This window comes from Saccharopolyspora shandongensis, assembly GCF_900106995.1.
GTDB lineage: Bacteria > Actinomycetota > Actinomycetes > Mycobacteriales > Pseudonocardiaceae > Saccharopolyspora > Saccharopolyspora shandongensis.
Map to the genome: position 1 here is coordinate 55,828 of NZ_FNOK01000016.1, position 56,320 is coordinate 112,147.

General features: G+C 70.7%; 56 protein-coding genes (2 of these 56 running past the window's edge). 31 read left to right on the plus strand and 25 right to left on the minus strand.

Annotation, left to right across the window (positions count from 1 at the left end; translation table 11 throughout):
* Positions 1-662, plus strand: the 3' portion of a protein-coding gene (locus tag BLW84_RS18695; RefSeq protein WP_093267016.1) for a tetratricopeptide repeat protein. Its footprint begins 367 nt before the window's first position; 662 of the gene's 1,029 nt are visible here — the last part of the coding sequence; its start codon lies off the left edge, out of view; it ends in the stop codon at positions 660-662.
* Positions 663-686: 24 nt separating this feature from the next.
* Here the strand turns inward: BLW84_RS18695 and BLW84_RS18700 are convergent, their stop codons facing one another.
* Both BLW84_RS18700 and BLW84_RS18705 read right to left on the minus strand, forming a co-directional pair.
* Complete coding sequence (locus tag BLW84_RS18700; protein ID WP_093267018.1) at positions 687-1,364, minus strand: flavin reductase family protein; 678 nt, start codon at positions 1,362-1,364, stop codon at positions 687-689.
* 51 nt (positions 1,365-1,415) lie between these two features.
* Positions 1,416-2,102, minus strand: a complete 687-nt coding sequence (locus BLW84_RS18705; protein ID WP_093267019.1) for an MBL fold metallo-hydrolase — start codon at positions 2,100-2,102, stop codon at positions 1,416-1,418.
* 412 nt (positions 2,103-2,514) lie between these two features.
* Here BLW84_RS18705 and BLW84_RS18710 point away from each other — a divergent pair, with 412 nt between their 5' ends.
* The 11 genes from BLW84_RS18710 to BLW84_RS18760 all read left to right on the plus strand — a co-directional run bounded on the left by BLW84_RS18710 (position 2,515) and on the right by BLW84_RS18760 (position 13,235).
* Entirely contained in the window at positions 2,515-3,699 is a 1,185-nt protein-coding gene (locus tag BLW84_RS18710; RefSeq protein ID WP_093267021.1) for a macrolide family glycosyltransferase, read from the plus strand.
* Between the two features lie 333 nt (positions 3,700-4,032).
* Positions 4,033-5,358: an L-fuconate dehydratase gene (locus tag BLW84_RS18715; protein ID WP_093267155.1), complete on the plus strand. Its 1,326-nt coding sequence runs from the start codon at positions 4,033-4,035 to the stop codon at positions 5,356-5,358.
* A complete protein-coding gene (locus tag BLW84_RS18720; protein ID WP_093267023.1) occupies positions 5,351-6,100 on the plus strand; it encodes an SDR family NAD(P)-dependent oxidoreductase in 750 nt (249 codons plus the stop codon). The genes BLW84_RS18715 and BLW84_RS18720 overlap by 8 nt, the downstream gene beginning before the upstream one ends.
* Positions 6,101-6,113: 13 nt before the next feature.
* On the plus strand, positions 6,114-6,440 hold the full coding sequence (locus tag BLW84_RS18725; RefSeq protein ID WP_093267024.1) for an L-rhamnose mutarotase: 327 nt from the start codon (positions 6,114-6,116) through the stop codon (positions 6,438-6,440).
* Complete coding sequence (locus BLW84_RS18730; RefSeq protein ID WP_093267026.1) at positions 6,437-7,426, plus strand: aldo/keto reductase; 990 nt, start codon at positions 6,437-6,439, stop codon at positions 7,424-7,426. Before BLW84_RS18725 ends, BLW84_RS18730 begins: the two co-directional genes overlap by 4 nt.
* 89 nt (positions 7,427-7,515) lie before the next feature.
* The gene (locus BLW84_RS18735; protein WP_093267027.1) at positions 7,516-8,349 is read left to right on the plus strand and encodes an NAD(P)H-binding protein; all 834 of its coding nucleotides are present in this window, start codon (positions 7,516-7,518) and stop codon (positions 8,347-8,349) included.
* 54 nt (positions 8,350-8,403) lie between these two features.
* Positions 8,404-9,168: an arginase family protein gene (locus BLW84_RS18740; protein WP_093267029.1), complete on the plus strand. Its 765-nt coding sequence runs from the start codon at positions 8,404-8,406 to the stop codon at positions 9,166-9,168.
* Between the two features lie 451 nt (positions 9,169-9,619).
* Positions 9,620-10,072 (plus strand): L,D-transpeptidase, encoded by a 453-nt coding sequence (locus tag BLW84_RS18745; protein ID WP_093267030.1) that lies wholly within the window; start codon positions 9,620-9,622, stop codon positions 10,070-10,072.
* A gap of 610 nt (positions 10,073-10,682) precedes the next feature.
* Entirely contained in the window at positions 10,683-11,483 is an 801-nt protein-coding gene (locus BLW84_RS18750) for a GNAT family N-acetyltransferase (protein WP_093267032.1), read from the plus strand.
* A gap of 98 nt (positions 11,484-11,581) precedes the next feature.
* Positions 11,582-12,319 carry an AAA family ATPase gene (locus tag BLW84_RS18755; protein WP_093267034.1) on the plus strand — a complete coding sequence of 246 codons (738 nt, stop codon included), beginning with the start codon at positions 11,582-11,584 and terminating at the stop codon, positions 12,317-12,319.
* A gap of 229 nt (positions 12,320-12,548) precedes the next feature.
* On the plus strand, positions 12,549-13,235 hold the full coding sequence (locus BLW84_RS18760; protein ID WP_093267036.1) for a hypothetical protein: 687 nt from the start codon (positions 12,549-12,551) through the stop codon (positions 13,233-13,235).
* Between the two features lie 117 nt (positions 13,236-13,352).
* Here the strand turns inward: BLW84_RS18760 and glpK are convergent, their stop codons facing one another.
* Positions 13,353-14,858 carry a glycerol kinase GlpK gene (gene glpK / locus BLW84_RS18765; protein ID WP_093267037.1) on the minus strand — a complete coding sequence of 502 codons (1,506 nt, stop codon included), beginning with the start codon at positions 14,856-14,858 and terminating at the stop codon, positions 13,353-13,355.
* Between the two features lie 31 nt (positions 14,859-14,889).
* Positions 14,890-15,636 carry an MIP/aquaporin family protein gene (locus BLW84_RS18770; RefSeq protein WP_093267039.1) on the minus strand — a complete coding sequence of 249 codons (747 nt, stop codon included), beginning with the start codon at positions 15,634-15,636 and terminating at the stop codon, positions 14,890-14,892.
* 434 nt (positions 15,637-16,070) lie between these two features.
* On the opposite strand from BLW84_RS18770, the gene BLW84_RS18775 reads away from it, so the two are divergent.
* Together BLW84_RS18775 and glpD are read left to right on the plus strand one after the other, a co-directional pair.
* Positions 16,071-16,898, plus strand: coding sequence for a DeoR/GlpR family DNA-binding transcription regulator (locus BLW84_RS18775; protein WP_093267040.1), 828 nt, complete (start codon positions 16,071-16,073; stop codon positions 16,896-16,898).
* A gap of 91 nt (positions 16,899-16,989) precedes the next feature.
* Positions 16,990-18,732: a glycerol-3-phosphate dehydrogenase gene (gene glpD, locus BLW84_RS18780; protein ID WP_093267042.1), complete on the plus strand. Its 1,743-nt coding sequence runs from the start codon at positions 16,990-16,992 to the stop codon at positions 18,730-18,732.
* 324 nt (positions 18,733-19,056) lie between these two features.
* Here glpD and BLW84_RS18785 read toward each other — a convergent pair whose 3' ends face one another.
* The 9 genes from BLW84_RS18785 to BLW84_RS18820 all read right to left on the minus strand — a co-directional run bounded on the left by BLW84_RS18785 (position 19,057) and on the right by BLW84_RS18820 (position 26,998).
* Complete coding sequence (locus BLW84_RS18785; protein ID WP_093267044.1) at positions 19,057-19,854, minus strand: ESX secretion-associated protein EspG; 798 nt, start codon at positions 19,852-19,854, stop codon at positions 19,057-19,059.
* Positions 19,851-20,711, minus strand: a complete 861-nt coding sequence (locus BLW84_RS18790; RefSeq protein ID WP_093267045.1) for a PPE domain-containing protein — start codon at positions 20,709-20,711, stop codon at positions 19,851-19,853. Before BLW84_RS18790 ends, BLW84_RS18785 begins: the two co-directional genes overlap by 4 nt.
* A gap of 4 nt (positions 20,712-20,715) precedes the next feature.
* Positions 20,716-21,090: a hypothetical protein gene (locus tag BLW84_RS18795; RefSeq protein ID WP_093267047.1), complete on the minus strand. Its 375-nt coding sequence runs from the start codon at positions 21,088-21,090 to the stop codon at positions 20,716-20,718.
* 317 nt (positions 21,091-21,407) lie between these two features.
* Complete coding sequence (locus tag BLW84_RS18800; protein WP_093267048.1) at positions 21,408-22,064, minus strand: DUF3558 domain-containing protein; 657 nt, start codon at positions 22,062-22,064, stop codon at positions 21,408-21,410.
* A gap of 46 nt (positions 22,065-22,110) precedes the next feature.
* A complete protein-coding gene (locus tag BLW84_RS18805) occupies positions 22,111-22,491 on the minus strand; it encodes a DUF1707 SHOCT-like domain-containing protein (RefSeq protein WP_245761231.1) in 381 nt (126 codons plus the stop codon).
* Between the two features lie 133 nt (positions 22,492-22,624).
* Positions 22,625-23,956, minus strand: coding sequence for a dicarboxylate/amino acid:cation symporter (locus tag BLW84_RS18810; RefSeq protein ID WP_177226548.1), 1,332 nt, complete (start codon positions 23,954-23,956; stop codon positions 22,625-22,627).
* A gap of 153 nt (positions 23,957-24,109) precedes the next feature.
* The gene (locus BLW84_RS50335) at positions 24,110-24,199 is read right to left on the minus strand and encodes a putative leader peptide (RefSeq protein WP_351134134.1); all 90 of its coding nucleotides are present in this window, start codon (positions 24,197-24,199) and stop codon (positions 24,110-24,112) included.
* Positions 24,200-24,278: 79 nt separating this feature from the next.
* Entirely contained in the window at positions 24,279-24,914 is a 636-nt protein-coding gene (locus BLW84_RS18815) for a Maf family protein (RefSeq protein WP_093267052.1), read from the minus strand.
* A gap of 185 nt (positions 24,915-25,099) precedes the next feature.
* On the minus strand, positions 25,100-26,998 hold the full coding sequence (locus BLW84_RS18820) for a Xaa-Pro dipeptidyl-peptidase (protein ID WP_425441725.1): 1,899 nt from the start codon (positions 26,996-26,998) through the stop codon (positions 25,100-25,102).
* 204 nt (positions 26,999-27,202) lie between these two features.
* Between BLW84_RS18820 and BLW84_RS18825 the strand changes: the two genes are divergently transcribed.
* The 4 genes from BLW84_RS18825 (at position 27,203) to BLW84_RS18840 (ending at position 30,248) form a co-directional block, all read left to right on the plus strand.
* Positions 27,203-28,030, plus strand: coding sequence for a biotin--[acetyl-CoA-carboxylase] ligase (locus BLW84_RS18825; protein ID WP_093267055.1), 828 nt, complete (start codon positions 27,203-27,205; stop codon positions 28,028-28,030).
* A 75-nt stretch (positions 28,031-28,105) separates the two neighbouring features.
* Positions 28,106-28,627, plus strand: coding sequence for a PH domain-containing protein (locus BLW84_RS18830; protein ID WP_093267057.1), 522 nt, complete (start codon positions 28,106-28,108; stop codon positions 28,625-28,627).
* Positions 28,627-29,595, plus strand: a complete 969-nt coding sequence (locus tag BLW84_RS18835; protein ID WP_093267058.1) for a hydroxymethylglutaryl-CoA lyase — start codon at positions 28,627-28,629, stop codon at positions 29,593-29,595. The genes BLW84_RS18830 and BLW84_RS18835 overlap by 1 nt, the downstream gene beginning before the upstream one ends.
* Positions 29,592-30,248, plus strand: a complete 657-nt coding sequence (locus tag BLW84_RS18840; RefSeq protein WP_093267060.1) for an adenosylcobinamide amidohydrolase — start codon at positions 29,592-29,594, stop codon at positions 30,246-30,248. The genes BLW84_RS18835 and BLW84_RS18840 overlap by 4 nt, the downstream gene beginning before the upstream one ends.
* A 128-nt stretch (positions 30,249-30,376) precedes the next feature.
* Here BLW84_RS18840 and BLW84_RS18845 read toward each other — a convergent pair whose 3' ends face one another.
* Positions 30,377-30,826: a MaoC family dehydratase gene (locus BLW84_RS18845; protein WP_093267061.1), complete on the minus strand. Its 450-nt coding sequence runs from the start codon at positions 30,824-30,826 to the stop codon at positions 30,377-30,379.
* 278 nt (positions 30,827-31,104) lie between these two features.
* On the opposite strand from BLW84_RS18845, the gene BLW84_RS18850 reads away from it, so the two are divergent.
* The 5 genes from BLW84_RS18850 to BLW84_RS18870 all read left to right on the plus strand — a co-directional run bounded on the left by BLW84_RS18850 (position 31,105) and on the right by BLW84_RS18870 (position 36,528).
* Positions 31,105-31,566: a YbaB/EbfC family nucleoid-associated protein gene (locus BLW84_RS18850; protein ID WP_093267063.1), complete on the plus strand. Its 462-nt coding sequence runs from the start codon at positions 31,105-31,107 to the stop codon at positions 31,564-31,566.
* A gap of 2 nt (positions 31,567-31,568) precedes the next feature.
* A complete protein-coding gene (locus tag BLW84_RS18855; protein WP_245761232.1) occupies positions 31,569-31,889 on the plus strand; it encodes a WXG100 family type VII secretion target in 321 nt (106 codons plus the stop codon).
* Between the two features lie 7 nt (positions 31,890-31,896).
* Entirely contained in the window at positions 31,897-34,236 is a 2,340-nt protein-coding gene (locus BLW84_RS18860; protein ID WP_143060993.1) for a TNT domain-containing protein, read from the plus strand.
* Positions 34,233-34,538 (plus strand): hypothetical protein, encoded by a 306-nt coding sequence (locus BLW84_RS18865; RefSeq protein WP_093267068.1) that lies wholly within the window; start codon positions 34,233-34,235, stop codon positions 34,536-34,538. Before BLW84_RS18860 ends, BLW84_RS18865 begins: the two co-directional genes overlap by 4 nt.
* An 88-nt stretch (positions 34,539-34,626) precedes the next feature.
* Entirely contained in the window at positions 34,627-36,528 is a 1,902-nt protein-coding gene (locus tag BLW84_RS18870) for a DUF2339 domain-containing protein (protein ID WP_245761233.1), read from the plus strand.
* Between the two features lie 151 nt (positions 36,529-36,679).
* Here the strand turns inward: BLW84_RS18870 and BLW84_RS18875 are convergent, their stop codons facing one another.
* Together BLW84_RS18875 and BLW84_RS18880 are read right to left on the minus strand one after the other, a co-directional pair.
* Positions 36,680-36,868 (minus strand): DUF397 domain-containing protein, encoded by a 189-nt coding sequence (locus BLW84_RS18875; protein ID WP_093267071.1) that lies wholly within the window; start codon positions 36,866-36,868, stop codon positions 36,680-36,682.
* Positions 36,861-37,703, minus strand: coding sequence for a helix-turn-helix domain-containing protein (locus BLW84_RS18880; RefSeq protein ID WP_093267072.1), 843 nt, complete (start codon positions 37,701-37,703; stop codon positions 36,861-36,863). The genes BLW84_RS18875 and BLW84_RS18880 overlap by 8 nt, the downstream gene beginning before the upstream one ends.
* A 165-nt stretch (positions 37,704-37,868) precedes the next feature.
* On the opposite strand from BLW84_RS18880, the gene BLW84_RS18885 reads away from it, so the two are divergent.
* Positions 37,869-38,135: a hypothetical protein gene (locus BLW84_RS18885; RefSeq protein WP_093267158.1), complete on the plus strand. Its 267-nt coding sequence runs from the start codon at positions 37,869-37,871 to the stop codon at positions 38,133-38,135.
* Positions 38,135-38,413 carry a hypothetical protein gene (locus tag BLW84_RS18890; protein WP_093267074.1) on the plus strand — a complete coding sequence of 93 codons (279 nt, stop codon included), beginning with the start codon at positions 38,135-38,137 and terminating at the stop codon, positions 38,411-38,413. The genes BLW84_RS18885 and BLW84_RS18890 overlap by 1 nt, the downstream gene beginning before the upstream one ends.
* Positions 38,414-38,528: 115 nt before the next feature.
* Here the strand turns inward: BLW84_RS18890 and hisN are convergent, their stop codons facing one another.
* The gene (hisN, locus tag BLW84_RS18895; RefSeq protein WP_093267075.1) at positions 38,529-39,302 is read right to left on the minus strand and encodes a histidinol-phosphatase; all 774 of its coding nucleotides are present in this window, start codon (positions 39,300-39,302) and stop codon (positions 38,529-38,531) included.
* A gap of 116 nt (positions 39,303-39,418) precedes the next feature.
* Here hisN and BLW84_RS18900 point away from each other — a divergent pair, with 116 nt between their 5' ends.
* Together BLW84_RS18900 and BLW84_RS18905 are read left to right on the plus strand one after the other, a co-directional pair.
* Positions 39,419-40,093 (plus strand): response regulator transcription factor, encoded by a 675-nt coding sequence (locus BLW84_RS18900; protein WP_093267077.1) that lies wholly within the window; start codon positions 39,419-39,421, stop codon positions 40,091-40,093.
* Between the two features lie 6 nt (positions 40,094-40,099).
* A complete protein-coding gene (locus BLW84_RS18905) occupies positions 40,100-41,374 on the plus strand; it encodes an ATP-binding protein (protein WP_093267079.1) in 1,275 nt (424 codons plus the stop codon).
* A 102-nt stretch (positions 41,375-41,476) separates the two neighbouring features.
* On the opposite strand, the gene BLW84_RS18910 is transcribed toward BLW84_RS18905, so the two are convergent.
* Both BLW84_RS18910 and BLW84_RS18915 read right to left on the minus strand, forming a co-directional pair.
* A complete protein-coding gene (locus BLW84_RS18910) occupies positions 41,477-42,004 on the minus strand; it encodes a GtrA family protein (RefSeq protein ID WP_093267080.1) in 528 nt (175 codons plus the stop codon).
* A 58-nt stretch (positions 42,005-42,062) separates the two neighbouring features.
* A complete protein-coding gene (locus tag BLW84_RS18915; RefSeq protein ID WP_245761234.1) occupies positions 42,063-44,450 on the minus strand; it encodes a sigma-70 family RNA polymerase sigma factor in 2,388 nt (795 codons plus the stop codon).
* 325 nt (positions 44,451-44,775) lie between these two features.
* Here BLW84_RS18915 and BLW84_RS18920 point away from each other — a divergent pair, with 325 nt between their 5' ends.
* The 3 genes from BLW84_RS18920 (at position 44,776) to purE (ending at position 47,356) form a co-directional block, all read left to right on the plus strand.
* Positions 44,776-45,450 carry a hypothetical protein gene (locus BLW84_RS18920; RefSeq protein ID WP_245761235.1) on the plus strand — a complete coding sequence of 225 codons (675 nt, stop codon included), beginning with the start codon at positions 44,776-44,778 and terminating at the stop codon, positions 45,448-45,450.
* Between the two features lie 162 nt (positions 45,451-45,612).
* Positions 45,613-46,797 (plus strand): 5-(carboxyamino)imidazole ribonucleotide synthase, encoded by a 1,185-nt coding sequence (locus BLW84_RS18925; protein WP_093267082.1) that lies wholly within the window; start codon positions 45,613-45,615, stop codon positions 46,795-46,797.
* A 73-nt stretch (positions 46,798-46,870) separates the two neighbouring features.
* The gene (gene purE / locus BLW84_RS18930; RefSeq protein ID WP_093267161.1) at positions 46,871-47,356 is read left to right on the plus strand and encodes a 5-(carboxyamino)imidazole ribonucleotide mutase; all 486 of its coding nucleotides are present in this window, start codon (positions 46,871-46,873) and stop codon (positions 47,354-47,356) included.
* A gap of 234 nt (positions 47,357-47,590) precedes the next feature.
* Here purE and BLW84_RS18935 read toward each other — a convergent pair whose 3' ends face one another.
* Positions 47,591-48,373: a thioesterase family protein gene (locus BLW84_RS18935; protein ID WP_093267083.1), complete on the minus strand. Its 783-nt coding sequence runs from the start codon at positions 48,371-48,373 to the stop codon at positions 47,591-47,593.
* Between the two features lie 186 nt (positions 48,374-48,559).
* On the opposite strand from BLW84_RS18935, the gene BLW84_RS18940 reads away from it, so the two are divergent.
* Positions 48,560-48,985: a DoxX family protein gene (locus BLW84_RS18940; RefSeq protein ID WP_093267085.1), complete on the plus strand. Its 426-nt coding sequence runs from the start codon at positions 48,560-48,562 to the stop codon at positions 48,983-48,985.
* Between the two features lie 64 nt (positions 48,986-49,049).
* On the opposite strand, the gene BLW84_RS18945 is transcribed toward BLW84_RS18940, so the two are convergent.
* The 5 genes from BLW84_RS18945 to BLW84_RS18965 form a co-directional block, all read right to left on the minus strand.
* The gene (locus BLW84_RS18945) at positions 49,050-49,763 is read right to left on the minus strand and encodes a TIGR03089 family protein (protein ID WP_093267086.1); all 714 of its coding nucleotides are present in this window, start codon (positions 49,761-49,763) and stop codon (positions 49,050-49,052) included.
* A 186-nt stretch (positions 49,764-49,949) separates the two neighbouring features.
* On the minus strand, positions 49,950-52,541 hold the full coding sequence (locus BLW84_RS18950; RefSeq protein WP_093267088.1) for a helix-turn-helix transcriptional regulator: 2,592 nt from the start codon (positions 52,539-52,541) through the stop codon (positions 49,950-49,952).
* A 34-nt stretch (positions 52,542-52,575) separates the two neighbouring features.
* The gene (locus BLW84_RS18955) at positions 52,576-53,553 is read right to left on the minus strand and encodes an SDR family NAD(P)-dependent oxidoreductase (RefSeq protein WP_093267089.1); all 978 of its coding nucleotides are present in this window, start codon (positions 53,551-53,553) and stop codon (positions 52,576-52,578) included.
* A gap of 201 nt (positions 53,554-53,754) precedes the next feature.
* Positions 53,755-54,936, minus strand: coding sequence for an LCP family protein (locus BLW84_RS18960; RefSeq protein WP_093267091.1), 1,182 nt, complete (start codon positions 54,934-54,936; stop codon positions 53,755-53,757).
* 133 nt (positions 54,937-55,069) lie between these two features.
* Positions 55,070-56,320: the 3' portion of an LCP family protein gene (locus tag BLW84_RS18965; RefSeq protein WP_093267092.1), read on the minus strand. Its footprint extends 186 nt past the window's final position; the window shows 1,251 of its 1,437 coding nt (coding positions 187-1,437); its start codon lies off the right edge, out of view — the gene reads right to left on this strand; its stop codon occupies positions 55,070-55,072.

Sequence of the window (56,320 nt, forward strand, 5' to 3'; positions counted from 1 at the left end):
TGATCGCGTACGGCTACTCGGTCGCCGGGATCGCCGAAACGCTGCGGATCCGCGGGGACTACGAGGAAGCACGCGAGCTGCACGTGCAGCTGCTGGCCGAGGCCCGCAAGCGGGGCGAGTGCCGGCACACGGTGTGGGCGCTGGAGGGCCTGGCCCAGCTCGACCGCAATGCGGGCGACCTGGACGCCGCGTGGGAGCGGTTCGCGGAGGCCTCCGAGATCGCGGAGGAAGGCGGGGACGAGCGCGGCCTGGCCTGGGCGCTGCGGGGGATGGCGGACGTCGTGTCGTTGCGCGGGGAGCACGACGAGGCGCTGCAGCTGTTGTCGCGAGCCGAGAAGATCTGCCGCCGGATGGACCTGGTCAGTGCGCTGGCCTACAACCGCAAGATGCGCGGCAACGTCCTCTTCCGCGCGTCCTGGCACGGGGAGGCCGCACGCACGTACCGGGACGCGAAGCAGATGTTCCAGTCCATCAACGAACCGCGCGGTGCCGCACTGGCCGAGCTGGGCTTGTTGAAGAGCCTCGACAAGCTGGGGCGGCCGCGTCCCGCCACCGAGCGCGACCTGTGCGCCTTGCGGGACCGGTTGGACAGCCGGGAACTGCGGCACACCAGGCGAATGGTGGAGGAGGCGATCAGCGAAATGGTAGAGGTCGCCGCCTGAGCAAGGGCACATCCGCTCGCCGGCCTAGACCGACGTTGTCGCGTCCTTCCGGTGCGGGGTCTGGGAACGAAAGCTGTGGCCTAGTTCCCGGCCGAGCCCGAAGTAGTGGCGGAAGTTGTAGATCAGGGGGCTCCACGCTGTCGGGTCGATGTGGTCCGTGCCACCGACGACGATGCGCGGATCGCAGTGCACCCGCAGCACCCGCGCCTCGATGATGCGGAAGCTTCCGGTGGCATCGGCTCGAACCCGTGTCGCGCGGGCCTCCAGTTGAACCGGGCACTCGGCGACGCGGGGCGGGCGCACCAGGTTCGAAGGCTCCGGGCGCAGCCCGGCGGCCCCGAACTTGTCCGGTTCGAAGCGGAACACGCCTCGCTTCTGGTCCGGAACCGGGTTCCGGCCGGTCAGGGGCGCGAGGCGTTCAACCGCGGGCCACTGCTCGGGCGAGGGGAAGTTGATCACGAGATCGGGGCGAGCCTCGAGATTGGCCGCGGTGTGGGAGCTGCCGCCCATCCCGAGGACCATCACGTCGCCGAGGGCCCAGGCGGACGACATCGGCGCGAGGTTCGCGGTGCCGTCGGCGTTCTCGGTCGACAGCAACGCCACCGGCGTTCCGAAGTACAGGACGCTCGGCGCGATGGTCACGTGATCGACATCGGCACCGCGGCTGGTCCGGAAGTCGTTGCTGGACGATGTGGTTTCCATGGAGAGAACGGTAAGGAGGTGTTGCTTCGGCGTGGAGCGAAGTGTTGTGGACTACGCCGTGAGTTGCTTCGTCGTCGCGCGAAGTCCGGCGCCGGCGTTGCCGGTGATCGGCTCCCCATGGCCGAAGCAGGCGACCTCGGTGTCGAGTTCCGCGAGGCGGTGGAACGACTCGATGGTTCGCGCGCGATCGACGTTGAATGTGCCGAGCATCAGCCGACCGACGTTGGCGATGGTGTCTCCGGTGAAGAGAATCCGGCTCCTTGACAAGTAAACAGCGATGCTTCCACCGGTGTGCCCCGGGATGGAGAGCACCTGTGCACCGCCGCCGAAGTCCAGCACGTCGCCGTCGGCGAGCTCCTGGTCGACGGGGCAGGGCGGCGGCGACGGGAGAGTCGGAGCGATGCTCTCGAAGAGGGGACGTTCCCAGTCGAGCAGCACCGGATCGGCCTGCTTCCGCTCACCACGTACGACGGGTGCGTCCGCGCTGTGGGCCAGCACGGGTGCGCCGGTCGCGGTGCGGAGTTCGGCAGCGGAACCGGTGTGGTCCTCGTGCCCGTGGGTGATGACGATCCGGTCGAGCTCGGCGTTCAGTTCGGCCAGTAGCCCCGTGATGGCCGGGCTGGATCCGGCGATACCGGTGTCGATGAGGGTTGCCGAGCGGCCCTCGCGCAACAGGTACGCCTGTCCGAACTCGAGCCGCAGGAAGTACAGGTTCGGCACTATCTCGGTCACGTCCATGCCGGCAACCTAAGCCACTTCCCGGCCGCCCCTTCCGGTTTTCGTTGCAGGCGAACAGGTTTGACGCGCGGCCGGAGACCCAGCACCCGGGCCGCGAAAATCGGCGCGACATCCGCTGAGGCGCTCCGTTATGCTCGGCGCATGGCCTACGAGCAGTACTACCTCTGATCAGGACGCCGCGATGGCGGCGGCCCCCGGGCGGCTACACCGCCCGATCTTTCCGCACTTCGGTGCGCATCATTCCCAGTCCGGGAATCCACCGCTCGCACATTCCGAGCGCTGACCGCTGATGTTCTGCCGTCCGCGTTCAGGTGTTCGGTGCGAGGCGGTTGCATGCGACCGGTGCGGCGATCCGATTGCCTTTCACGCTCCTCGCTGGGGCGAGGGCGTTTCTGACCAGGAGTAGAACCAGATGGCCGACACGGCTCAGAACAGCTACCGCACCAGGCCCGCGCACATCGCGTTCATGTCGATGCCGGCGCACGGGCACGTGAACCCGGGCCTCGGGCTGGTCGCCGAACTGGTGGCCCGCGGGCACCGCGTCACGTACGCGACGACCGACGACTTCGCGCCACAGGTGGCGGAGGCCGGCGCGACGCCGGTCCGCTACACCTCGACGCTGCCGGGATCGTCGGCGGATGCGCAGGAATGGCCGGAGGAACAGGTCGCGGCCCAGGAGATGTTCCTCGAAGAGATGATGGCCGTGGTGCCGCAGCTCGAACAGGCGTACGCGGCCGACCGGCCGGACCTCATCGTGTACGACGTCGCGGGCTTCCAGGCGCTCGTACTGTCGGAGAAGTGGCAGGTGCCCCGCCTCCAGTTGTCGCCGACCCACGTGTACTTCGAGGGCATCGAGGAGACCTTCGGCATCGAGTTCTCGCCGGAGGCCCTCGCGGTGCAGGCGAAGTACGACGAGTACTTCGCCCAGCAGGGCACCGAGCTGGTCTTCCGCGACGTGGAGAAGTCGAACCGCTGCGTCGTGACCATTCCCCGCTCCTTCCAGTACTTCGGGGAACGGGTCTCGGACTCCTACACCTTCGTGGGGCCGATGCTGACTGAGCGCGCGTTCCAGGACGATTGGCAGGCGCCGGACTCCCGTCCGGTGCTCGTGATCTCCCTGGGTTCGGCCTACAACAACCGGGTGGAGTTCTACCGCAAGTGCCTGCGTGCGTTCGCCGATCTCGACTGGCACGTGGTGATGTCGGTGGGGCGGTCGACCGATCCGGCGGAACTCGGTGAGATCCCGCCGAACTTCGATGTGCGGCAATGGATTCCGCAGTTGCGGGTGTTGTCGCAGGCCAGCGCGTTCATCACGCACGCGGGCATGGGCGGCACGATGGAGGGCCTGTACCACGAGGTGCCGCTGATCGCGGTTCCGCAGGCGGCCGACCAGTTCATGAATGCGGCCCGGATCGGAGAACTCCAGCTGGGCACGCAGGTCGATTGCGAGTCGGTGACCCCGGAGCAGCTGCGGGCCGCTTTGGAGCAGGTTACGTCGAGCGAGGTGATCCGGCTGCGGTTGAAGGAGATGCGGCGGGAGATCCTGGAATCCGGCGGCCTGCGACGGGCCGCTGAAATCGTCGAGTCCCTGCTCTGACGAAAGCGGTCGAGGTGGGCTGCCGAGCAATCGGGCAGCCCATCATCCGCCGCCGGGCTGATGCCGCGTTCCACGAGCGCCGAAGCCCGCTCTCGGTGTCGGCCCGGCCGAGCAAGCTCGCAATGCCGCAACACGGTCACAACGGACTTCCGGCGGCCTGGCCCTCCGGCGAGTGGCCCACCCACGGGTGAAACCGGAGACCGACCCTCCTCGCCGAACAGGTACCGCACGCCGGGCGCGAAGTGAATCTTGGAATTCGCTGTTCCGGTAGCTATACCTGAGGGCACGCGTTGCCGGGAGGAGCGCGGACGTGCCTGAGGCGAGGTGGACGTGATGGCTGGGACGATCAGGGGGATTCGGACCTACGACATCCGGTTCCCCACCTCCCGCGAGCTGGACGGTTCGGACGCGATGAATCCGGACCCGGACTACTCGGCGTCCTACGTCGTGATCGACACCGATGCGGACGACGAGGTCGAGGGGCACGGCTTCGCCTTCACCATCGGCCGCGGCAACGACGTGCAGACCGCCGCGATCAAAGCCCTGGAACCGGCCCTGGCCGGCCGGGACCTCCAGCACACTCTGGACGATCTCGGCGGCATGTGGCGAGACCTGGTGCACGATTCCCAGCTGCGCTGGCTGGGCCCGGAGAAGGGCGTGGTGCACATGGCGATCGCCGCCGTGATCAATGCGCTCTGGGACCTGAAGGCCAAGAGGGCCGGCAAGCCGCTGTGGCAGCTGCTCGCCGAGTCGACGCCGGAACAGCTGGTCGACCTCGTCGACTTCCGCTACCTGAGCGATGCCCTGACCCCGGATGAAGCGCTGGACATCCTGCGCCGGGCCGAACCGGGGCGCGCCGCCCGGGCGGCGGAGCTCCGCGACGGCGGCTACCCGGCGTACACCACGACGCCGGGGTGGCTCGGGTATTCCGACGAGAAGTTGCGCAGGCTCTGCCGGGAGGCGGTCGACCTGGGGTTCCGGCAGCTGAAGCTCAAGGTCGGCGCAGACCTCGCGGACGACGTCCGCCGGATGCGGATCGCCCGCGAGGAGGTCGGCCCGGACATCCGTATCGCCGTCGACGCCAACCAGCGCTGGGACGTGGGGACCGCGATCGACTGGATCCGGGAACTCGCGCCGTTCGACCCGTGGTGGGTGGAGGAGCCGACCAGCCCGGACGACGTGCTCGGCCACGCGGCCATCGCGCAGGCGATCGCGCCGGTCCGGGTCGCCACCGGCGAGCACGTGGCGAACCGGGTGGTGTTCAAGCAGATGTTGCAGGCGAACGCCCTGTCCTACCTGCAACTGGACGCCGCACGGGTGGCCGGTGTCAACGAGAACGTGGCGATCCTGTTGCTCGCGGCGAAGTTCGGGGTGCCGGTGTGCCCGCACGCGGGCGGGGTGGGCCTGTGCGAGCTGGTGCAGCACCTGGCCATGTTCGACTTCGTCGCGGTGTCGGGGTCGATGGAGGATCGGGTCATCGAGTACGTCGATCACCTGCACGAGCACTTCGTCGATCCGGTGACGATCCGCGGCGGCAACTACCTGGCACCCGACCGCCCCGGGTTCTCCGCACAGCTGCGACCGGAAACGCTGGTCGAGTACGCGTATCCCGACGGCCCGGTGTGGACGTCGAACGGGAGGGGACGGATGCATGAGTGAATTCGCCGGACGGACCGCCGTCGTCACCGGGGCCGGTTCGGGCATCGGGCTGGCGGTCGCCACCGAGCTGGCCGCGCGCGGAGCCGCCGTCGCCGCCCTGGACCTCGATCCGTCCGGCACGCCGGCGGACGTGCTGGGGTTGCGCTGCGACGTGACGGACGAGGAGTCGGTGTCCGCCGCCGTCGAAGAGGTGGTGCAGCGGCTCGGCGGCGTGGACGTCCTGGTCAACAACGCCGGAATCGGTGCTCAGGGCACCGTTGAGACCAACGCCTACGACGAGTGGAACAAGGTCTTCGACGTCAACGTCCTGGGCATCGTGCGCACGACCCGGGCGTGCCTGCCGCACCTGCGCCGGTCCTCGGCCGCGGCGATCGTGAACACCTGCTCGATCGCGGCCACCGCAGGACTGCCCAACCGGGCGCTCTACAGCGCGAGCAAGGGGGCGGTGCTGTCGCTGACCATGGCGATGGCCGCCGACCACGTGACGGAGGGAATCCGCGTCAACTGCGTCAATCCAGGCACCGTCGACACTCCGTGGGTGCGCCGACTGCTCGAGGCGGCCGACGACCCGGAGGCGGAGCTGCGCGCGTTGCAGGCCCGCCAGCCCAGCGGGCGGCTCGTGTCGGCGGCCGAGGTGGCGGGGGCCGTTACCTACCTCGCCGGTCCGGCGGCCGGGGCGACCACCGGCACGGCGCTCGCCGTGGACGGCGGAATGCAGGGCCTGCGCCTGCGGAAGAGCTGAGAGGAAGCCGGAGATGCAGCGAATCGCCCTGCACACCAAGCTGAAACCCGGCAAGGAAGCGGAGTACGAGCAGGTGCACGCGGTGATCCCGGCGGAGCTGGATGCGGCCCTCCGCGCCGCGGGCGTGCACAGCTGGCGGATCTGGCGCGACGGCCAGGACTTGTTCCACGTGGTGGAGGTCGAGGACTACCAGGCGATGCGGCATGCGCTGCGCGACCATCCGGCGAACGTCGCCTGGCAGGCCACGATGTCCGAGCTGCTGGCCGTCGAGGACGACTACTCGGGCACCGACACCGGCCTGCCGCAGGTGTGGGAGCTGCCCGGGAGTGGGGGCGCATGAAGTCCGTTCGGCTGGGCGGATCGGCGGTTGCGGTCTCGGCGCTCGGATTCGGCGGCGCGGTGATCGGCAACCTCTACCGCGCGGTGGACGAGGACACCGCGTTCGGAGCGGTGGATGCGGCGTGGAACGCGGGCATCCGCTTCTTCGACACCGCCCCGCACTACGGGCTCGGGCTCGCCGAGCGACGACTCGGCCGGGCCCTCGCCGGGCGGCCGCGGGACGAGTTGGTCGTGTCGACCAAGGTCGGCCGGCTGCTCGTACCCGATCCACGCGGCTCGGCGCGGCGGGACGACGCGGGCTTCGACGTTCCCGCAGACCACCGGAGGGTGTGGGACTTCAGCGCGGACGGGGTGCGGCGTTCGCTGGATGCCAGCCTGCACCGGCTCGGCTTGGACCGGATCGACGTCGTGCTGATCCACGACCCGGACGACCACTGGGAACAGGCCGTCGGCGAGGCGTACCCGGCCCTGCACGAGCTCCGATCGCAGGGCGTGATCGGCGCGGTCGGGGTCGGCATGAACCAGTGGCGGATGCTGGAGCGGTTCGCCGCCGAAACCGACGTCGACGCGGTTCTGCTGGCGGGCCGGTACACCTTGCTCGAGCAGTCCGCAGTGGACACCATGTTGCCGACGTGCCTCCGGCGCAACGTATCGGTGCTCGCGGCCGGTGTCTTCAACGGCGGGGTACTGGCCACCGACGAGCCAGGCCCGGAAGCGATGTACGACTACGCCCCGGCCGCGCCGGAGGTGCGGGCGCGCGTGACGCGGATGGCCGAGGTGATCCACCGGCACGGCGCGAGCGTGCCGCAGGTGGCGATGGCTTTCGTCGCTTCGCATCCGGCCGTCGCGAGCGTCGTGGTGGGCGCTCGATCCGCGGCGGAGGTCCGGGGCAACGCCGAACTGTTCGGTCGCGCGATCCCGGCCGAGCTCTGGGGCGACCTGATCGCGGAGGGCCTGCTACGTCCCGACTCGGTGCTTCCGGTCTGACCCGGTTGTCGGGTTATTCAGTTGACCTCGAGCGCGGTGGAGGTCCTAGCTTGGGAAGTGATCATCGAACGCTCTGAGGGGATTTCTTCATGACCGTGTTGGTAACCGGCGCGACGGGGAACGTCGGACGGCGCCTGGTGGATCGCCTGCTGGCTGCCGGGACGCAGGTGCGGGCGTTGACCAGGCGCCCGGAAGCGGCCGGGCTACCGGGTGATGTCGAGGTGCTCCGGGGCGACCTCGCCGATGCGGATGCGCTGGCGACGGCGCTGGCCGGGGTCGACGGCGTGTTCCTGTTCCCGGTGCCCGAAGGGATCGAGGCGTTCGTCGAGCGGGCGAAGGCGGCCGGTGTCCGACGTGTCGTTGTGTTGTCGTCGAAGGCGGTGGAGTTCGCCGACGGCAACGCGATCGGCGAGCGGCACCGGGTGATCGAGGAAGCCGTGGAAGCGGGCGGCTTCGAGTGGACGTTCCTGCGGCCCGGCGCGTTCGCGACCAACACCCTGGCCTGGGCCGACTCGATCCGCGCCGAAGGAGTCGTCCGCGAGCCGTTCGTCGATGCCCAGCAGACGCCGATCCACGAGGACGACATCGCGGCGGTGGCGGAGACCGCACTGCTGGAGGACGGGCACGCCGGAGCGGTCTACGCGCTGAGCGGGCCGGAGGCGCTCACGGTGCGCGAGCAGGTGCAGGCGATCAGCGCCGCGATCGGCCGCGAGGTCGGGCTTGAGGAGCAGACGCTGGAGCAGGCCCGTGCGCACATGGTCGCCGAAGGCATGCCGGAAGCCATCGCCGACGTGCTGCTCTCCTACGGGGAGCGGAACGTGGAGAACGCGGAGCCGCCGGTGCGGACGGTCGAGCAGGTGACCGGGCGCCCGGCGCGCACGTTCGCCCAGTGGGCCGTCGACCACGCGGACGACTTCCGTTGATGCGGAAAGGAAAACCGGTCGCCGATGGTGTCCCGGAACGCCTAATCTCTTGATATGACGATTGTTTCGGTTCCGTACCACCTCGACGAGCGGTTGCCGGAGCCTGGCCTTCCGCTGCCGTCCGACGCCACGACGGTGGAGATACCCCTGCCGGACGGCGACGTGTGGCAGCGTCTCGGCGCGCTGTACTCCGTTGCCGTTGACGAGGTTGCTCGGGTGGCCGGCCGAGGCGAGGTGCCGACCGTGGTCTCGGGGGACTGCATGGTGTCGCTCGCCGTTCTCGCCGGACTGCAGCGGGCGGGAACCGACGCGGCGATCGTCTGGTTCGACGCGCACGGCGACGTGCAGACCGTCGAGACCACGGAATCCGGCTACGTGGGCGGGATGCCGCTGCGGATCGCGGTGGGCTACCGCCCCGAGCTGATCGCGGACCGGCTCGGGCTCCGCCCGCTGCCGGAGAACCGTGCGCTGCTGGTGGACGCCCGGGACCTGGACGATTCGGAGGCCGAGTACCTGGCGACCTCGGACATCGCGCGGTGCGAGGTCGATGAGATCACCGAGGCCGTCCTGCCGGACGGGCCGCTGCTCCTGCACATCGACCTGGACGTGATCGACGCCGCCGAGTTTCCCGGCATGAGCTTCCCGGTCGGCGGTGGGCCGACGCGGTCGGCGGTGCTCACCGCGATCCGGCGGATCCTGTCCACCGGGAGGGTCCGGGCATTCGACGTCGCCTGCACCTGGCGGCCCGATGAGCAACACGGCGAAGCCAGGGCGCGAATCCTGGCAGACCTGGTGGCGGCGAGCGAAGCGCCGCACTAGGTATTCCGCCGGAACGGCAACGATCTTCGTCCGGGCGCGGCCGGCCGCACCCGGGAGAGCCACACCGCCATGCCGCGACGCGTCGCCCCTCGACCGGCGCGCGGCGGTGCCATGAGCCGGGTGGTGCGTTCGGCACGCACCACCCGGCCGCAAACCCAGCCGGCAGGGCATGGGGCATCGGCCCGGATTTGGCCCGTAGGCCGTTGATTTCTCACTCCAGGTGTTCGGTCGTGCACGGTCTGCTTATCGGCCATTTGGCCCCGGAGTGGGATTCGTCACTTGGCCCGGATATGCTGTTTTCCCAGCGGAGAAGGGCAATCGGGAATCACGCGCGCCTTTCTCGGATTTGCTGCCAGGCGTGGCGTGATCACTCAACGGTTCCGGACGCCGCACGGGAATGTGGCACCGTCTATGCGAGCACAGCGATGCGCACGCAGACGTGAGGAGGAAGATGAACAGCAGGAAAGCGTCCGCGCTGGCCGTGGCGGCTCTGGTTGCGGGCGGCGTGCTGACCGGCGGCGTGGCAACCGCACAGGCCGCGGGCGGCAGCCCGAGCCCTTGCCGGGCGAGCGCCAAGGCGTGCGTGAGCCTGTCGACCAACCAGGCCTGGCTCCAGAAGGACGGAACCACCAGCTACGGCCCGGTGCCGATCACCAGCGGCAAGCCGGGGTCGGAGACCCCGACGGGCATCCACCGGGTGCAGTGGAAGGACGCCGACCACCGCAGCACGGAGTTCAACAACGCGCCGATGCCGAACTCCGTGTTCTTCACCAAGACCGGAATCGCGTTCCACGAGGGCAGCCTCCAGGCCAAGTCCAACGGCTGCGTGCACCTGTCGACGACGGCGGCCAAGCGGTTCTTCGACTCCCTGAACCCGGGCGACGAGGTCCAGGTAGTCCCCTGACGCGGCCTGCATTCGCAGCACGCCGCCGGGCGGACATCCTCAAACGTCCATTGTGGATGAAAGGTGTCGCCGCCAACGGAAGCGCGTGCAGGTTTCCGCCGCCGGTCCGAAGATTCGAGCAGCGGCGGTTCGGTCCCGATCCACGGGCGCCGACTCGACCAGCTCGTCCTGCGGCTCAGAGTGATCGGTGGTCACCTCGGCGGAGCCCGCTTCCCGGTGCGGCTCTCCAGCAAGAATCAGCTGAATGCACTGGGACGCGGGCGTTCCTGAAGCTCCGCACTACGGGTGGCCGCTTCGTGCGCTTGCAGGAGCGCCCACCGAACCTTCCTTCGCCCTTTCGCATGATCTCCGACCGCCGAAGCGCACTACGCCTACCGGAAGTCCAACAACTGGGCTCCGAAGGACATGCTCGCGAAGAACGCCTGCTACCAGGGCAGAGCGCCCGGTTTCGCAGAGGGCGCGGTCAGCTCGACCGCCGTCACCGGCCCTGGCTGGAGAGCTTCGGGTGCACGCGCGTGATCGCGGGTACGCCCTATGATCCACTGGGGCGCCGGAAGTCGTGTACCAATCGGCCCGCTTCCCGCGTACTCGACGAATTTGAGGAGTTTCGGTGACGGACCTCGCGGACTCGATCGAATCGATGGAGCAGCTCGCCGTGGTCTGGCGCGCCATGGTGCTCGACCGGGATCCGGGTGCCGATGTGCGAGATCTTCCGGGCATCGCCATTCGCTGGGCCGACTGCCGGTTCCTCTTCTGGAACTGCATCACGTTGACCGAAGTCGGCGCGGACGCGGGACACGTCGGGCAACGCCTGGGCCAGGCAGCGGACATCATGCGCTCGAAGCAGCATCCGGGTTTCCTGTGGATCTTCGAGGACCTCCTCGCCGACGATGCCCGCGCGACGCTGAGCGAAGCAGCCGAGCGAGCCGGGTTGGAGCACGCCTTCCCCGGCACCGGCATGGCCGGCGACCTGCTCCCCATCCCCGAGCCCAGCCACCCCGACCTGACCTTCGTGCGCGTGACCACCGACGAACAGCTGCGCACCTACGCAGACCTCAACTCCCGCGCCTACGGATTCCCCTTGGAGGACGGCCGAGACGGGCTCGTCGGGTCCACGCTGTGGAAGAACCAGGCGCACGCCTACCTGGGCCTGCGCGACGGCGTGCCGGTGACGTGCGCTGCGGCCGTGGAAGCAGCAGGCCGCCTCTTCGTCGTCCTCGTCGCCACCGCCCCGGAGTGGGAGCGCAAGGGATACGGCGAGGCGGTCACGCGGAAGGCGCTGTACGAGGGTGGCCAGGCCACCGGACTGACCCGCGCCACCCTGCACGCGACCGCCGCCGGGGCACCTGTGTACCCGAGGATCGGCTTCAACCCGAATTCGCCGATGCACTTCTACAGCCTGAAGAACTGATCCCACCCGCGGTGCGAAGCCGCGTCTTGCGTCCCGGGCATGTGCACCCCGCCGGCTCGGGCCGCGCACCTGATTACGACGGTCGATAGGGAAGGTCGATGCTCGTCCGCCGCGCCTACATCCCCGAAGCGCAACGCCCCGAGTCGTTCGGCACCTGGCCGTACACGGTGCCGTGCGTCGCCGAACTCGCCGAGCGCGGCCTGACCTTCACCGCGCCGGTGACCATGCTCGTCGGTGAGAACGGGTCCGGGAAGTCGACGTTGGTCGAGGCGATCGCGGAGGGCTTCAAGCTCGACTCGCACGGCGGACGGGCCGGCCGCAAGTACGTCAACGACCGGCCCAAGACCCCGCTCGGGGACGTGCTCAAGCTGGAGACCACCCCGATCGGCAGCCGGATGCTGACCGGACCGAGGTCGCGGCGCAAGGGCTTCTTCCTGCGCGCCGAGACCGCGTTCGGGCTGCTGAACACCGTGAGCGGCGTGTACGGCTATTGGGATGAGGACACCTCGACCATGTCCCACGGCGAGGGATTCCTGACGGTGTTCGGGGCGATGTTCCGGGACCGCGGGTTCTACGTCATGGACGAGCCCGAGGCCGCGCTGTCCTTCGAGTCCTGCCTGAAGCTGGTCGGGTTGATGCACGAGCTCGGCAGCTCCGGCGCGCAGATCATCTGCGCGACGCACTCGCCGATCCTGGCCGCCACGCCCGGTGCGGACATCATCGAAGTGGGCGAGCACGGAACCCGCCGCGTGAAGTGGAACGAGCTCGACCTGGTCGACCACTGGCGCCGATACCTGGCAGACCCCGGCCTCTACCTGCGGCACATCACCGAATGAACCAACACCATCAAGGCCATCCGCGCTATAGATGGGGTTACCGCATGACGGCTGTGTCGCGATTGCAGTGCACAGGCACGAGGACTCCGACCAGAGGTTTGGCGATGCGATCCCGTTGACCTGCCCCCCGCTCCGAGCGTGCGCGGAGGCCGGGTCGATCAGGCGAGCAGGCCGGCTCCGGTGTCCGGGCCGCTTGCATTGCCGATTCCGACAGTGGAAAGGGGCATGAATGACTGGCTACGACGGTGAAGTCTGGGATCCATTCGGCACGTTGCGCCACGCGTTGTGGATCGGCGGCGGGCAATGGGCGGGCAAGTCCACCGTCGCGCGACTCCTGGCCGTCCAATACGGTCTTACCGCCTATCACTACGACTACCACGACGCTCGTGCCCACAACGATCGCCGGATCGCCCGCCGCATCGAACTTGGTGAGCCGTCCGCCGAGCCCGACCCGGACACCGTGTGGGTCCACCCCACTCCCGAGGACATGGCCGCCCAGACCCTGGCCGGATTCCCGATCCGATTCGAGTGGGCTCTGGACGACCTGCGGGCACTCGTCTCAGGACGTCCGATCATCGCCGAAGGATGGGGACTGCGGCCCGAGCTCGTCGCACCCATCACCGACTCACCGCGCCGGATGGTCGTCATGGTGCCCACGCGGGAGTTCCGCCAGCATCAACTGCGCGCACTACCTCGGGCCGCAGCCTTCGGGCAGCAGGTCAGCGACCCCACCCGAGCGCAGCAGAACCGGCTCGCCCGGGACCGCCTCGTTGCTGACGAAGCTGTCCGCACGGCGCGGCGACTCGGCATCCGCGTGATCGAGGTCGACGGCTCCCGCGACGCCGAAGCCGTTGCCAACAGCATCGCGGACCACTTCGCCCCTTACCTCCCGCCGCCCGAGCCGGTGCATTCCTGATCACCCGTGCGATCCCATAACAGCGACGGCGTGACCTGCACCAAGCTGATCCGCAAGGTGCCGGTCACGCCGCTGTGCTGCTCGCCCGAAAGCGCCTGACCTACGGCCGGGAAGGGCTCACTCGACCCAGTCGAAGGTCTTGGTGACAGCTTTCTCCCACTGGCGGTACTGCTTCTCGCGGAGTTCCGCCGGCATCGTCGGGTCCCACTGCTTGTCCTTGGCCCAGTTCGAGCGGATGTCCTCCTCGCTGGACCAGAAGCCGACCGCGAGGCCCGCCGCGTAGGCCGCGCCGAGCGCCGTGGTCTCGGCGACCACCGGGCGGATCACCGGGACACCGAGGATGTCGGCCTGGAACTGCATCAGCAGTTCGTTCTGCACCATGCCGCCGTCGACCTTCAGCGACTTCAGCGGGACGCCGGAGTCGGCGTTCATCGCCTCGATCACCTCGCGGGTCTGGAACGCCGTCGCTTCCAGCACCGCGCGGGCCAGGTGGCCGCGGTTGACATAGCGGGTGAGCCCGACGATCGCGCCGCGCGCGTCGGAACGCCAGTGCGGGGCGAACAGCCCGGAGAACGCGGGCACGAAGTACGCGCCGCCGTTGTCGTCGACGGAGCGCGCGAGCTGCTCGATCTCCGGGGCCGTGCCGATGATGCCCAGGTTGTCCCGCAGCCACTGCACCAAGGAGCCGGTGACGGCGATGGAACCTTCCAGGCAGTAGACCGTTTCGCGGCTGCCGATCTTGTAGCCGACCGTGGTCAGCAGGCCGTTCTCGCTGATCACGCGCTCCGTGCCGGTGTTGAGCAGCACGAAGTTGCCGGTGCCGTAGGTGTTCTTGGCTTCGCCGGGCGACAGGCACGCCTGCCCGAAGGTGGCGGCCTGCTGGTCGCCGAGGATGCCGGAGATCGGGATCCCCCCGAACACGCCGCGCTCCCGGAACTTGCCGTACACCTCCGACGAGGACCGGATCTCGGGCAGCATCGCCATCGGCACGCCGATCTCGGCGCAGATGTCGGCGTCCCACTCGAGCCGTTCCAGGTCCATCAGCAGCGTGCGGGACGCGTTGGTCGGGTCGGTGATGTGCAGGCCGCCGTCCGGGCCACCGGTGCTGTTCCACAGCACCCAGGTGTCCATGTTGCCGAACAGCAGCTCGCCCTTCTCGGCACGCTCCCGGGCACCGTCCACATTGTCCAGGATCCACTTCACCTTGGGGCCGGAGAAGTAGGTGGCCAGCGGCAGACCGGTCTTGCTCTGGTACCGGCCCTGGCCGCCCTCGCCGGCGGCCAGCTCGCCGACGATCTCGTCGGTGCGCGTGTCCTGCCAGACGATCGCGTTGTAGACCGGTTTGCCGGTGGCCTTCTCCCACACCACGGTGGTTTCCCGCTGGTTGGTGATGCCGCAGGCCGCGATGTCGGAGGCCACCAGGTCGACCTTGGCCAGCGCGCCCGCGCAGACCTGCCGGGTGTTGGCCCAGATCTCGTTCGGGTCGTGCTCGACCCAGCCCGCCTTCGGGAAGATCTGCCGGTGTTCAATCTGGTCGACCGAAACGACCCGACCGGAGTGGTCGAAGATCATGCACCGCGTCGAGGTTGTTCCCTGGTCGATTGCGGCGACGTACGAGGACATCTCGTTCTACCTTCCTAAGTGGATCGTTCGGTCAGCTGATGGGGAGGGCCAGGGCCAGCAGACCGGCCAGCACACCGCCGATGATCGGGCCCACGATCGGAATCCAGGAGTAGCCCCAGTCGGCCGAGCCCTTGCCGCGGATCGGCAGGATCGCGTAGGCGATGCGCGGCCCGAGGTCGCGAGCCGGGTTGATGGCGTACCCGGTCGGCCCGCCGAGCGAGTTGCCGATGCCGATCACGATGAAGGCGACCGCGGCGTAGCCGAGCGCGGAGTTGCCGAACGACGGCACACCGGGAGTTTCACCGACACCGGCCTGCGGGCTCAGGATGATCCAGAAGACCAGGACGAACGTGCCGATGATCTCGGTGACGAGGTTCCACGGAGCGTTGGGCACGGTCGGGCTGGTGGAGAAGATGCCGAGCGTGTTGGCCGGGTCGTCGTGGGTGTCGAACTGCAGCTTGTAGGCGGCCCAGCACAGGATCGCGCCCAGCGTGCCGCCGACGAGTTGCGCGGCGATGTAGATCGGGACCTCGGACCACGGCGTCTGGCCGTTCACCGCGAGCCCGAGGGTCACCGCCGGGTTGATGTGCGCGTTGCTCGGCGCCGCGACGCTCGCGCCGGCGAAAACCGCGAAGCCCCAACCAAAGTTGACGAGCAGGAAACCGCCTTCGTAGCCGCGGTTCTTGCGCAGCACGGTGTTTGCGACGACACCGCAACCTAGCAGGGTGAGAACAGCCGTCCCCATCATCTCCCAGAGGAAGATCTCACCAAAGCTCATGCTGCCGTTCCCCTCTTAATGCCGCCATTGGCAAAGGCGGGTTCAGTGACTGTCCGAGATGGAATGAGTCGGGACGGTACTGCCGCATAGCAACACGTGTCCATGCCTGCCGCCACTCGTGGCAACAGGTTGGTCTGAACCGCCTAGTCCCGCGTCTCGGCTGGTAGTAGCGGATGCCCGAACCGTCGATCGGTGATCTTGATCGACCGGTGGCGCGGGCCCGGTGGACGGCCCGCGACGGGGGCGTACCCCGGGCATCGTTGCGCATGGCAAGTCACATTAGACTTGTGAAAACAAACGTTGCAAGACGGTTCCGATGGTGTTTTTATCGAACTAGGTGATGACACCGCGTAGGCTCGGCCGTCGCGCCAGGCTGGTGACAGCCGCGCACCGGTCGGTCGGAGCGCGATGACCAGGGATTTTGGAGGACGACGATGTCCGCTCGACGCCCGTCCGGGAAGCAGCAGGACCGGCGGCGCAAGATCACCGAGCTGGTCATGGCGGAAGGCACCATGCGGATCGACGACCTCGTCGAGACCGTCGGCGCCAGCGCGATGACGGTCTACCGCGATCTCGCCGATCTCGAGTCCCAGGGCTTGGTGCATCGCAACCGCGGCTATGTCTCGGCGGCCTCATCACTGCTCTACGAGGCCGCGTCGGAATACCGCTTGCAGCAGAACACCGCGGAGAAGGAGGAGATCGCGCAGGCCGCGGCGGAACTGATCGAGCCGGGGCAGGCGCTGGTGCTCGACGACTCGACGACCGGCGTGTACCTGGCCCGGCTGCTGCCGGAGCGCGCTCCGCTGACCGTCGTCACCAACCACCGCGGGGTGTTCGGCGAACTGGCCGGCGCGTCGGGCATCAGCCTGATCTGCGTTGGCGGCGATTACCTTCCGTGGGCCGACGCGTTCGTCGGCGGGATGGCTCTGGACGCGCTGCGGAATTTGCGCGTCGACCTGGCGATCATGTCGGTCTCCGCCGTGACCGATGGGATTTGCTGCTACCCGCAACAAGAAATGGTGCAGATCAAGAAAGCCATGCTGGCCTCGGCGCGGCGTCGCGTGCTCTACGTCGATCACACCAAGTTCCGGCGGCGGGCGCTGCACGCGGTCGCTCCGGTCGAGGACTTCGACGTCGTGATCGTGGATTCGCAGACGACGAGCGCCGACATCGAGGTGCTGCGCGACCGCGGCGCGCGGGTCGAGCAGGCGGGAAATACGCGGAGTGCCGTGCCGAGCACGAAGGGTGCTGGTCGGGCATGATGACCGTCGCTGGACGGACTGGTGCCGAGTCCGGTTCCGCGTCGGCGAGGTGCTCAGCGGTGGGACGCGATTCGAGCGAGGAGGACGCCTGGTGTCCAAGGACAAAATCGAAATCGACAACCGGTTGAAGGGCACGTTGGGCCCGGCGGACCGGGTGGAGAACTGGCGTCGGCTCGGTTCCGACGAGTTCGACGTGGTGGTGATCGGCGGTGGCGTGGTCGGCGCGGGCGCGGCGCTGGACGCGGCGACCCGCGGGCTGCGGGTGGCGCTGGTCGAGGCGCGCGACCTGGCGGCCGGCACCTCCAGCCGTTCCAGCAAGTTGTTCCACGGCGGACTCCGCTACCTGGAGCAGCTGGAGTTCTCGCTGGTCCGCGAGGCACTCCGGGAGCGCGAGCTGATGCTCACCCGGCTCGCGCCGCACCTGGTGAAGCCGGTTCCCTTCCTGTACCCGCTGACCCACCGGATCTGGGAGCGCCCCTACACCGCCGCGGGCCTGTTCCTCTACGACACGATGGGCGGCGCCCGCTCCGTGCCGGGGCAGAAGCACCTTTCCCGCGCGGGCGCGCTGCGGATGGTGCCGGCGCTGAAGCGCAACGCGATGATCGGCGGGATCCGCTACTACGACGCCCAGGCCGACGACGCCCGGCACACCATGACGGTGGCCCGCACCGCCGCCCGCTACGGCGCCGTGATCACGACGTCCACCCAGGTCACCGGTTTCCTCAGGGAGGCCGACCGGGTCGCCGGCGTCCGGGTGCGCGACGTGGAGTCCGGTGACGAGGTCGAGGTCCGCGCGCAGGCCGTGATCAACGCGACCGGCGTCTGGACCGACGAGCTGCAGAAGCTCTCCGGCGGGCGCGGGCGTTTCCGGGTCCGCTCCAGCAAGGGCGTGCACATCGTGGTGCCCCGCGACCGGATCGTCGCCGAGGCCGGCATGATCCTGCGCACCGAGAAGTCGGTGCTGTTCGTCATCCCGTGGGGCAACCACTGGATCGTCGGCACCACCGACACCGACTGGCACCTCGACCTGGCGCACCCGGCGGCCACCAAGGCCGACATCGACTACCTGCTGGAACACGTCAACTCGGTGCTGGCGACGCCGCTGACCCACGACGACATCGAAGGCGTGTACGCGGGACTGCGGCCGCTGCTGGCCGGTGAGAGCGAGGAAACCTCGAAGCTGTCCCGGGAACACGCGGTCGCGCGCGTCGCGCCCGGGCTGGTGGCGATCGCCGGCGGCAAGTACACGACGTACCGGGTCATGGCGGCCGACGCCGTCGACGCCATCGCGCCGGACATCACCGGGCGGATGGCTTCGTCGATCACCGACCGGGTCCCGCTGCTCGGCGCCGACGGGTACCACGCGCTGGTCAACCAGGCCGATCAGCTGGCCGCCGCGCACGGCTTGCACCCGTACCGAATCCGGCACCTGCTGGACCGCTTCGGCTCGGAGATCCACGACGTGCTCGCCCTCGGCGACGACCGGCCCGAGCTGCTCAAGCCGATCCCGGCGGCGCCGAACTACCTGCAGGCCGAGGTGGTTTACGCGTGCAGCCACGAAGGCGCGCTGCACCTGGAGGACGTGCTGACCCGGCGGACCCGGATCTCCATCGAGTACGCGCACCGCGGCGTCGACTGCGCGGAACCGGTCGCTCGGCTGATGGCGGAGGTCCTCGGCTGGGACGACGCGCGCGTCGCCCGCGAGGTCGAGGTCTACGCGAAGCGGGTCGAGGCGGAGCGGGATTCGCAGACGCAGCCCGACGACCAGGCGGCCGACGCGAAGCGCTCGGCGGCACCGGAAGCACGCGAGCGCATCATCGAACCGGTGGTGTGAGGGCGTATTCGGCTCGGTGAGTCCCTTGGGGTGCTTGGCATCCCGAGGGACTCACCGAGGTTTTTCCAACCTCAATTTGCGTGGCAGTGCGGGTAGCGGAACCTCAGACGCTCCCTGGACTGTGGGTGCCCCTCCTTATGTATGTCCAATACGCGGCGGAGGGGCCGTCCTCGCCGAGGGAGCCCCGGAGGGGTGGGCACCGTGAACCCGCGGCGGTGCCGGTTGCGGGGGTGGGCCTGAAAGCGCCTCCGGCGCTTGGCGGCAGCGTGCGCGGTAACGGCATGTCGGATGTCGCAGGCACAGTCGCTCCAGGATGAAAAAGACTCACTGGTTTTCGGACACCTCGGCGAGCAGTTCCTCGACGTGGCCGACCAGGCGCCGGGTGTCGGCCGGTGCGACGGTGCTCCACACGTCGCCGGACGGAGATTCCCGCCGCAGCTGGGCATAACGGCCGTGCGCGGTGTCGAAGAATCCGATGACGTGGTCGGCGCGGATGCGGCGGCCGTACCGGTCCCGGGCCGCGGTGCCGAACTGCCCGCGCGCTTCGACCCCGGCCACCATGCTCATCAGCGTTTCGGCGTCGTCCGGGCGGATTCCACGCCGCTGCAACGCGTTGTGCAGCCGCTCGACGTTGTCGCCCGCCTCCTCGGCGGCGCCATCGAGATCGCTGCTGGGCACGGACACCGAACGGCCCGGGCCGGGCGGCAGCGTCGGCAGCACCGAAACCGCTTCGCGCGGCAGCCCGGTCGCCGCCGCGGCCCGCAGGCTCAGCGCGTCCTGGTCCTTGACGACCAGCACCGCTCGTTCGGCTTCGGCGTCGGACGCCGCGAGCACCCGCACGCTGCGTCCCATCCAGATCCGCCCGTCGACCTCGCGGCAGGGACGCGCCAGCAGCCGCAACATCCATTCGAGCTCGGGATCGAGGTCCGCCGGGCGGCCGAGGTCGCGGGCGCCCAGCGACCGCCACGCCGATTCCACCAGCTTCGCGCGCTCGGAGTGGGTGCGCCCGGGCGATGGGACCTTCAACACCAGCGGCATGGTGTCCAACCCGATGTGCTCCGTGAGCACGTCGAGCTCCAGCGCCGACAGGGTCAGCTGCCGGCCGGTGTCGGTGACCGTCATTGTCCGGGCTCGCCGCCGATCACCGGGCGGGACAGGGTCTGCGGTTCGTCGAAGAACCCGCCCGGGCGGCCGACCTGCTCGGTCACCTTCCGGTCCACCGCCTCGTCGCGGTTGTTGCGGCCGCGCTTGCCGGCCGCACGGCCGTCACCGCCGCGCACCGGCCCACCGCCGCTTCCCGGCCGTCCCGACCGCTGTTCGGGGAGACGGCTGGAAAGCGTCGGCTGAGTCGTCGCGATCCGCGTCGCGGGCGCGGGCGTGGCGCCCCAGCTGATGGTCACGTTCTGCTGCCCGCCCGGGGCCCCGGAACCGCCGCTGACCGGCGCGTCGACCACCACCTGCGGCGGCTGGGTGAACGATGCCAGCGACGTGGTGTTGGCCTGCGTCGACGCCTCGTACGTGCGCATCACGTCGAAGGCCCGCTGCTCGGCGGCGTTCTGCCTGGCCTCCTGCAGCTCGTAGTCGGTCTGCCCGCCGAAGAGGTGCGTCAGCAGCGTTTCCGCGGTGCTCGGCTCCTCGGAGGTCACCTGCACCGGCGGCGGCATGTCCTGACGGGCCTTGCTGATGAACTCGGCCTGCTGCTCGGCGCGTTCCCGCATCACGGAGGTGGCCTGCTGGGCTTGGGCCGCCCAGTTGCCCAGCGGACGCACGCCGCCGTGCGCGCTGTCCGCGGCGATGCCCTGCCAGCCCGCCATCGCCGACGACAGGGCGGACGCCAGCCCGGCGTCGATGTCGCCGAGCGCGCGGGCGAGTTCGCTCCAGCGGCGCACGCTGTCGATCGAGCCGTTCGCGCCGGGACCCTCGTGGATCTGCGCGAACAGCTCGGGGTGGCGGTATCCCTGCCAACGGTGGTCGCTCATCGGATCAGCAACCTCCGCCGATGCCGTACGCGCTGTCACCGTCGATCCGCTCGTACTGGCGGTTGGCGAGCCGCAGCGACTCGGCGGCCGCCTGCAGCTGGTCGCGGTAGCCGCACAGCGCGGTCAGCGCGTCCTCGCCGCCGCCGACGGAGCGCCGGTTGAATTCCTCGGCGGCGTCGGCGCTGATCGGATCGCCGGCCCAGGGCCGGATGCGCAGTTCGGTGATGGCGTGCTCGATCTGCAGGCCGACCGCGTCCAGCGATTCCTGCAGCGCGTTCACCAGCCTCGGGATGGAGGCTGGCTCGACTTGCACCGAGCCACCCGACATCCCGGGCAGGGCGCTGGTCGAGCTGTCGCCCCACGGAGCAGTGAGCGGCACGTTTTCCCCTCCCACAGGTAAGGGCCTGGTCAGCGGGTGCAGGGCCCTTGTGCCTGAACGCCCGGGCGGATGTAGGGCGGCGGGGCCCTGGCCGGGTGTTTGCGGGCACCTGGCGTTGCGGGGGCCCGAGCGATCAAGCTACTAAACGTCCGCCGAACACTGTAGTCAGCAAACATCACGCTGGGGAGTGCTCCAAACGCGGTGAGTATCGCCCATTCGGTTGCAGAGCGTGAAAATCGCAGGACATGGGGCGGTTTTGAGGGCCTCGAAGCGGCCCGAAGACGTGATGTTGCCGACCCGAGCGGAGGAGCCGACGGCTACCGGGGCGATGTCTGCCGGGGCTTGGTCGTCTGGGTCGGCTTTTCCGGGGCGGCCAGGCTCGCGAGGGCGTCCTCGGCGACCCGCTGGGCGCCGGCGCAGAGCTGGTCGACCGGCGGCGGCGGTTGGCCGCCGTCGTCGCGGTAGAGCACGTCGAGGTGCTGGAGCTCGGCGACGTCCACCGCGACGTTGCAGGACAGGTCCAGGCCCGGGGTCTTGATCACCAGCGCGGGGAAGCCGCCGATCACCACCGGCGAGGCCTCCACCTGCGCGGTGTCGTCGGTCCACACCCCCATGCTCTCGGTGGTGATCAGCGCCAGCCGGGCGCCGACCTTGGCCGTGGTGTTGCGGTAGCTGCAGGTCGCCGCGTCGCCGAAGCCAGCCTCGGAACCCGGCAGCGGCTCCCGGTCGAAGCCGAGCTGGTTGCGCTGGTCGTCGGTGAGCAGCTCGCACGGGTCCACGCCGTCGAGGGCGAGCTCGAACGGGCGCGGCGGCAACGGCGGGGGAGCGCTCGTCGTGGGCAGCGGCGGCGGCAGCGGAGCCCTGGTGTCCGACGTCGGCTCCGACTGCCACAGGCCGCACCCGGCGAGGGTGAGCGAACCGGCGGCGAGCAACGCGCTCAGCCGCCACGCCCCGGTGATCCGCGAGCTGTGCATGGCCTCACCGTAACGAAACGTGGCCGGTCGTGACGGAGGGCGGCGATCAGCGTCGCCAGGAGAACCAGAGGACGGCGATCAGGGGAAGCAGCAGGACCAGGGCCAACTGACGCGCGACCACCAGCAGGAAGACGACCACGACGACGGCGCAGACGGCCAGCACGATCTTCCCGGTCGCCGGTGGCGCAGCGGCGCGGATCGCCGGGGCGACCGGGCGCGGCGGCTCGCTGGGCCGCGGCTCGGGCAGGTCGTCGAACAGCGGGGTCAGCTCGGAGCGGAACCGGGCGGCCGCGACCAGGCGGCAGCGCTCGTCGTACTCGGTGACGTCGAGGCGCCCGGCGGAGAAGTGCTCGCCGAGCAGCCGCATGGCGTTCTCCCGCTCGGGGTCGCCGATCCGGAGGTCCTTGCCCCGTCGACCGTTGTCCACGCCTCCATCCTACGTTCGGCGGACCTCCGGTCGGGGCGGTCGGCACCGGATTCCGGGCCAGGTGAAAACTCCCCCAACAACGCGGGAATCCGGCGTTCAACGAGGTGAACGCCGGATTCCCGGTGCTGCTGCGTCAGGCCTTGACCAGGTTGCTCTCGTCGTTGACTAGCAGGGTGCTCGGCTTGGCGAGGACCTCGTCGTCGAGCAGGCCCTCGCTGCGGGCGACCACGACCGGGACCACGATCTGGCCCGCGACGTTGGTGGCGGTGCGCGCCATGTCCATGATCGGGTCGACCGCGTAGGCGATGGCGATGCCGGTGGCCACGACCTCCGGCGGGAAGCCCAGCGCGCCGACGGTCAACGTCAGCATGGTGAACCAGCCGGTGACGCCGGCCGTGGCGATCGAGCCGAGGACCGCGACGGCGATGATCGTCAGGTACTGCACCGGGCCGAGCTGGATGCCGAAGAGGTTCGCGATGAACATCGAGCCGACGGCCGGGTAGATCGCGGCGCAGCCGTCCATCTTGGTGGTGGTGGCCAGCGGCACCGCGAAGTTCGCGTAGGACGCAGGCACGCCGAGGTCCTGGGCGGTCTGCCGGGTCAGCGGCAGGCTGGCCCCGGAGGACCGGGAGACGAACGCGAACTGCAGCACGTTCCAGGACTTGGCGAAGAACTTGACCGGGCTGACCTTGGCCACGAGCGCCAGCAGCAGCGGGTACACCGCGAACAGCACCAGCGCGCAGGCCACGTAGGTCGAGCCGATCAGCTTCAGCAGCGGCACGAAGAACTCGTTGCCGTAGGTGGCGACCGCGTTGCCGATCAGGCCGAGGGTGCCCAGCGGGGCGAGCCGGATGATCCAGCCGAGCACGCGCTGGATGACCTCGAAGGCGGCCTTGTTGAAGTCGACGAACGGCGCGGCCTTCTCGCCCAGGCTGTAGGTGGCGGCACCGATGATCAGCGCCACGAACACGACCTGCAGCGTCTCGCCCTCGGCGAACGCGCTGATCAGGTTGCTCGGCACCAGCCCGGTGATCAGGTCCAGCCAGGAGCCTTGCGTCTTCTCGCCGATGGAGGCCAGCTTGTCCGGGTCGGGCTCGATGACCAGGCCCTTGCCGGGCTGGAACAGCCAGCCGATCAGCAGGCCGATCACCACGGCGATCAGCGAGGTGATGCCGAACCACAGGGCCGTCTTGCCGCCCAGCCGGGCCGCGGTCCGGCCGCCGCCGACGCTGCGCAGGCTGTTGATGCCCACCACGATCGCCGTGAAGATCAGCGGCAGCACGGTGAAGGTGAGCAGCTTGGTGAAGGTGCTGCCGATGGTCTTCAGCGTGGTGACGAGCCATTCCGCGTCGGTTTGCTTGGCGACCCAGCCGAGCAGCGCGCCCAGCACGAGGGAGGCGATCACCGCGGCGGCGAAGACCTTGGGGTTGAAGCGCAGGCGTGATCGGCCGGCGGAGGTGGACACAGGGATCTCCCGAGGTGTCGAAGGAAGGATTCGGAGGTGGCGGCGGTTCCGGGCTCGTTCGCGCAGCGGCGCTGGACTCGCGCTGTGCGCGTGGTCGTCAGGAGGCGGTTTCGCTTGCCGGGGGCAGCCGCTATCGCGGCGCCGAGCGTCCGATCAAAGACAGACGGAGCTGGCCTGCCGTCGCAGATCGACGTGCAGGCGCGAAGTCAGGTACAGCCGTCGGAGGGTTCCCATCGCGAACATTTGTAACCAGGCGCGCGGCGAAACCCATCCGTGGGTAACCGAATTGTGTTCGTATTCACTCAGATGCGGGGATCTGGTGTCACTTGGTGATCGGCGTGTTCCACAACGTCACGATGCTGACGCCGATCTCGGCCAGCAGCTTGCGGGTCAGCGGCAGGCTGATGCCGAGCACGCTCGACGGGTCGCCGTCGACGCCTTCGATGAACCAGCCGCCGAAGCCTTCGAGCGTGAACCCGCCCGCCACGTGCAGCGGCTCGCCGGTCGCCAGGTAGGCGTCGAGCTCGGCGTCGGTGGGTGTGCCGAACCGCACGGTGGTGCTCAGGTGCCCCTGCGTGCGCGCGCTGACCTCGCCGTCCTGCAGCCGGACGACGGCGTGCCCGGTCAGCAGCTGCCCGTCGTTCCCGGCGTTGTGCGCCCACCGCTTCGCGGCGGCCTCGCGGGTGCCGGGCTTGCCGACGATCTCGCCGTCCGCCATCAGCAGCATCGAGTCGCACCCGACGATCACGGCGTCCGGTTGGGCCGCGGCGATGTCGGCGACCACGGCCTCGGCCTTCGCCTGCGCCAGCGCGGTGACCAGCGCGGCCGGGCTGGGGTCGGGCAGGGCGGCGGCGACCGCGTCCTCGTCGACGCCGGAGACCTGCACCAGCGGCTCGATCCCGGCGGAGCGGAGCACGGACAGGCGGGCGGGCGATGCAGAGGCAAGCACGAAGCGCACGCCCCGATGTTAGTGCCGCGCCGCGACGCGTCGGCCCCGCGTCCGGGGGCGCTGGCGATTTCGCGCGAAATCGCCGCCTGCCAGCGAGGCGGAACGTGATCGAATCGTCTACATAGGACTATGGGTGGTGTGCCGGGGCCGTGGGGCTTGGCATGGCGGCCCGGAAGCCCCACGGCCCCGTCAGGTCAGTCGCGGTTGAGCTGGACCTCCGGCCGCGCCGGGACGCGGTCCGGGCGGACCTGCGGCGGCTTGTTCGCCGCCGCGTCGACTCTGGCGGAGGTCACGGCCGGCAGGCCGCCGACGACCGGCAGGGTCACCGAGGTCTGCGCCAGGTCCAGCCCGATCTGGCCGGGCTGCCGGGGCGCGACGATGAACGCGCTGTCCGTGCCGCCGATGATCAGCGCCAGCTGGTGGCCGGCCGGGACCACGTGATCGGTGGTGGCCAGGCGGAACGTCATGGCGTACCGCTTGCCCGGTTCCAGCGGCCGCTCCGCCGAAAGCGACTCGTGGTTGGCCAGATCGGCCCAGCCGCGCGCGATGATCTCGAAGTCCACGTCGGTGGTGGTGGCCTCGGTGTCCTTGTAGCAGGCGTCGTCGCCGGGACGGCTCTCGCCCCAGCACGATTCCGTCTGCAGCGTGCGGATTCCCTCGCCCTGGCCCAGGTAGTCCCGGGTGGTCGCGGGGCCGTAGTCGACGAGCATCGCGGACAGGTGCGCCGTCGGCGTGCTCGGCACCGCCGTCACGGTGACCGACCCGGTCCCGGCCAGGCGCAGGTCGCCGCTGAGCGGGGCGGTGCTGAACAGCGTGCGAGCGGGCGACTGCTGATCGGGCCGGGCGGCCCAGTCGTACTCGTCCAACGAGGGATCGTCGGTGAACGACGCCGTCCCGCCGGGCGCAGGTTCCGTGCCGAGCCCGTCCTCGCGCGGGTGCAGCGTCGTGGCCTGCGCCTGCTCGCCGGACCAGCCCGGCTCGTCGGCCCAGGTGTCGGGGGCGCGTTCGATGCTGGCGGCCGGTTCCTCGGTGATCCCGTTGTCGATGCCGAGCAGCCAGCGGTCGAACCAGCGGTGCAGGGTGTCGACCCACTCGGCGCGGCGGAAGTCGAACGGGTCGACGTGCCCGGTCTGGCTCAGCCACAGCTTGCGCGGCACGTCCTTGGCGGCCAGCGCGTCCCACCATGGCCCGAACTGAACGGTCTTGACGTTCAGGTCGCCGAGGCCGTGCACGGCGAAGACGCTCGCGGTGACCCGGTCCGCGGTCGGCACGTAGTCCCGCTCGGTCCACAGTGGAGTCGCATCGCCGTTGGTCGGGGCGCCGGCGACCAGTTCCTGCTTGACCTGGTGGCAGTCGGGGCGGCCGCCTTCCTCGACGTTCTGGGCGAGGCCGACCGGGTCGAACCCGAAGGACACGCCGTCGGAGCGGTAGTAGTCGTACCAGGAGCTGATCGCGCCGATCGGGACGATGGTGCGCAGGCCCTCGACCCCGGTGGCGGCGACGCCGTTGGCGATCGTGCCGTCGTAGGACTTGCCGATCATGCCGACGTCGCCGGTGGACCAGCCGGCGCCGACCGGGTTCCCGCCGGTCGCCGCGTCGAAGCCGGTCGCGCGGCCGTTCAGCCAGTCGATCACGGCCTTCGCGGAGGTGATGTCCGACGGCCCGCCGACGTCCACGCAGCCCTCGGAGCGGTTGGTGCCCGCGAGGTCGACGAGCACGGTCGCGTATCCGCGCGGCACGAAGTAGTTGTCGTAGAACAGCGGGAAGCCGAGCGGCCGCCCCTGGTCGTCGTAGGTCTTGAACTCGTTCTCGTTGCCCCGGCCGCAGCACGAGTAGTACGGGCTGGCGTCCATGATCACCGGCACCGGCTGATCGGTCCCGGCCGGCCGCGCGATGTCGGCGGCGACCCGGTCGATCACACCGTCACCGTCGCCGTCCAGCCCGGTCTCGACCCACACGGTCTCCCGCACGGGCTCGGCCGCGAAGACGGGCTGGCTCCGCCCGTCGCGCACCTGCTCCGCGACGGCGACCGGTGCGGCACCGGCCAGCACCAACGCCGCGCACGGCAACGCCCACCAGCGAATTCTCCCCACAGCGTCCACCTCCGAGAAGATCTCGAGGGCGAAGCCTAGGGTCCAAGATCAATCCTGGGCACAGCCGAAAGTGGGGAGCGCCTCACCGGCGCTCGACGGATCCCAAGATCGAATCTGCGGCAGAAACCGGGGAATCGCCCGCGCCTCGCGCCGAAGCAGATCGGCCATCGTCGGGTCGGTCCAGTTGCGGCTTAGGCTGACGTCGTGGGTGTTCCGGTTTTGTTGGACGGTCCGCGGTTGCGGGCCAGGTTGGTAGACGACGGGCCTTATGCCGCGCTGGACGTGGTGGTGAGCACCGGGTCGACCAACACCGATCTGATGGCCGCCGCCGGGCGCGGTGCCGCCGATCGGACCGTGCTCATCGCTGAGGAGCAGCTGTCCGGGCGCGGGCGGATGAATCGGCAGTGGACCTCGCCGCGCGGGCACGGGCTGTTCGTCAGCGTGCTGCTGCGCCCCGAGGTGCCGCCTACCGCGATCAGCTGGTTGCCGCTGATCGCGGGGGTCGCCCTGGCCGAGACTGTCGAGCGCACGACCGGCGTGCGCGCCACGCTGAAGTGGCCGAACGACCTGCTGCTCGGCGACGGCGACGAGTGGTCGAAGGGCGCCGGGATCCTGGGTGAGGCGGTGACCGGGCCCGATGGCGTGGCCATCGTGCTCGGCATGGGCATCAACGTGTTCCAGAAGCGCGAGGACCTGCCGCGCGGCGCCGGCGGCCTGCCCGCGACGTCGTTGGCGGCCGAGGGCGCGGACGTCGACCGCGAGGAGTTCGCAGTGGCGTTGCTCACGGCGTTCGCCGAGGTCGACGACCGGTGGCGGGCGGCGGACGGCGACGTGGTGGCGAGCGGCCTGCTGGACCGGTACCGGCGGTTGTGCGGCACCCTCGGGCAGCAGGTTCGCGTCGAACTCGGCGATGACCAGTTGCGCGGCGTCGCGACCGACATCGACGAGACCGGGCGGATCGTCGTCCGCACGCCCGACGGCCGGACCACCGCGGTGTCCGCGGGTGACGTGGTCCACCTGCGACGGGCGTGACCGGCGGTCGCGTGACCGGACGGACCCAGCCGGTAACGTGATCGGCGACCTGCGAAGAGGCTGAGGAGGGATCCGGTGGCCTACCCAGACGGCCTGCTCGGCGCGGACGAGCACGTGGTCGTGCACAAGCACCCGCACTGGAAGATGCTGATCGTCCCGGTGCTGGTGCTGTTCGTGGTGGTCGGCGGGGGTTCCTACCTGGCGGCGCTGGCCGCCCCCACCGACTGGCACGTGCCGGTCTGGATCGGGCTCGCCGTCGTCGGCGCGGTCCTCGTCGTCTGGTTCACGCTCTCCCCGCTGGTGCGCTGGCGGACCACGCACTTCGTGGTCACCACGCACCGGCTGATGGTGCGCGAGGGCGTGTTCACCCGCAGCGGCATCGACATCCCGATGTCCCGGATCAACTCGGTGCGGTTCCGGCACGGCCTGCTGGACCGGATACTCGGCTGCGGCACCCTGGTCGTCGAATCCGCCTCGGACGAGCCGCTGGAGTTCGACGACATCCCGCAGGTGGAGCGGGTGCACACCTTGCTGTACCGCGAGGTCAACGACGACCCGCGGGACGACCGGGACTACCGCGCCAGGGAGGGCTACTGATGGGGCCGCGTGAACTGGGACTGCCGATGCAGGTGGCCTCGCCGGAACCGGGCGAGCTGCCGGCCGAGGTGACGATCTGGGAGGTTGGCGCCCGCGACGGGCTGCAGAACGAGAAGGAGGTCGTCCCGCTCGACGTCAAGCTGGAGTTCCTGCAGCGGATGGCCGACGCGGGGCTGGGCGTGCTGGAGGCCACCAGCTTCGTCCGCCCGGAGTGGGTGCCGCAGCTGGCCGACGCCGCCGAGCTGCTGGCGGGCCTGCAGCAGGTGCCGGGCGTGCGGTACCCCGTGCTGGTGCCGAACTCGCGGGGCCTGGACCGGGCGCTGGAGTCGGGCGTGCGGGACATCGCGATCTTCGCGGCGGCGACCGAGACGTTCACCCGGCGCAACCTCAACCGCGGCCTGGACGAGCAGTTCGCGATGTTCGACCCGGTGGTGCAGCGCGCGGTCGGCGAGGGCCTGGCGGTGCGCGGCTACGTCTCGATGTGCTTCGGCGACCCGTGGGAGGGCGCCGTGCCGGTCGAGCAGGTCGTCGCGGTGGGCAAGCGGTTGCTGGAGATGGGCTGCTGGCAGCTGTCGCTCGGCGACACCATCGGCGTGGCGACGCCCGGGCACGTCGAGTCGCTGCTGCGCGCGTTCGTCGCGGCCGGGATCGGTGTGGACCGGCTCGCGGTGCACTTCCACGACACCTACGGCCAGGCGCTCGCCAACACCTACGCGGCGCTCCGGAACGGCGTGTCCACAGTGGATTCCTCGGCCGGTGGGCTGGGCGGCTGCCCGTACGCCAAGTCGGCCACCGGCAACCTCGCCACCGAGGACCTGGTGTGGATGCTCGACGGCCTGGGCCTCAAGCACGGCGTCGACCTCGGCAAACTGGTGGAGACCAGCGTGTGGATGGCCGAGCGGCTCGGCCGGCCGAGCCCGTCGCGGGTGGTCAAGGCGCTGGGTGCCGCCGAGGCATCGGGTTCGTGAGCGCGCCCTCCGCGGCGCTGCACGTGGTGCGTAGTCGCCCGGTGCTGACCTGGCGCTGCGCTCGGCCGTGGCTGGCGATCTCGTCCGCCGCTCGCGGCGGCGGGATCGGCCCGCGGTCGTGGGTGCTGAACGCGACGGTGGTGACCGACTACGACAACCCGGATCCGGCCGCGCACGTCGACGAGATGGCCGCCGAACTCGGGCTCTCCGGTGACGGCGTCGGGTTGCTCACGGCGGTCGACGTGCGGCACGAGGTGACGGCGGTCGACGGCGGGGTGCGCGCGAGCGTGACCACCGGGGTGGGCTGCCCGATCTGGGCGGCGGCCCGCGAAGAAGCGGTGACGTCCTGGAAGCCGGGCACGATCAACGCGGTGTGCTGGTCGCCCGTGCGGCTCAGCGAGGCGGCGCTGGTGAACGCGGTCGCGACGGTCGCGGAGGCCAAGGCGCAAGCCCTGCTGGAATCGGGTGTCGCGGGAACCGGCACGGTCACCGACGCGACGGTGGTGCTCTGCCCGGTGGACGGCGAAGCCGAGAGCTACGGCGGCCCGCGCTCCCGCATCGGGGCGGGGCTGGCGCGCGCGGTGCACGCGGCGGTCACGGCGGGCCTGCGCGTCCAGAACCCGCGCCACGGCGAAGATCCCGATTTTGCCTAAAATCGGGATCCGCCCTGGCGCCGCGCCATGCGGTGGGTGACCTTCCGATTTTGCCTAAAATTGGAAACTTCTCTGGTGCCGCATTGTGCGGTGGGTTCCCGATTTTGCCTAAAATTGGGCGGTCGTGATCAGGCCTCGTCGCGGGTGCCGAACATCCCCACGAAGGTGAAGCGCAGGACGCGCTGGTCGCCCCGGTCCGCCGTCCCGGTGATCTCCACCAGGCCCAGGTTCGGCTTGCTCTGCGACCGGCGCTGGCTGTTGACCTCCATCTTCAGCCGCAGGACGTCGTCGGGGAACACCGGCGCGAGCCAGGCCAGCTCGTTGCCACCGGGGGAGCCCTGCGAGGTCGAGTCCGCCAACACGTTGTCGACGTAGCCGCGCATCCACAGCGATGCCGTGAACCAGCCCGACGCGCACAGCCCGCCGAGCACGGAGTCGCGACCCGCTTCCTCGTCGAGGTGGAACGGCTGCGGGTCGAAGCGCTCGGCGAAGGCCAGCATCTCGGCTCGGTCGACCTTCACCTCGCCGAGGTCGAAAACCCGGCCCGGCGTGAGGTCTTCGTAAGCGATCTTGCCCATCGCCCCATCGTCGCAGCGGGCCCCGGGAATCCGCGCCGAGGGGTGCTCGCGGATCGTGATCGGCCTTTCCGGGGCGGATCGGACATTCCGGTGCCGCTGGTCGGCCGGGCGGAAATTCCCGGGGCCGACATGGAACCATCAGCGCAGCGGCGTGCGTCCAAGTCGCGACGTGCAGTCTGCGGGTCGCCGGCCCGCGGACGACCGCTTTGCCGTTGCCGACCGGATGTGGGCGCCGTGCGCCCGCGACGGATCCGCCAGCGAACAGGAGGGGAGCGGCCGTGTCGACCGACCACCGTGCCCAGGTAGAAGAGCTGATGGCGGACTACCGGCGAAGTCAGGACCGGCTCGCCGAGACGCACCGGGACCTGTCCGCGATCGCGGAAACCGCTCGCTCCCAGGACGGCAGCGTGCAGGTCGTGGTCGGCCCGCAGGGCGAGCTGCGCGAGGTGGTGCTCGCCGACGACGTCTACGAGCGGCAGCGCCCGGCCCAGCTCGCGGCGCTCATCGTGCAGCTGGCCGCCGCGGCGGCGCAGGCCGCGTCGCGCCGGGCCGCGGACGTGCTCGCCGAGGTGCTGCCCGCCGGTGCCGATCCGGAGCTGCTGCTGGGCGGACACGCCGAGATCCCGGCGGATCCGGCACCGCGCAACGAACCGCGGCGCATCGACGACAATGTCGATGAAGACGAGGACTTCTCGGACGCGAGCTGGTTGCGGCAGGGCCCTGCGGGACGGAAGTGGTGACGATGAGCGGCTTCCGGAGTGACATCGGGCAGCTGACCAAGCACGCAGGCGACTTCGACGGCCTCGCGGGGGAGGCTCGGCGCATCGCCGACACCCTGCGCCAGGCGCTGGATGCGGCCGGTGACTGCTGGGGCGGCGACGACATCGGCGAGAACTTCGCCCGCACCCACTGCGACCGGGCCGACCAGGCGCTGGACGGTCTCGGCGCGTTGTCCGGGCAGCTGGGCGAGATGGGCGCGAAGTTCGCCGCGACCGCCGCGACGACGGAGCGGGCCGACACCGGCGGCGCCGAGGAGCTCGGCCGGCTTGTCGGGCGGGGGTGACCTGCGGATGGGCATAGAACTTCCCGCGGAACTCCGGGATGTCGCGGCGCGCGCGGGCGCGAAGTGGCCGGAGGCCGACGAGGACAAGATGCGCGAGTCGGCGTCGGCTTGGCGTGACGCGGCGAAGTCGATCGACGCGCTCGCCGGGGCCGCCGACGGCACCGCGCAGGGCGCGCTCGGCGCGATCGACGGCGAGGCGGCCCAGGCGGCTCGCCGCGACTGGGACAAGCTCGCCGCAGGAGACGGGGTTCTGCCCGCGTCGGCGCAGCAGTGCCGGGCCGCTGCAGAACGCTTGGACCACGCGGCCGAGCAGGTCGGCGCGGCGAAAGTGCAGCTGGTGCGGGAACTGGTGACGCTGGCGAAGCAGACCGATGCGGCGGAGCAAGCGGCCGCGGCGGGGCATCCGCAGGCTCTGGCGGCGCTGGATTCGGCGGTGAACGGCGCTGCGGCGAACGTGGCGCAGGTGCACAGCACGCTGACCTCGGCGGTCGACGTGGACAGCGGCGTGCTGGTGGATTCGGGCGGTTCGAGCGGCCTGCTGTCGACGGCCGGCGGCGCCCTGCAATCCGGCGCCGACCTCGCATCATCCACTGTGGACAGCGTCGCGCCCGGCGGGGCGACGGGTGTCGTCGACGATCTCGGCAAGACCGCGCACGAGACCGTCGGTGGTGTCGGCCGAGCGGCGCACGAGACCGTCGGTGGTGCCGGGGAAGGCGTTGAACGTGGGGCGCACGAGGCTGTCGGCGACGTTGGCCGGGCAGCTCGCGAGGTCGCCGGTGAAGTCGGGGGCGTGGGTGACGGCATCGGCCGGCCCGCGCAGGAAACCGTTGGGGGTGTGGCGGCAGGTGCGCACGGCGCTGTCGAAGAGGTGGCACGAACCGCAGGTCCTTGGCAGGGCGATGCCGAGCACACCGGGCCGGTCAAGGTCGATCCCGGCGGCTGGGCGCCCGGCCTCGCCGACGTCGGCACCGGCCCGATCCCGGTGATCGGCGACTCCGCCCGCCCGGGCTGGACGCCCGACGGCGGCGACCCCGCTTCCAGCACCGCGCCGCACGCCGTGCACTCCGCCTGGGCTTCGCCACAGGCTCCGCAGGCCCCGCCGCTACCCGGCGCGGCTGCGCCGCCGCAGGGCTTCGCCCCGCCGCCTCCGGCGGCGCCGGGCGGCCACTTCGTGGCCCAGCCCGGTGTGCCCGGCGCTCCACCGCCGTCCGCTGCTCCGCCTCCGGCGGCCGCAGCGCGTCCTCCGATGCCGCCGGCCGCTCCGCGCGGCCCGGTGGCCTTCGGCGGTCCTGCTCCGCAAGCCCCGCCTGCTCAGCAGGCTCCGGTGAACCAGCCGATGCAGCGCGCTCCGCTGCGCCCGCTGCCGGCTCCGGCGCAACCGCCGGTTCCGGTGCCGCAGGAGGCTCCGCAGCGGCCGTTGCGGCAGGCCAGTCGGAATGCGGACGTGGTGGCGTTCGTGCTGCACCAGTTCCCGATCGGTTACATGCCGGTCGCGGCGAGCAAGGCCAGCAGGCAGTTGCCCGTTCCGGAGGTGGCCGAGGAAGGCAGGCCGGGCCTGAACTTCCCGCCGCAGGACCACCCGCAGTCCCACCTGGTCGACGACAGCGATGCGCTGGGGCGGGTGCGAGCGGCCGAGGCGTATGCGGCAGCGCGGCGCTATCGGGACGAGCGCAGGGAGTCCGAGCAGCTGCCCGCGGAGCTCGCGGTGGGCCACGAGCCGTTCGGCGAGCTCAGCGAGCAGGAGTGGCAGCGCGAGTTCCTGCGGCGCGACGGCGAGTTCGCGTGGCCGCCCGCGGAGCGGTTCCCGGCGGGCGGCGTGGAACCGGCGGAGCCGGTGGTGCTGGAGCCGGACACGGTGCTGGACTGCCTGGGCAGCGGCGATGGGCGGATTCTGTTCGCCGCGGCAACACCTTTCGCGCAGCGTTCGCTGCCCGCCGCCTACGACGAGCGCGACTACCGGCGGTATCGGGTCATGCGCCCGTTGCCGGTGTGGCAGGCGGTTGCGGCACCGTGGTTCGCGCAGCCCGGCGGTGGGATGCGCTTCCGCGCGACCTATTCGCTCGCTGACCTGGTCGGGCTCGGCTACCTGGTGGAGTTGACCAAGGCGCGGGAGATCGCCGAGGCGGCGACGCTGCGCATCGCGCGCGAGGAGACGGAGGAGGCCGGCGAAGTCGTGCTGTCGCCGCTCCGGATCACTCGCGAGTCCGGCGATCCGGAACCCGAGGAAGCCGCGCCGGCCTCGCTGGCGGACCGGGACGAATCCGAGGCGAAGGTGGCGCCGACGGTGCGGATCGTGCGCGACGGGGAAACGACTGACGGCGGGACGACGCAGGAGGCCGCGAAGTGAACACCGAGTCCGTGCTCGGCTGGTTGGTGGCGATGGGCGTCCCGGAGGAGCTGGTGTCCCTCGGGGTCGAGGCCGACGACGCCTGGTGCCTGATCCGCGACGAGGTCGACGGGGCACCGGCCTGGGAGGTCTTCTGGCGGGAGCAGGGCAACCGCTACGACTGGGCCCGCTTCAGCAACGAGCAGGTGGCGTGCTTCTACCTGTTCGGGCGGCTGACCTGGACCCAGGCGTTGCGCGGCGTCGTCGGGCCGGTGGATGTGACGAGCACGCCGCCGAAGGGCACCCCGGCGCATCGGGCGTGAGCCCGGAGCGCATCCGTATCGAGCTGTGATCCCTGGTGAGTAGTGCTACCGATGCTGAATGGGTGGTGCGCCCCCCAGACTTGGGATCATGTCGCAACCACAGCCAGGCGAAGCGCTCCAGTTGGTCGCAGGCGAGTTGCAAGCCATCGGCCAGCGACTGACGTACTTGGGCAACATGGTGCAGGCGCAGCTGCAAGCGCCGCAGCAGTTCCCGCACTACCAGGCCGCTCCTGCGCCGCAGCAGCACCAACCTGCGCCGCCGCAGCAACCGGCCGTCGCGCAGCATCAAGTCGCGCCTGATCAGCAAGACGCTGCCGCCCAGCCGACCGGGCACGAAGCGGGATTCGATGCCGCGCAGCAGCAGATGGGTGCGCCGTATCCGCAGCCTTATCCGGGGCTGTCGCAGATTCCGGAGCCGAGCTCGCAGCGCACTGGCACGGGTCTGGAGCCGAGCCGCGTCCTGGCCTGGGTCGGTGCCGGGGTGACCTTGCTCGGCGTGGTCTTCCTGCTGGTCCTCGCGGTGCAGCAGGACTGGCTGGGGCCGGGCGCGAGGGTCGCCGGTGGCGCGGTGCTCGCCGCGCTGCTCGTCGCGGCCGGGTGGTGGATGCACCGCCGGTCCGCGCCCGATCAGCCGGGCGCAGCGGGCCGGATCGCCGGATTCGCCCTGGCCACAACGGGTTTCGGCGCGTTGTTCGTGGACGTGGTCGCGGCCACCGCGCTTTACGACTACCTGTCGGTGCCCGCCGGGCTCGGCGTAGGCCTCGTGGTCAGCGTCGCGGGCCTGGCGCTCGCGGACCGCTGGCGCGCGCAGCCGCTGGCCCTCGGCGTCGTGCTCAGCTCGGCGATCTGTGCGCCGCTGATCACGTGGTCGGTGGATTCGCTGCTGGTGAGCTTCCTGGTGTTGCTGCAGGTCGCGGCGACTCCGGTGCAGGTTCGACGGGGCTGGGCTGGCCTCGCGCTGGCGGCCGGAATTCCCACGGTGCTGGCCACTCTGGCGGCGAGCGTGCGCGGCATGTGGGTCAACGACACCACGCTCGTGGCCACGATCTTCGTCGCCGCGGTGCTGGGCGTGGCGGTCGCGGCGATCACCGCCGTCGCCCGCCCGGCCTCGGACTGGACGGCGATCGGCCTGCTCGTCGCCGCGCCGACGCCGACGTTCCTGGCCGGGCCGCTGATGCTGGAGCGCCCCGCGGCGGGCACGATCGGCGGCGGAATGGTCGTGCTGCTGCTGGCGATCTGGGCCATCGGGCGGTTCACGCCTGCGTTCCGGAGCCGGTTGTCGACGAGGTTCGTCACGGCGGTCGGCGGGATGGCCGCCGTCGCGGCGGTGCAGACGACGCTGGTCTTCCTGGATTCGTCGAGCTGGGGAACGGCGCTGCTGTGCGAGGCGCTGCTGCTGAGCGTCGGCGCGTTCGTGCTGCGCAGCGCGGGAGTGCTGCTCGGTGCGACGTTCTACGCGGCCTTCGGCTTCCTGCTGACGTTCATCTACGAACTGCCGATCACCGTGCTGCTCTGGTACCACGGGGGCACCGGAGTCCGCGGCCTGCTGGCCGGCCTGCTGATCGCGCTGGTGGCGCTGGCCCTGCCGGTCACGGCGGTGCGCATCGGAAAGCTGGCGGAGCTGCCGGAATCGTTGCTGCCGTGGGCGGTCTCGGGAATGGCGCTGCTGTACGGAACGGCGAGCGCGACGATGGCCGCGTGCCTGCTGGTGCAGGACGCGCGGGCGGGATTCCTGACCGGGCACATCCTGATCACGCTGAGCTGGGTGGTGGCGGCGATCGCGCTGCTGCTGCGCGGAGTCCGGGTGAAGTACCTGCGAATCGCGGGCATGGTGCTGATCGCGGTGTCGCTGGCGAAGCTGGTGCTGTTCGACCTGGCGACGCTGGACGGCGTGGCCCGGGTGATCGCCTTCCTCTGCGCGGGCCTGATCCTCCTGGCGGCGGGCTCGGCCTACGCCCGCCTCCTGACCAAGACCAACCCGACGGGCTGAACGGTCCGCATCCGCAGGCAAGGGCTCGTGAGTACTTTGTGTCGCCATAGCAGCACAAAGTGCTCACGGCCCCTGACCAGGCCGGACGCGTGCCGCACCGGTTCGTGAGCGATTACTCCGGTAAGAACCGGAGTCAGCACTCACGACCAACTCAACGCTCGTAGCGGTCGACTTTGACAGCGGATAAGAAGCTGAGCCAGCGTCGGGCGTCGAAGGCGAGGATGCCGCCATCGGGGTTCTTGGAATCCCGCACTGCTGCCGCATCGGAGGACAGCGCCACCTCGACGCAGTTGTGTACCGAGCCGCTGTGGCTGCTCTTGCGCCATTGCCGTTCATTCATCGCCGAGCCTTCCCACTATGTCCTTGATCAAGCAGGTCGACTCTTGCTCGTCCAACGCGCAGTCGTCCAGCCCTTGGCAGGCTTTCATGAAAGGTTCTACGTCGGCAGGCTCCGTCAGGGCGACCGCGAAGTAGCGGGCCTCCACGAAGACGTGTGCGCTGCCGTCTGGCAGCCCGTACAGCGAGAACGACCCATCCAGCGCGGGGTGCGGCATGGAACTCAGCGGCACGATGCGCAGCGAAACATTGCTTCTGCGTTGCAGCACAATCAGATGCTCAAGCTGTTCGCGCATGATCCGGGCATCGTTCATGGTGCGCAGCAGGGCCGCCTCGTCGAGGAAGAACCTGACCTCGGGAGCCTCTGGCCGGGACAGAACTGCCTGCCGTCCCAACCGCGCAGCTACGCGGTTCTCCAGATCTTGGCCGGGAAGTTTCGACATGGACATGAGCAACCGTGCGTACTCGGCCGTCTGCGCCAATCCTGGGATCAGCGCGTTCTCCACGCCGACGATCGCAGAAGCCTCTTGTTCGAGGACCAGCATGGTCGCCTGCTGATCCGCCACCCTGGAGGCCAGTTCGAACCAGGCGGACTTGGCGCTCTTCCCGGCCCGGTCGATGAGAAGCACTTTCTGTTCCCCGGTTACACCGTAGAGAGCGCACAGCGCTGTCACCTCGTCGCGGTTCGGTGCTCGTTGTCCCAGCTCGGTCCTGTTCACCGACGAAGGGGATATGCCTAGTGGGGCGGCCACCGATCGAGTGGTCATTCCGGCCTTTTCCCTGAGTTTCCGCAGTTGCACACCGAGTCCGACCTGAGACGTGCGCGGATTCTCGCTCATGTGATGACCTTCCGTTTGATGTGTCACGGCGTCCCGAGGATGAGACGAAGCGGCCGACCGGAATGCTCTGACCTGCAATGTCCCTGATTCGATGAAACAAGATTAGCTTCGTAGCTTTGCCTTTCGAAGACGCTGAACAGCACTTACTTCGAAAGAAGGATGATCATGCTGGCGGATCCGTACCGGGGTGAGACGCAAGAGGTCTACTGGATCGTGGGGATCGGGTTCGCGCAGCGGCATGCGACGCCGGTTCGGCCGGGCGCTCAGCCCGGCGGGGAGTGGATTCCTTCGCTGTGCGAGGTGTGGATGCGGGTTCCGTTCGCCACGATCGCGGGCCGCACTCCGCGCTCCGCCGCCATCACCGAGCGGTGTCCACAGTGCACTGATGTCATCGATGAGCGCGGCTATTCCGGTCGGAACTGGGATTTCTGATGGGTGGCACGATGATTCACGAGCTCACTTGGGCCGCCGTGCAACACACCCTCGTCGTCGGTGCGGGGCCGCTGCTGCTGGCGCTCTGCTACGTAGCCGCCGGATACGTGCGGAGCTGCTCTGGGCAGCACGCCGGTGCTGGGCAAGGCGCGACGACGGTGCGTCAGATCCAGAACTCGCTTGCTGCGGAGGCGGAAAGCCGTTTCGCGCAGGAGTACATCGGAAGACATCGGCTGCGCGAGCAGTTGCATGGTCGTGAGCGGCAACGGTCGCCATAGCGACCACCTCCACGCACGACACAGACCGGATCGGCGCGCCTCCCCGACCCCAGCGCCGATCCTTCCGGTGGCCGGGCGCAGATGCCCCCGACCCCTCGCGTCCGGCCGCCGGAGCCTACTTCTGCAGCAGTCGCAGGGCTTTCTCGTGCAGGTGGCCGTTGGTGGATAGCGCGCTTCCGCTGTCGTAGCGGGGTTCTCCGGACAGGTCCGTGAACCTGCCGCCCGCTTCTTCCACCAGGACCTGGGCCGCCGCCACGTCCCACGGGTTGACGATCGGTTCCGCGGCGATGTCGATCACGCCCTCCGCGACCAGACAGTGGTGCCAGAAGTCGCCGAACGCCCGGTTCTCCCAGCAGGCGTCGATCAGCCGCAGGTAGGACTCCCGCGAGTGGTACTCCACCCAGGTGCCGAGGTGGGTCGTCGACACGTACGCGTCGGCGGGGTCGCGCACCCCGGACACCCCGATCCGCTCCGGCTCCGCGTCACCGGTGCGGCACCAGGCACCCGTCCCGGCCGCCGCCCACCAGCGCTTCCCGAGCGCCGGCGCGCTGATCACGCCGACCACCGGACGACCGCCGTCGACCAGCGCGATGAGCGTCGCCCACACCGGGATGCCGCGCAGGAAGTTCTTCGTGCCGTCGATCGGATCGAGCACCCACGCCCGGCCTTCGCCAGCGGTGCCGCCCCGTTCCTCGCCGGCCACCACGTCGTCCGGGCGCTGCGCGGCGAGCACCTCGCGCACCGCGTCCTCCACCGCGAGGTCCGCGTCGGTGACCGGCGTGCGGTCGGGTTTGCGGTCCACGCTCAGGTCCCGGGCCCGGAACCGGGCGCCGGTGATCCCGTCCGCGACGTCGGCGAGGTGCAGTGCGAGATCGAGATCGCTGGTCACGCCAGGAACCCTAGCCCGCCTCCCCGGGCGATCCGGAAAGGGCTCGCGACCAGCCGGGTCCGGCGAATCGCCCATGACGCCGGACGTGATCACCCGGGCCCTCTAGGCTGGAGTGCGTGAGCGTGGTGCTGCTGGCAGAAGACGACCCGGCCATCGCTGTGCCGCTGTCCCGGGCGTTGCAGCGTGAGGGTTATTCGGTGCAGGTGATCGAGGACGGCCCATCGACGCTGCAAGCCGCGGCTTCCGGTGGGATCGATCTCCTGGTGCTGGACCTCGGGCTGCCGGAGATGGACGGCCTGGAGGTGTGCCGACGGCTGCGGGCGCAGGGCCGCGGCCTCCCGGTGCTGATGCTCACCGCGCGCACCGACGAGGTCGACTTCGTCGTCGGCCTCGACGCGGGAGCCGACGACTACGTCGCCAAGCCCTTCCGGCTCGCCGAGCTGATGGCCCGGATCCGCGCGCTCCTGCGCCGCGGCGCCCCGGAGACCCTGGAGGCCTCCGGCGTCCGGCTCGACCTGACCGCCCGCCGGGTGCTGGTCAACGAGCACGAGGTGCAGTTGGCGAACAAGGAGTACGAACTGCTGCGGGTGCTGATGCAGCACGCGGGTCAGGTGGTGACCCGCGAGGAAATACTGGAAGAGGTCTGGCCGGAGTCCGACCGGAAGGGCAGCAAGACGCTGGACATGCACATCTCGTGGCTGCGCCGGAAGCTCAGCGACAGCAACGGGCGGCTCGACGAGACCCGGATCGCCACGGTGCGCGGCGTCGGGTTCCGCTTCAACGCGGACTGATCCGCGATGCGCCGCCGAATCCTGCAGGCCACGCTGCTCGCCGTCGCGGTGACCGCGGTCGTCCTCGGCCTGCCGCTGGGGTTCAGCGCGCTGAAGCTCGTCCAGGACCTCACCGCGGGCGACCTGTCCACCCGCGCCCAGCAGATCGCGACGCTGCTCGACGAGCAGATCGCCTCGCAGCGCGCGATCGACCTCAACGCCGCCCGGCTGGCGGTGCCCGACGGCGCCCGGCTCATCGTGCGCACGCAGGCGCACGACTACACCTACGGCCCGGATCCCGGGGAGAAACCGCTGGTGGAGAGCGTGCCGATGGTGCAGAGCGGCACGGTCACCATCGCCGCGCCGAGCGGCCCGGTGCGCACTCAGCAACTGCAGGTGGCGGGCCTGGTGCTGATGTTGGTGGTGCTCTCGGCGGGCACCGGGATGATCGTCGCGACCCTCACCGCCCGGCGGCTCTCGGACCCGTTGAAGCACGTCGCGGCCCGCGCGGCCCGGCTCGGCGCCGGTGACTTCCGCGCCGACCCGCAGCGGCACCAGGTCCCGGAACTCGATCGCGTCGCCGACGCGCTGGATGCCTCCGGCGCGGCGCTGTCGCAGCTGGTGCAGCGCGAACGCGACCTCGTCGGCGACGTCTCGCACCAGCTGCGCAGCAGGCTCACCGCGTTGCACCTGCGGCTGGAGGCCCTCGCCGCGACGGACGACCCGGAGATCACCGAGGAGGCCAACGCCGCCCTTGAACAGGCCGAACGCCTCTCCGGCGTGCTCGACGACCTGCTCGCGGCAGCCACCGCGGCCCGATCTCGGGACGCCGAACCGCTGGACGTGTCGAGCCTGCTCACCGATGTCGCGGGGGAGTGGCGGGATCCGTTGAAGGCCGAGGGGCGGACGCTGCGGTTGAAGGTGTCGGAAGGCGTGCTCGCCCGAGCCACGCCCACGCGGCTGCGGGAGGCGATCGGCGTGCTGCTCGACAACGCGCTCCGGCACGGCGAGGGAACCGTGACGCTGGCGGCGCGGCAGGGTGCCGGGACCGTGGTCGTGGAGGTCGGCGACTCCGGCCACGGCGTGCCGGACGCGCTGGTGCCGTACGTCTTCGAGCGCGGTTTCTCCGGGCGCGGTTCGACCGGCGTCGGCTTGGCGCTGGCACGCGCGTTGGTCGAGGCCGACGGCGGCCGCCTGGAGCTGAGCCAGGCGCGCCCGGCGATGTTCGAGGTGTACCTGCCGATCGCCCGCGCCGACGACATCCTCGGCGTCTCCTGGAACCGCGAGTCCACCCCGCGCTGATCGCCGCTCGGGTTACGTTTTAGCTGGTCACGGCCCGTGTGTGGGTTGTGCTGCTATGGCGACACAAAACGCACACGGCTCCGGACCTGCGGAAACGCGGTGTCAGGGGGTGGAGATGCGGTCGCGGGGCGCGGCGCGGCCGTCGGGCTGCTCGGCGGGGAAGACCCACTTGCGGAACGCCCACCACCGGAACGCCATACCCACCAGCAACCCGATGATCTGACCCGACGTGAAGTCGGCGATCTCCTCCACCAACCGGCTGGTGAAGGGCGTCTGCAGGTGCAGCAGGTACCGCGAGATCCACAGCGGCGCCGAGTACATCCCGACCGCGATGCCGCTGATCACGAAGTACAGAGTTGCCTCGTGGTGCGGCCGCCGGCCGCCGCGGGTGCGGAACGACCACTCCCGGTTCAGCACGTACGACACGATCGTCGCGGCCAGCACCGCGATCACCTTCGAGGTGACCGGCTTCGGCGACAGGATCGTCAGCTTCAGCGTGTAGAAGATGCCCGTGTCGATGAAGAACGTGATCGCGCCGACGATCCCGAACTTCAACAGCTCGCGATGCCGGATCGCGAGAGACCGGCACGGCTGCGGGATGCGAGCGAGTACCGAATCGACAGCGGACACAACTTCGAGTCTACGGAGCTGCTCCGACCGGGCGAGCCCAGTCGCCGAATTACCTCGGTCAGTGCGGCTGTGACGTTGACCCCGTCGTCGAACTGCTCGGCGGTGCCGAACTGCTCGTGGGCGGCGTCGTGCTGCTGGTCGGCGGCGTCGACGTGGTCGGTGGCGTCGTGGCCGGCGGTGTGGTGGTCGGTGGCGTGGTGGTCGTCGAGCTGCTCGGCGGCGCGGTCGTCGTCGGAACGGGCGCATCCGGCAGCGACGGGTTCACCGACGGCCACGGCAACCAGCAGTGCGGCGGGCGCTGGTCCCATTCCCACGGCGGCCGATCGCCCCAGCCCGGCCACGGGCATTCCGGCGTGGTGCTGGTGGTCGGCGGTTCGGGTTCGGGCGGCGTCGGCAGCCACGGGAACCAGAGCCGCACGGTCACCGGGTCGCTGTCGTCGGCCGACCCCAGCGCCGCGGCCACCGGGATGGTCACCTCGCGGATGATCCAGCCGTCCTCCGGGACCGGACCGGTCGTCGCCGGCGAGAGCAGGCCCACCGGCCGCGGGAGCTCTGGCCGCGGGAATCCCGGCAGCGCGGTCACCCACGCCTCGCTGTGGAAGGACTTGCCGGGCGCCAGCTCGGCGGCGCACCGGATCCGGCCCGGTTCGAGGTCGCACATCGGCGACAGCCCGGTCGCCTCCACGCCCGGCGGCAGCTCGGCCACGGCCTCGGCGCGCCCGGTGCTGGTCCCGGTGTTGCGCACGTCGATCGCGATCCGGCTGCACAGCCAGGGCAGGTTGCCCAGGGTGTCGTGGCCGTCGCAGAGCCGCAGCCCGCCCGCGTTCCAGGAGGAGCTCCGGACGTCCACGCCGTCGACCGGCGTCGGCGGCTGGATCACGACCGGGACCATCGGCAGTCGCAGCTGGATCTCGATGCCCGCGCTGATGCTCGCGGTGATCTCGCCGCCGGTCGCGGACTCGTCGGCCTGGATGCGGTAGTCGAAGACGAAGGACTCGCCGGGCCGCAGGCCGCGATCGGTGGTGCAGGTGATCGAGCCGGAGCCGTTCGTGCAGCTCACCAAGGGTGCGTCCGGGGCCGGCGCGCGAACCGGGATCGACGACGCGACCCGGCTCTGCGGGCTCGTCGAGGCGGGCCCGGACCGGATGGCGTTCGGCAGCTGCGCGGACACGCCCGGCGGCAGCTTCAGCGTGGAGATGACCGGCTCGGACGGTCCGGAGCCGCTGTTGTTCACCGTGATCGGCAACGCGACCGGATCGCCGCCGGCGATCAGTCGGATCGGCTCGGCCGGCCCCGAAGCGTTCAGCACCGGCGTCGCCGCAGGCGGAGCCGGTGGTGGTGGCGCGGGTGCCGGCCGCGAGGTGGGCGGCTGGGGCGTCGGAGCCGGTGGCTTAGCCGCCGGAGGCTCCGGAGCCGGAACCGGTGGCGGCTGGGCGGCGGCCGGCGGCGGCGCAGCCTGCGCGACCGGCACGGACTGGTCGGTGCCGGAGGCCAAGGCGAGGGCGACGGCCGCGGCCAGCACCGCCGTCGCAGCCCCGGCGGTGACCGCCTGACGCGCCCCGGCGCTGGCGGCACCCGCCGCACCGGAGGCGCTGCCTGCGGCGACTGCCGCACCGGCGGCCGCTCCGCTGGAGGACGAGAGGGCGAGGTAGCCGGTGACCGACCCGCCGAGCACCAGCGGCGCGATGATGACGCGCAGCGCACCGTTGACGTCGGCGAGCTCCGCGGCCAGCGCGCGGCAGCGGTCGCAGCCGTCGAGATGCGTCTCGACCTGGGCGGTTTCGCGTTTGGACAGCCCGCCCCTGGTCCACGCGCCGAGCCGGTCGACCGCGGCCCGGCACTGCTCGACGCCCGCCTCGGCAGCGTCCAGCTGCGCGAGGTGAACCTGCAGGTAGGCCTGGCGGAGCCCTTCGCGAGCCCGGTAGGCGAGCGCGGAAACGCCGTTGGGCGTCAGGCCGAGCAGCGGCGCCACCTGCGCCGGCGTCTGGCCTTCGATCTCGATGTGCCACAGCACGGTCTGCCAGCGCTCCGGCAGCCGGGTGAACGCCTGCGCGGCGAGCGTGCGCTCCAGCCCGGCGACCGCGGTGTCGGTGAACGGCACGCTCACGTCGGCGCCGGACACCTCCGCGACGTCGTCGGCGAGCTGCACCTTGCGTTCGCGGCGGGTCCGGTCGTACGCGGTGTGCCGCAGGGCGGTCAGCAGGTAGGCGCGGAAGGCGGTGTTCGGGCCGCGCCCGCCGCGAAGCGTGTCGAGCACCTTCGCGAAGGCCTCGGAGACCAGGTCGTCGGCCTCGGCCGGGGACTTCGCGACCTGCCGCGCCATGTTGTACGCCGCGCCGACGTGCCGCTCGTACAGCTGCGCGTAGGCCGCGGACGAGCCGCTGCGGACCTCTTCCAGCAGCTCGGTGTCGCTGGGCCCTTGCACTTCCGCCGGTACTGTCGCCACGCCGCACCTTCCTCCCCGCAGGGACGTTCGCCGATTCCCGTTCGTTGTAGGGAGTCGTCTACGGCCGATGTCTGACGTGTCAAAGCTGAAGATTATTGTGATCTAGATCTTATTGCCCGCGCCATCTACTCCACCGTCATGGGCGACGAATTGCCCCGTCCCGTTGACGAGGTGTTGAAAAGGAGGGGCGTTGAGCATGAGGGAGTGGCCGCTTAGGTGTGACGCGACGACGGTGGATGGGCGTCGCCGTGCACTGCGATCCCGCTGGCGAACCGCCAGCCTCGCCGCGGGTTGGCCGTTTCCGAGCGATTGGGAATCGGAGGCGGTGGACGCGGTGTGCGCGGCGGTCGTGGCGAGGGACAGCCTGGCGGAATCGCTGGCCGATCTCGGCGCGTCCCGGGCAGAGGCGGGCGTCGGGCTCGCCGGGACGTTGCAGGACCTCGCCGCGCTGCACGCGGTGTCGTCCGGCTGGCACGACGGGCTGGTGTCCGCCGACCCGGACGCGGTGCCGGCCGCGATGGTGCGCGCCGCCGCGCTGGGCTGGTCCGACGTGGTGGCCCGGATCTCGGTCGGGCGGGAGGTGGAGGACCCGCTCACGGGCCTGACCACCGCCGGCTACCTGCGCACCCGGCTGCACGAGGTGTACCGGGCGGCCCGCGCCGAGGGGCGCCCGGCCGGGAACGGGCACGTGCTGGTCACCGTCTCGCTCGGCGCCACCGGCGACGACTACCCCCGGATGATGGCGATGGTGCTGATCGCCGACGCGCTGCGGACCGTGTTCGACGGCGGGGAGACGACGTCGCTGCTGCGGTCCGCGACGGCGGTGGTGCTGGCGCAGCGCGACCGGCTGCTGCCCGCCCGCTGCATCCAGGCGCGCTGGACGATCCAGCACCGCCTGGCGGCGGATCCGGCCCTGCGCGGCTGCGGCCCGGTGCTCCTGCGCGAGGACGTCCTGCCGGACGGTCACGACGAGGCGTGCCAGCTGCTGGCGTCCCTGTGACCGCAGTTTCGACCGAAAGTCTCCGGTCGCCCGGGACGCCGGTGTCCTCCAGTTTCAATTGAAACTGGAGGACCGATTTCCGCGCGCCTCCGCGCTGTGAGGTGGGTCGCGTCGGGAGGTCCCGGCGCTGGTGCGGGCCGGTCGCCGCTCTAGGCTGACGGCGTGGACCACCGCACCGGAACCCCAGTCGTCGGCATGATCGGTGGCGGGCAGCTCGCGAGGATGACCCACCAGGCCGCGATCCCGTTGGGGCAGTCGCTGAAGGTGCTGGCTACCTCGGCGGACGACGCCGCGGCACTCGTTGCGCCGAACGTGGAGATCGGCCACCACGCCGACCTCGAGGCGCTGAAGAACTTCGCGCAGGGGTGCGACGTGGTCACCTTCGACCACGAGCACGTGCCCGGCGAGCACCTCCGCGCGCTGGCCGCGTCCGGTGTCTCCGTGCAGCCCGGGCCGGATGCCCTGCTGCACGCGCAGGACAAGCTCGTGATGCGCCGCAAGCTCGCCGAACTCGGCCTCCCGGTGCCGCCGTTCGCCGAGGTCACCTCGGCCGGCGACGTGCTCAAGTTCGGCGCGGAGCACGGCTGGCCGTGCGTGCTGAAGACCGCCCGCGGCGGTTACGACGGGCGCGGCGTGTGGGTGCTCGACACCCCGGACGGCGCCAAGCGCACCGTCACCGAGCTGCTGGAGAGCGGTTCGCAGCTGCTCGTCGAGCAGTGCGTGCCGCTGCGCCGGGAGCTCGCCGCGCTGGTCGCGCGCTCGCCGTTCGGGCAGGGCGCGGCGTGGCCGCTGGTGGAGACGGTGCAGGAGGACGGCATCTGCGTGCAGGTGCTCGCCCCGGCCCCCGACGCCTCGCCGGAGCTGATCGAGCAGGCCCAGGACCTCGCCCTGAAGATCGCCGAGTCGCTCGACGTGACCGGCGTGCTCGCGGTCGAGCTGTTCGAGACCACCAACGGCCTGGTGATCAACGAGCTGGCGATGCGCCCGCACAACTCCGGGCACTGGACCATCGAGGGCTCCCGCACCTCGCAGTTCGAGCAGCACCTGCGGGCAGTGCTCGACTACCCGCTGGGCAGCACCGAACCGACCGCGCCGGCCGTGGTGATGGCCAACCTGCTGGGCTCGCCGACCGAGCCGAAGATGGGCGTGGACGAGCGGCTGCACCACCTGTTCGCCCGCTACCCGCACGCGAAGGTCCACCTGTACGGCAAGAGCGAGCGCCCGGGGCGCAAGCTCGGCCACATCACCGTGCTCGGCGACCGGATGGATGAGGTTCGGGAGCAGGCGCGGCTGGCCGCGCACTGGCTGTCGCACGCCGAGTGGCTCGACGGCCACGAGATCCACTGACACAGCACCCGCACGACGCAGCGAAGCGAGAGGTCCGAGCGTGGCAGGCGAGAATCCACTGGTCGGTTTGATCATGGGCAGCGACTCCGACTGGCCGGTGATGCAGGCCGCGGCCGACGCGCTCACCGAGTTCGACGTGCCGTTCGAGGCCGGCGTCTACTCCGCGCACCGCACGCCGCAGCGGATGCTCGACTACGCTCGCACCGCGGTCGACCGCGGCATCCGGGTGATCATCGCCGGGGCGGGCGGCGCGGCGCACCTGCCGGGCATGGTCGCCTCGGCGACGGTGCTGCCGGTGATCGGCGTCCCGGTGCCCCTGAAGTACCTCGACGGCATGGACTCGCTGCTGTCGATCGTGCAGATGCCGGCCGGTGTGCCGGTGGCGACGGTGTCGGTGGGCGGCGCGCGCAACGCGGGCCTGCTCGCGGTCCGGACGCTGGCGGCGGACTCCGGCGAGCTGGGCGCCCGGCTGCGCGCGGACATGGCCAAGTTCCAGGCGGACCTGGAGACGATGGTCCTCGACAAGCACGCTGCCCTCCAGCAGAAGGCCCACGGCTGACGGGTTTGATCTCTTTTCCTTGAAGCGGCGCAGCCGCTTGGCCCACCCTCGCAACTCGCACCGCCGCGGGTTCTCAGGCTGGGCGCCCTTCGGGGCTACTGGGCGAGGCCAGTCCCCGAAGCCGCGTATTGGTCATACGCAAGTCGGGGATCCCGGAGTCCAGACGGCGGCCGTAACTCCCGCAGGGGGCCGCCACCCGCACCGCCACGCAAAACGAGCCTGGAAATGGTTGTTTCAGCCGAGTTGGTTGACCATCACCGCCTCGTGGGCGTTGCCGATCGGGCCGCGCTCGTCGTACAGGCGGGCGCTGGCCACGCCGATGCCGGTGGGCTGCACGTCCCGCCGGATCTCCATGCCGAGCCATTCGCCTTCGAACGGCCGGTGCAGGTAGAGCGTGATGTCGGTGTTGATCCACGGCCCGAAGATCGGCCCGACCGGGCTGGCCGCGCTGATGCAGTCGACGAGCACCGCGACGTGACCGAGCTGGCTCAGCGGCTCGCCGGGCAGCAGCGGTAGCGGCATCCGCATCCACGCCCGGCTGGTGCCGGTCGCGCTCTGGTCCGCCACCCACCGCACCTGCACCACGTCGTGCACGCCCCAGCGCAGGCCGAGTTCCGGCGGCAGCAGGTGACCGTCGGCGATCCCGTCCGGGCCGGGGAACGGCACCGCCTCGTCGGGCCCCGGTCCGTCCACATCGGAATGGCGCAGCAGCTGGGCGGTGGCGTGCGCGACGTCCTTGTCGCCGGCGGTGAGGGTCGCCTCGACGACGTGCAGCCGCTTTCCGGTCCGAAGTGGACGGACGGCTGCGGCGAGCGGGGTGCGGGGCACCGGCCGCATCAGGTCGACGGTGAGCCGGGCGACGAACAGGTCGGGGTCGTTGGTGTGCCGCTCGACGGCGCGGGCGAGCAGCCCGGCGACCGGGCCGCCGCCGGTCAGCTCGCCCCACGGGTTGCCCGCCGCTTCGCTGGGGACGAACAGCTCGCCGTCGAGGTGGAAAAGGGCCTGGTTGTCGCGCATTCCCCGATGTTACCCGTCGGTAGTAACGAGGTGGTACTGGTCGTTTGCCAGTTTTCTGGCGAGTTGTCGCGGAATGGTTCCACACTGCGGGACGCGTGTGAGCATCTTCTCGACGGGGATAATTGTTTGAAGCTTCATGTACATTTTTGGTGACGCCGCCAGATACCGACTTCGAAAGGTTTCCCCATGCAGCACAGCCTTCGTGACGTGACGATCCTGGTCGCGCGCCTCGTCGTGGGTGCGACGTTCCTCGCGCACGCCTACCAGAAGTGGGTGCTCTACGGAATTGACAACGTCGTCGCTTCGTTCGGCAAGATGGGCCTGCCCGCGGTCGCGGCGTGGTTCACCGCGCTGGTCGAGCTTTTCGGTGGCCTCGGACTGATCCTGGGTGTGCTGATGCCGGTCGCCGGTACCCTGCTCGCGGCGGTCATGGTGGGCGCGCTGTTCACCGCGCACCTCAGCGGCGGGTTCTTCCTGTCGGACGGCGGCTTCGAGTACGTGCTGGTGCTCGCGGCGGCCAGCCTCGCGCTGGGCTTCAGCGGCTCGCGCTTCACGCTCACCGGCCTGTTCTCCGGCAAGTCCGCGGGTAGCCGCGAGAAGGCAGTGGCCTGATCAAAGGCGAAGGGCGCCTCCGGTCATCCTGGCTGGAGGCGCCCTTCGTGCGTCGGGCCGCCGGTTATGCGGTCAGGTCGACGGTGATGCGCTCGTCGGCGCGGCGCTGGTCCAGCTTCTGCGGGTCGGGATTGGTGCAGTGCACCAGGGACGCCCGCGCGGACAGCACGGTGAGCAGGCCGTCCACGACCCCGCCCGGCAGTTGCCATTCCAATGTGGACAGAACGCGGTCGTCGCGGCCGATGCGCAGGGCCTCGGCGCGCCGCCGGGCCTCGGCCAGCAGGTCCTCGACCGACAGGTTCAGCAGCGCCGGGTCGTCGCCACCGACCGGCGACAGCGGGCTGAAGTCGTCGCCGTGCACGCGGATGTCCGACACGTAGTCGGCGACGCCGCCCGGCAGGCCGCGCACCGGCGCGCCGAGCGCGTCCAGGCCCACGGCGGCGATGGTGTGCGCGCCCTTGCCGCTGTCCAGGTCGGATGCCGGGACGAACGCCACCTCGGCGCCCTGCGGGTCGTCGGTGATGTGCGCCCCGCACCACCAGGCGCCCAGCAGCACCCCGACGGTCTGCCAGTGCGCGGGCAGCGCCACCAGCACCGGCGCGCCCGGCTCCAGGTCGAGCTCGTCGACCAGCCAGTTCGCCGTCTTCGCCGCCCAGTTCGCGGTGGTCGCGCGGGACAGCTCGATGCGTGCCCCGGTGGCGTCGTCGTAGTGCGTGATCAGCGGTTTCGGCGCTCCGCCGGCCAGCAGCGGACCGAGCAGTGCCTGGGTAACGCTCATGCCGCGAGCCTAAGGGGTGGTGGCAAACTCGTATTGCGTGGCGGTCCCCTGCGCGAGGTGCGGTCCCCGACTCGTGTACGACCAATACGCGGCGCTGGGGACTGACCGCGCCTAGTAGCCCTGAGCCTGAGAACCCGCGGCGGTGCGAGCCGAGTCCCACCCCGCATTCCGAACGGACCTCCAGCGTCACGGTTCGAGGTCGAAGCCGCGGAGCTGTCCCCGGCCGGCGATGCCGAGCTTCGGGAACACCTTGTGCAGGTGGTATCCGACGGTCCGGTGGCTGATGAACAACCGCGCGGCGATCTCGCGATTGCTCAGCCCCCGGGCGGCGAGCGCGGCGACTTCGCGCTCCTGCGCGGTCAGCGCCGCGACGTCGCCGCGAGGTGCCGACCCGCCGCACGCGCGCAGCTCGCCGCGGGCGCGCTCCGCCCATTGCCGCGCTCCCAGGCTCTCGAACAGGTCGATGCCGACCCGCAGCTCGGCGCGGGCTTCCGCGGGCCGCCGTTCGCGGCGCAACCACTGGCCGTGCAGGAGCGAACCGCGGGCCCGCTCGAACGGGAAGTCGTCGACGTCCGATGTGGACAGTCGGTAGTGCTGCTCCGAATCCTCGGCCAGCGCCCGGCAGCGGTGCAGAACCGCTTGCAACCACGACGGATTCGACGGATCGATCGAGATCTCGGCGATTCGCTCCACTCGTCCGGCCCGGACATGAGCCTCGACGGCGTCGGCGGCGGCCAGCCGGGCGATGTGCTCGTGGGCCGTCGGCAGGCCCGGCGCGGACAGCGCGGCCAACCGGTCGCTCGCCTGCTCGACATCGCCGGATGCCAGCTCCGATACCGCCAATGCCCAGGTCGCCTGCGCGGCGGCGAGGTTGTTGTGCACCGGCGTGGCGCGCTCCAGGGCGAGTCGCGCGTGCCGTCGGCAGCCCGAGGCATCACCACGCCAGGCTGCTAGCAGCGCGAGTTGGGACAGGAAATCGGCCTCGCGCGGCTGCTGACCGGTGTCGCGAGCCAGGTGGAGGCCCTCCTCGGCGTGCTCGGCGGCGTCCGCCCACAACCCGAGTCGGCACTCCAGCTCCACCAGCCACGGCAGCGCGATCGCCGAGATGGCCAGCATGCCCGTGGTGCGCAGCTGCTCGTGGGCGGCAAGCCCGAATTCCCTGGCCGCCCAAGGGTCCCGGCCGAACCGGTTGAGCAGCATCGGCAGCAGCCAGCGGTGCGCGCCCGAACGGCGGACCGACTCGGGCGCGGCCTCGAACACCTCCCACGGCTCGGCGTCGACGACCCGCAGTTCCAGCACGTCCGCGAGCCACCGGCCGTAGTCCCGGAACCCGGGCAGGTCGGCCACCTGCCGGGCCAGTCGGCGGGCGTCGCCGAGCCGGTCGGCGTGCAGCGCCGCGTCGGCGGCCAGGAAGAACAGCTCCCCGGCCTGGTCGGGCAGGTGGGCTGCCCGCGCGTGGCGGCGCAGGAAGTGCAGGGCCATGACCTGATCGCTGCTGTAGAGCTCGACGAGGCCGCGGGTGCGCACCTGCGTCGGGGTGTTCCCGCTGATCCGCGACAACAGCGTGCGTGCCAGCCCGGCGTGACCGGACTTCCAGGCGACGTGCGCCGCCGCCGCGGTCCGGCGCTCCTGATCGGCCTCGGCCGGGCTCAACCGGGCCGCGTGCAGCAGGACCGAAGCGGTCGCGGCAAGACCGCCGCGCGCTTCCGCGTCGTGCGCGTCGGTTTCGAGCTCGGCGGCGAGCGCCTCGTCCGGCCCGGCCGTCGCCAGGCAGCGGTGCCAGCGGGCGCGAGGCGGATCGGTGGCGGCCAGGGCGGCGGCGATCCGCCGGTGCGCCCGGCCGATCTGGCTGCTGGTCGCCGACGAGTAGGTCGCCGCGCGGGCCAGCGGATGCGCGAAGCGCAGGCGTCCGCCGGAGACCTCGACGAGCCCGGCCTGCTCCGCCGGATCGAGCGGGCCGCCGAGACTCTCGACCAGGTCGAGGCGCCCGGTGTCGTCGGCCGCGGCGATCAACAGTGCCGCTTGCGTCTCCGTCGGGAGCGCCTGGAGCTGCGCGGTGAACGCGGCTCGCAGCGCCGAGTCGACCGGCACGGTTCCGGAGAGCGCGTCGAGCGCCAGCCGGCCCCGGTCCGCGCTGCGCCCCAGCGTGGTCAGCGCGAGCGGGTTCCCGGCGGTGGCGGCGACGAGCCGGTCGCGGGTCGGCCCGTCGACGGGCGTGCCGAGCTCGTCGAGCAGCCGCGCCGCGTTTTCACCGTCCAGCCCGGAAAGCCGCAGTTCGGCGAGCCCGGCGCTGTCCACCGCGCGCGGAGCGGGATCGCGCACCGCGAAGAGCATGCCGATCGGCCGGTCCGCCAGCCGCCGCGCGGCGAACAGCAGCGCGGTCATCGAGGCGCGGTCGACATCGTGCGCATCGTCCACGACGACCAGCACCGGAGTCCGTTCGGCGAGCCGGTTCAGCAGCCCCAGCACGGCGGCGCAGACCAGCCGGTCCGTCGTCTCGCCGGATGCCGTGCCCAGGGCCCGGCGCAGCGCATCCGCCTGCGGCTCGGGCAGCCCGCCGATCTCGTCCAGCGCCGGGAGGAGGAGCTGGTGCAGTCCGCTGAACGCGATCTCGACCTCGGATTCCACCCCGCTCGCGCGGAGCACCCGGCCCGGCGCGCCGGATACGACCTCGGCCAGCAGCGTGCTCTTGCCGATTCCGGCTTCGCCGCGGATCACCAGCGCGCCGCCGGTCGCGACGCCACTTACCACGCGCAGTTCCTCGTCCCGGCCGATCACACCACCAGCTTAGGAACCGCTCGCGCGGGAGCGGTCACGACGGAATGCCGGGCGGCATCCGCATCTTGCCGCCCCGGCTCGGCCCGCCGCCGACCTCGACCGACGAGCCCGTCATGTAGCCGAAGTCGTCGCCGGCCATCGCCAGCACCGCCCGCGCGATCTCCTCCGGCGCGGCCATCCGTTCCAGGGCGCTGACGTTGAGCGGCCCCCACGCGTCCCGGAACGCCGGCCACACCGCGTCCGGGATGCCCGGCGGCCGGACGAACGCGGTGTCCGTGGTGCCGGGCAGGATCGCGTTGACCCGGATGCCCCGCGTGCCGTAGTCCAGCGACGCGGCCTGCACGATGCCCTCGATCGCGCGTTTGCTCGCGGTGTAAGCGGTTCCGCCCGGACGCGTCGAACCGGAGGATGTGCAGATGATCACGCCGCCGCCGCGGGCGAGCAGGTGCGGCACCTCGTACTTGATCGACAGGAAGACGCCGCGCTCGTTGGTCAGGTGCACGTCGTCGAAGTCCTCCGGCCGCATCTCGTGCAGCGGCGCGGTCTTCGTGATGCCGGCGTTGTTGAACGCGATGTCCAGCCCGCCGAAGCGGCGCGCGGTCTCGTCGACGAAGTGCTGCAGCTGCTCGGGAATCCGCACATCGGCGGGCAGGTAGACGGCGTCGCCCCCGGACGCGCGGATCTCCGCCTCGACCTGCCTGCCCAGCTCGGTGCGCCGCCCGCAGAACGACACCCGGGCGCCCTCGGCGGCGAAGGCCAGCGCGGTGGCCCGCCCGATGCCGGACGTCCCGCCGGTGATCAGCACGGCCTTGCCGGCGAACCGCCCGCTGGGCGCGGCGGCGGGAGCGGGCCGGGTGGCGGGCCCGGCGAGGTAGGCGGGCAGCGCCGAGCCGGTCACGGTGCCGACGGCGCCCACCGCGGCTCCGGCGGTGGCGATGCCGAGCAGCGCGCGGCGGCTCCGCCGTGCCGGTCGGGTGGTGGTTTCCTCTTCGGGGACAGGGGAATTCGTCATGATGCCGGTGCTGGACCTTTCCGGGAAGCGATGTCGCCACCAGCTTCCCGGCGGAGCCCGCCGCCGCCATCTGTCAGAACGACCAGTCCCCACGCGCGGGACAGTGCTCCTCGCAGCGGCCAGCCGGGAGTCCGCTGAGCGCGTCGGTTTCGCGCGAAATCGCCACCACGCACCGCATTCGGAGGAATCCGGTGCCCGAGGTCAGTTGACGCAGGGGATCCCGCCGTCGGAGGTGATCGGCTGCTGGGCGTGCGCCGTGCCGTCCAGGCGCAGCCGGGCCGCCGGCGCCAGGCGCGGCGGGTCCGCGCTGGTCAGCTGCTCGAAGAAGCCCTGCGCCGCAGCCGGATCCACGTTGATGATGTACTGCCCGCGGTCGTCGCGGGCGCCCGAGTCGGACACCGGCAGCGTCACGAACGTGACCCGCCCGGCGGCCAGTTCCTGCATCTGCTGCACGAAACCCAGCGGGTCCCAGCCCTCGTCGAGCACCACCGCGCGGCGGGTCGCCTGCACCAGGTCGTTGATCATCCCCGGGTCGGTGAGGGTGCCGGTGGACAGCACCTTGTTCGCCAGCCCGGCCATGAACACCTGCTGGCGCACGATCCGGTCCAGGTCGCCGCGCGGCAGGCCGTGCCGCTGCCGGACGAACGCCAGCGCGTCGCCGCCGCTGATGGTGTGCCGCCCGGCGGCGAAATCGGCGCCGGAGTCCTTGTCGCTGGTGGCCTGCTGCAGGCAGACGTCGACGCCGCCGACTGCCTCGGTGAGCTCGAAGAACCCGACCAGGTTGAGCTCGGCGTAGTGGTCGATGCGCACCCCGGTGAGGCCCTGCACGGTCTGCACCAGCGCGCGCTGCCCGGCGAGCCGCGCGGCGTGCTCGATCTCCGCCTCCGGCACGCCGTCACCCCGAAGTTTCTCCGCGGTGGCGCTCTTCGCCAGCCCGTAGACGGCGTTGATCTTCTCCGGCCGGCTGCCCGGCACATCGGTGTAGGTGTCGCGCGGGATGGAAACCGCGGTCGGCTGCGCGGTGTTGTGCGGGATCCGGATCACCACGAGGCTGTCGGTGTTCAGGCCGCCGACGGCCTCGGTGCGCAGCTGCTTCAGCACGCTTTCCGGCAGCGGGTTGCCCTGCGCGTCGGTGCGGCTGTCGCTGCCGACCAGCAGCACGTCCGTCGCGCCGTCGTCGGCGGGCGGCCCCGGCGGCGCGTCCGCGAGCACCTTGGCGGAGCTGACGTCGCTGAGCCGGTCCACCACGATCCAGCCGATGGCGGTGAGGGCGAGCACGACGGCCGAAACCAGCGCGAGGAGGCTGCGCCCGGCGATGCGGATCCCGGTCCGCTGCGGGCCGATCGGCTCCGCCGCTGCCGGTTCCCGTTCCGGTTCGCCCACGTCGTTCCCCCAACCCGTTGCGTGCCGACGACCAAGGTTAACCGCCTTGGGAACCCGCGAGCGGCTGCCCGGCGGTTAACCTCGGCCGAAACCTCGTCGGTGAGACGCGCTCACCTCGCCGGCGTGACGCCGGTCATCGGATGCAGGGCACGTCGTCCGCGGTGATCGCGGGCGCGTCGTCGGTCACCGGCTGGGCCAGGAGCGGACCGGCCTGGCTCAGCTTGTCGAGTTGGACGGTCTGCACCGGCGCGAAGTTCTGCGTGCCCGGGCCCTTGTAGTCCTTGCCCAGGTAGACCTCGACGCTGCCGGCCTTGACGCTGGAGCGCACCTCCGTCGGCACGCCGCCGAGGGCGTCCGACACCTGCTTCGCGGCGGCCTCCTCGCCGGTCGCGAAGTAGATGACCGAGCGGTCCATGGTGCCGGCGTTGGAGCTGCCGCCGGCCTTGAAGCCCTGCCGGGAGATCTCTTCGAGCACCCGTGCGGCCAACCCGCTGACCCCGGAGGCGTTGTAGACGCTGACCGAGGTCGCGGACCGGGCCTGCATCGCGACCTGCTTCTGCTGGCGTTCGGTCGGCGACAGCAGCAGATCCGCGGCGAACTGCCGGACCTCGGGGATCTTGATCGTGACGTCTTCCGAGCCGGACGAGCCGACGAGGTGCACCGGGGCGGTGAAGAACTGCACGTTCCCGCCCGCGATGCCCTGCATCTGCTGGGCGAAGCCGAGCACGTCGTTGGCCAGCGCGGGGTCGAGGATGACCGACTTCTGGATGGCGTTGACCAGTTCGGTCAGCTTCGCCGGGTTGGTCAGCGTGCCGGTGGACATGACCTTGCGGGCGAGCGCGGACACGAAGACCTGCTGGCGCCTGCCGCGGTCGAGCTCGTTGATCAGGCCCTTCCGCTGGCGGACGAAGGCCAGCGCGTCGGCGCCCTGGATCGTCTGCCTGCCCGCGTGGAAGTCCGCGCCGGAGTCCTTGTCCTTGGTGTCCTCGAGCAGGCAGACCTCGACGCCACCGATTGCATTGGTGACGTCGTAGAAGCCGAGCAGGTTGACCTCGGCGTAGTGGTCGATGCTGACGCCGGTGATGTCCTCGATGGTCTTCAGCAGCAGCTGCTTGCCGGCCAGCCGGGACTTGTCCTCCAGCTCCTTCGGGTCGGTGATGCCGTCCTTCTTCAGCTTCGCCATCTCGGCGTGCTTGCCGCGGTTCATGGTCTCGGTGAGCTTGGTCTTGCCGTCTCCGAGACCGACGTCGACGAGGGTGTCGCGGGGGAAGGAGATCGCGCTGGCGCTCTGCCCGCCGTTGGGGATGCGGACCAGGATCATCGCGTCGGTGAGGTCACCGCCGTCGTAGCTGGTGCGCAGCTCGCGCAGCACGTTGTCGGGCAG

Bases quoted from the DNA above. Each gene is read 5' to 3' on its own strand.
- BLW84_RS18700 (WP_093267018.1), bottom strand. From the start codon at position 1,364: ATGGAAACCACATCGTCCAGCAACGACTTCCGGACCAGCCGCGGTGCC.
- BLW84_RS18705 (WP_093267019.1), bottom strand. From the start codon at position 2,102: ATGGACGTGACCGAGATAGTGCCGAACCTGTACTTCCTGCGGCTCGAG.
- BLW84_RS18710 (WP_093267021.1), top strand. From the start codon at position 2,515: ATGGCCGACACGGCTCAGAACAGCTACCGCACCAGGCCCGCGCACATC.
- BLW84_RS18715 (WP_093267155.1), top strand. From the start codon at position 4,033: ATGGCTGGGACGATCAGGGGGATTCGGACCTACGACATCCGGTTCCCC.
- BLW84_RS18720 (WP_093267023.1), top strand. From the start codon at position 5,351: ATGAGTGAATTCGCCGGACGGACCGCCGTCGTCACCGGGGCCGGTTCG.
- BLW84_RS18725 (WP_093267024.1), top strand. From the start codon at position 6,114: ATGCAGCGAATCGCCCTGCACACCAAGCTGAAACCCGGCAAGGAAGCG.
- BLW84_RS18730 (WP_093267026.1), top strand. From the start codon at position 6,437: ATGAAGTCCGTTCGGCTGGGCGGATCGGCGGTTGCGGTCTCGGCGCTC.
- BLW84_RS18735 (WP_093267027.1), top strand. From the start codon at position 7,516: ATGACCGTGTTGGTAACCGGCGCGACGGGGAACGTCGGACGGCGCCTG.
- BLW84_RS18740 (WP_093267029.1), top strand. From the start codon at position 8,404: ATGACGATTGTTTCGGTTCCGTACCACCTCGACGAGCGGTTGCCGGAG.
- BLW84_RS18745 (WP_093267030.1), top strand. From the start codon at position 9,620: ATGAACAGCAGGAAAGCGTCCGCGCTGGCCGTGGCGGCTCTGGTTGCG.
- BLW84_RS18755 (WP_093267034.1), top strand. From the start codon at position 11,582: ATGCTCGTCCGCCGCGCCTACATCCCCGAAGCGCAACGCCCCGAGTCG.
- BLW84_RS18760 (WP_093267036.1), top strand. From the start codon at position 12,549: ATGACTGGCTACGACGGTGAAGTCTGGGATCCATTCGGCACGTTGCGC.
- glpK (WP_093267037.1), bottom strand. From the start codon at position 14,858: ATGTCCTCGTACGTCGCCGCAATCGACCAGGGAACAACCTCGACGCGG.
- BLW84_RS18770 (WP_093267039.1), bottom strand. From the start codon at position 15,636: ATGAGCTTTGGTGAGATCTTCCTCTGGGAGATGATGGGGACGGCTGTT.
- BLW84_RS18775 (WP_093267040.1), top strand. From the start codon at position 16,071: ATGTCCGCTCGACGCCCGTCCGGGAAGCAGCAGGACCGGCGGCGCAAG.
- BLW84_RS18785 (WP_093267044.1), bottom strand. From the start codon at position 19,854: ATGACGGTCACCGACACCGGCCGGCAGCTGACCCTGTCGGCGCTGGAG.
- BLW84_RS18790 (WP_093267045.1), bottom strand. From the start codon at position 20,711: ATGAGCGACCACCGTTGGCAGGGATACCGCCACCCCGAGCTGTTCGCG.
- BLW84_RS18800 (WP_093267048.1), bottom strand. From the start codon at position 22,064: ATGCACAGCTCGCGGATCACCGGGGCGTGGCGGCTGAGCGCGTTGCTC.
- BLW84_RS50335 (WP_351134134.1), bottom strand. From the start codon at position 24,199: ATGTTCGCGATGGGAACCCTCCGACGGCTGTACCTGACTTCGCGCCTG.
- BLW84_RS18835 (WP_093267058.1), top strand. From the start codon at position 28,627: ATGGGGCCGCGTGAACTGGGACTGCCGATGCAGGTGGCCTCGCCGGAA.
- BLW84_RS18845 (WP_093267061.1), bottom strand. From the start codon at position 30,826: ATGGGCAAGATCGCTTACGAAGACCTCACGCCGGGCCGGGTTTTCGAC.
- BLW84_RS18855 (WP_245761232.1), top strand. From the start codon at position 31,569: ATGAGCGGCTTCCGGAGTGACATCGGGCAGCTGACCAAGCACGCAGGC.
- BLW84_RS18860 (WP_143060993.1), top strand. From the start codon at position 31,897: ATGGGCATAGAACTTCCCGCGGAACTCCGGGATGTCGCGGCGCGCGCG.
- BLW84_RS18870 (WP_245761233.1), top strand. From the start codon at position 34,627: ATGTCGCAACCACAGCCAGGCGAAGCGCTCCAGTTGGTCGCAGGCGAG.
- BLW84_RS18875 (WP_093267071.1), bottom strand. From the start codon at position 36,868: ATGAATGAACGGCAATGGCGCAAGAGCAGCCACAGCGGCTCGGTACAC.
- BLW84_RS18880 (WP_093267072.1), bottom strand. From the start codon at position 37,703: ATGAGCGAGAATCCGCGCACGTCTCAGGTCGGACTCGGTGTGCAACTG.
- BLW84_RS18885 (WP_093267158.1), top strand. From the start codon at position 37,869: ATGCTGGCGGATCCGTACCGGGGTGAGACGCAAGAGGTCTACTGGATC.
- BLW84_RS18890 (WP_093267074.1), top strand. From the start codon at position 38,135: ATGGGTGGCACGATGATTCACGAGCTCACTTGGGCCGCCGTGCAACAC.
- BLW84_RS18905 (WP_093267079.1), top strand. From the start codon at position 40,100: ATGCGCCGCCGAATCCTGCAGGCCACGCTGCTCGCCGTCGCGGTGACC.
- purE (WP_093267161.1), top strand. From the start codon at position 46,871: ATGGGCAGCGACTCCGACTGGCCGGTGATGCAGGCCGCGGCCGACGCG.
- BLW84_RS18935 (WP_093267083.1), bottom strand. From the start codon at position 48,373: ATGCGCGACAACCAGGCCCTTTTCCACCTCGACGGCGAGCTGTTCGTC.
- BLW84_RS18940 (WP_093267085.1), top strand. From the start codon at position 48,560: ATGCAGCACAGCCTTCGTGACGTGACGATCCTGGTCGCGCGCCTCGTC.
- BLW84_RS18945 (WP_093267086.1), bottom strand. From the start codon at position 49,763: ATGAGCGTTACCCAGGCACTGCTCGGTCCGCTGCTGGCCGGCGGAGCG.
- BLW84_RS18955 (WP_093267089.1), bottom strand. From the start codon at position 53,553: ATGACGAATTCCCCTGTCCCCGAAGAGGAAACCACCACCCGACCGGCA.